The following is a 57,671-nucleotide window of genomic DNA, read 5'->3' as shown; positions in this document are numbered from 1 at the left end:
CTCCCAGATAAATTTTTTCTTCTTTTCTCCCACATTTTTAAAGGCAAAGGCGATAATACTACCTACTACAGCTCCGGAAAGATGGGCCTGCCATGAAATTTTACTTGGTTCCTGCATGTTGTAGAACAGTTCTTCAGGTAGCATTCCCCATACCAGACTGCCATAATAAAGTACAACAAGCATTGAAATTGTAAGAAGTTTTGTATTCCATTTAAAAACTCCGCTGAAGAAAAGGAAAAAGGCAAGAACATAAACCACACCGCTGGCCCCGATGGTGCAGGTGTACATATATTCACCGGTGAGGATATCAATAGGAGGAAGAAGCCATACCAAAAGGCCTGTTGCCAGCCAGCCGATAATAAAGACTTTATTGGCAACTACTGGATAAAACTGATACAGCAAAAACATAAGTGCTGCTATCGGAATAGAGTTTCCTATAATATGATCGATATTTCCATGTAAAAGGGGAGATGTAACAACACCAAGCAATCCTTCAGGCAGAAGAGGAATAATGGCTCCAAAACAGCTTTGAAAGAAGCCCTGCATTTGTAAAAAGTACCCGAACCACATTGCTGAAAGCATCAGCAATGGATAGATAACCGCTCTTTTGGAAATTACATTTTTGAACATGTGGATTTTACGTCAAATCAAAAGCCAATGATAAATTTCGGAAAATTTGTCGATGAATAAGTTTCTACCGGCCTGATTTTAAGACAAAAGGTATTAAATTTAATTTTTGAACTCATTATTTGGCATTGATTTTATAGAAATATCTTGTTATGAGGTAATTGAACTTTATAGAAATTGGTTCTTTTAAAGCTGAATTTAGCTTTAAAAAAAATTATATTAATATTTTTGCATTGAAAATTATTTAGAGTAATGAAGAAGTTTTTATTGATTCTTTCCTGTTTTATGGGAATGTATGCAAGTGCACAAGAAGAATTGAAAAAAGATTCCGCAGTGGTAGACACCATAAAATACTGGTCGGTTTTAGGAAAAAACACATTAATGATTAATCAGGCTGCCTTTTCAAACTGGGTAGGAGGTGGGGCCAATAACGTGGGATGGCTTGCCGGAATGAATTATAATCTGACGTATGAAAAAGATAAAGACCTTTGGGAAAATATCATTATTCTTGGATATGGGCAGAATGATACAAAAGGCCAAGGAATCAGAAAAACACAGGACGTTATCAATGTTTCTACCAATTATGGGCGAAAATTCTCAAAAAGCTGGTATTTCTCTATGGGCGCAGGATTTCAATCACAGTTTGCTGCAGGATATGAAGACGGAAATAATCCTGATGCAAAAAAGATATCCAATTTTATGGCGCCAGGCTACCTGAACGTCGGGATGGGGATCACATACAGACCCAATGATGATCTCACGGTAACATTACGTCCTACCAACGCCAGATGGACATTTGTACTGGATAAAGACCTTCAGACAGCAGGGAGCTATGGTTTAAAAAATGATGGAGATACTTCTTTATTACAATTCGGTTTTCTGGGAACGGCAATATATAAATTGAAAATAATGGAAGATATTTATTTAACCAATACGGCTTCTGTCTTCTCGAATTACCTTGACCACCCGGACAGATTAGTTCTTGCCTATGGAGCTTTGCTGAACTTAAAGGTAAATAAATACATCTCCTCCAATGTGACCGTTGATTTGCTATACGATCATAATCAGATAGAGAAAACACAGCTGAAACAAACTCTTGGAATCGGATTTGCCTATACGCTGGCAAATGGTGTAAAACGTTCTGATCGCAAAGACAGCCAGTGGTGGATCAAAAAATAGTCAGAATATTTATATTTTAATTAAAACACTTCAGAAATGAGGTGTTTTTTGTTTTTTAAATGCCTGAATTTTAAGTTGAGTTAAGTTTGTGAGTCGTAATTTTGTTTTTTAATTTGTTTGTTTTCAGTTGATTACGGCTTGTGTTTTAATTATGTTAAATTCATTTTAAAGTGAGTTTTATGTCGGCATAAATTATTATTTATACATTTGTAATAAATCAACATTATGAAAAAACTTTTATTGATCAGTTCTATCTCTTTTGGGGCTGCAGTACTCGCTCAGGAGGCTAAAACAGAAGCTCCGGTATCAGACACAGCTAAAGCATGGTCTATTCAGGGACAAAATACATTAATGCTTAATCAGGCTGCCTTTTCAAACTGGGTAGGTGGAGGAGCCAACAACGTAGGTTGGCTTGCTGGCGTTAATTACAACCTGACCTATGAAAAAGGGAAAGATCTTTGGGAAAATATTATCATTCTGGGGTACGGACAAAATAACACACAGGGAACGGGAGTAAGAAAGACTCAGGATGTCATTAATCTTTCTACAAACTATGGTAGAGAATTTGCCAAACATTGGTATTTATCTGCAGGGGCAGGGCTTCAGACTCAGTTTGCTCCGGGTTATGAAGATGGAAATAATCCTGACGCAAAAAAGATTTCCAATTTTATGGCTCCCGGATATCTGAGTGTAGGAGCAGGGGTTACATACCGTCCCAATGATAATCTTACAGTTACTTTACGACCTGCGAATGCCAGATGGACTTTTGTTTTAGACGAAGATCTTCAGAAAGCAGGAACTTATGGTCTTAAAAACGATGGAGACTCTTCTCTTTTCCAATTCGGTTTCCTGGGAACGGCAATGTACAAACTGAAGATTATGGAGAATATAACCCTACTGAATACGGCTTCTGTATTCTCAAACTACCTTGATCATCCGGACAGGCTTGTCCTTGGATATAGCGGAGTTTTGAGCATGAAAATCAATAAATATATTTCTACCAACGTTACCCTTGACCTTTTGTATGACCATAATCAGATATGGAAGACCCAGCTGAAGCAGACATTGGGCGTAGGATTGGCGTATAATTTTGATAATGGTAAGAAACGTTCAGAAAATAAAGATAACCAAAGCTGGTTGAAGAAATAAGAGACACACAATCTGTAAATACAAAAAAAGCACTTCAAATGAAGTGCTTTTTTATCAATATATATAAGTTTTAAAATTCTATATCAACTTCTAATTTCTCGGCCAGCAGCTTCGAAATTTTCTCTTTTAGAGGCTCTATATCAATATTCTGCATAGCATCATTCGCAAAAGCATATAAAAGTAATGCCTGTGCTTCTTTTTTCGAAATTCCTCTGGCTCTCAGATAGAATAAAGCATCTTCATTCAATTGTCCTACTGTACATCCGTGAGAACATTTTACATCGTCTGCAAAAATTTCTAACTGAGGTTTTGTATCAATACTTGCCCCTTCGCTTAGCAATACATTGTTGTTTTGCTGATAAGCATTTGTCTTCTGAGCAATTTTGTCCACAAAAACTTTTCCGTTGAAAACTCCGTGAGCATTCCCGTCAAAGATTCCTTTGTAGTTCTGGTAACTTTCACAGTTCGGGAAGTTATGGTGAACCGCTGTATGGTGGTCTACCAACTGATCTTTTCCGATGATGGTGATTCCGTTCATAAATGAATTGATATTGGATCCGTTATGAATAAAATCAAGGTTGTTTCTTACCAGTTTACCTCCGAAAGAGAATGTGTTTACCGTAGTTAAGCTGTCCTTCTCCTGTTTTGCGAAAGTATTATCGATAAGATAGGTTGTGTTGTTATCGTTCTGAAGTTTGTGCCAGTCAGCTTTCGCATTCGGGTATGTAAAGATCTCTGTTACAGAGTTGGTCAATACATAAGTGCTGTCAAAATTATGGTGGCTTTCAATCACTTCTACTTTTGCTCCTTCTTCTACGATCAAAAGGTTTCTGGTATTGTAGAATGTGTTTTCTTCCTGATTCTGAGAAATATAAAAAACGTGGATTGGCTTTTCAATCACTACATTTTTAGGAACTTTAAGGAAGAAGCCATATTTGCAGTAAGCAAGGTTCAGGTTGGTAAAAGCCTGTTCTTTAGAAGCAATGGTATTGAAATATTTTTCAAAAACCTCCTTATGTTTCTCATCATTCAATGCATAATTGAATGAAAGGAACTCCACATTTTCAATAGAAACTTTAGAAAGTTCTTTGTGAAGTTTACCATTTACAAAAACAATCCAATCAAAATTCTCTTCACCAAGATGCAGTTCATCAAACTGCTCTTTAGTGATATTGTGGTGCTCTTTCGGGAAGAAGTTGTAGCTTTTTTCCGTGATCTCCTTTAGATTGGTATATTTATATTCTTCGTCTTTTTTAGTAGGAAAACCAAGGTTTGCAAATTTCTGAAGCGCTGTTTTTCTTTCCTCATCCAGAAATCTGTGACGAAGACTCTCCAAAAATTCACTATGGTTCTCTATAATTTGTTCTTTTAATGCCATTACTGGTATATCTGTGGTTTGCACCATTTTTTCTTTTTTTTGAACTAAAATATTGTTATTCCGAGGAATAGGAATCCAATTTTTACTTTAGAGATTCATATTTGCTGCACTTCATGAATGTTGCAATAAATTCAAATCTCAAATAGTAAATTTCAAATTAATTTAAAAGCCAGTCGTAACCTTTTTCTTCAAGCTCCAATGCTAAAGATTTATCACCGGTTTTGATGATTTTCCCATCTGCTAACACGTGAACGAAGTCAGGCTGAATATAATTAAGCAATCTTTGATAGTGGGTAATCAGAAGAACTGCATTTCCTTCATTTTTAAAGTAGTTTACTCCATCTGCAACGATTCTTAAAGCATCGATGTCAAGTCCTGAATCGGTTTCATCAAGAATAGCCAATTTCGGATTAAGCATCATCATCTGGAAGATCTCGTTTCTTTTCTTTTCACCTCCGGAGAATCCTTCGTTCAATGATCTTGAAAGAAAATCTTTTTTAATTCCCAGTTTTTCAGATTTCTCACGGATTAGAGCAAGCATTTCTTTTGCCGGCATTTCTTCCAGTCCGTTTGCTTTTCTTGTTTCGTTTAAAGCGGCTTTGATAAAGTTCGTTACAGAAACTCCCGGAATTTCTACAGGATACTGGAAAGAAAGGAAAATTCCTTTGTGAGCTCTATCTTCAGGAGCATCTTCGCTGATGTCTTGTCCGTCAAAAAGGATCTCTCCACCAGTCACTTCGTAATCTTCTTTTCCTGCGATTACAGAAGAAAGGGTAGATTTACCGGCTCCGTTCGGCCCCATGATAGCGTGAACTTCGCCCGGCTTTATTTCAAGATTAATCCCTTTTAATATTTCTGCGCCATCTTCAATTTTGGCGTGAAGGTCTTTAATTTGTAACATTCTTGCTAACTTTTGCTTTATAATTGTGTGAGCTTCTCATTGTATATTCACATTTGTCTTTAACTGAAGTATTTCATCAGCGGACATAGAAGCTTTTTATATTTTATTTTACAAGTAATCTTCTGAGAAGATTATAATTTATTTCCCGTTGATAACGGTTGATCATCTGATAAAAACTCTGAAAACCTTGCCTTTAAATCAGTTGGTTTTTATCTGAAATCCTTTTAAAAGTTTATCCTACCGAACCTTCTAGTGAAATTTCAAGTAGTTTCTGTGCTTCAATAGCAAATTCCATTGGAAGCTTATTTAAAACTTCTTTACTGAAACCATTTACAATCAGAGCAATAGCTCTTTCTGTGTCAATACCTCTCTGGTTACAGTAGAAAATCTGGTCTTCCCCGATTTTTGAAGTCGTAGCCTCGTGCTCTAACTGTGCCGTAGGATCTTTAATTTCAATATAAGGGAAAGTGTGGGCTCCACATTCATTACCCATCAATAAAGAGTCACACTGTGAGAAGTTTCTGGCTCCTTTTGCAGAAGGCATTACTTTTACCTGTCCTCTGTACGAGTTTTGAGATTTCCCAGCAGAAATACCTTTAGAAATGATCGTAGATTTGGTGTTTTTACCAATGTGGATCATTTTTGTACCTGTATCTGCATATTGGTGGTTGTTGGTTACCGCAATAGAGTAGAACTCTCCGATAGAATTGTCTCCTTTTAAGATACAAGAAGGATATTTCCATGTTACAGCTGAACCTGTTTCAACCTGTGTCCAAGAGATTTTTGCATTTCTTTCGCAAAGTCCTCTCTTCGTTACAAAGTTGAATACACCTCCTTTACCTTCTTCATTACCAGGATACCAGTTCTGTACCGTTGAATATTTAATTTCAGCATTGTCTAAAGCGATAAGCTCTACAACTGCTGCGTGAAGCTGGTTTTCATCTCTTGACGGTGCTGTACACCCTTCAAGATAAGAAACATAACTTCCTTCATCAGCTACAAGAAGCGTTCTTTCAAACTGTCCTGTTCCTGCCTGATTGATACGGAAATAAGTAGAAAGTTCCATCGGGCATTTTACTCCTTTAGGAATATAACAGAAACTTCCGTCAGAAAATACTGCGGAATTTAATGCTGCATAGAAGTTATCTCCTCTCGGAACTACTTTTCCAAGATATTTTCTTACCAAATCAGGGTGGTTTTTAATAGCCTCAGAGATCGAGCAGAAGATAATTCCTTTTTCTGCCAGCGTATCCTGGAAAGTGGTTTTCACAGAAACTGAGTCCATTACGATATCTACAGCAACTCCTGAAAGTCTTTTTTGCTCTTCGATATTAATCCCTAGCTTTTCGAATGTTTTCAATAGTTCAGGATCTACTTCGTCAAGGCTTGCCAGTTCAGGCTTTACTTTTGGAGCAGCATAGTAACGGATTGCCTGAAAATTCGGTTTTTCATATTTGATATTAGCCCACTCAGGCTCTACCATTTTTTGCCAGATTTTGAAAGATTCCAATCGCCATTCAGTCATCCATTCCGGCTCCTCTTTTTTAGCAGAGATCGCACGGATGATATCCTCGTTTAAACCAGTCGGGAAGTCTTCATAATCAATCTTCGTCTCCCAACCGAATTCATATTTTTTATTTTCTAGATCGACTCTTAGATCGTCTTCTGTATATTTACTCATTATTTTTTTTTAGGTTTCAGATTAGATTTCAGAAGTCAGAATAGCTCTGAGGTCTGAAATCTAGGATCTAATGTCTTTTCTCTAAAGACTAAATGATTCCCCACATCCACATGTTCTGGATGCATTCGGGTTGTTAAAAACAAACCCTTTTCCGTTCAATCCTCCTGAATACTCAAGAGTTGTTCCTGCTAAATAAAGGATGGATTTTTTATCTATAATAATTTTAATGTTATTATCTTCAAAAATCTGATCTGTGTCTGTTTTTTCGTTGTCAAACTTTAAAACATACTCTAAACCAGAGCATCCGCCGCTTTTTACCCCTACTCTTATATAATCTTCAGCAGGGTTAAAACCATCTTCCGTCATTAACTGGATGGCTTTCTCCTTTGCATGGTCTGATACTTTTATCATTGTATTTATTTAGAATGATTTAATGATGCAAAAATACAAACTAATTTCCGCAATCTCAAATCGAAGATGTCTATTTTAATGATTATGATATTAATAGCAATTTATCAGAGGATAAATGATGTTAAAAAAAGATAAACTGAGCCGTTTTCTGTTAAGGTTTTATTCATAATTTTAACCTTGAATCGTATTTTAAATCTATAAGGAAGACATATAATCAAGCAATAAGGGAGAAAACTTGTCAAAAATAAAGTACAATAAATCTTTCTTTTAATAATGCTCAATAAATAAAAATATAAATGAAAAAAATAGGTGTTATCGCATTGGCGCTCTTCATACAGAATGTTTCTGCACAAACCAACAGATTCGTATATCAGGTGACGATGAAGCCTGATGCTGAAAATAAAACAGATATCAAGACTGAAAATGCTTATCTGGATATTTCTCCGGAAAAATCAGTGTTTTATTCTGAAAACAGAATCAAAAGAGATTCTATTATGCAAAAAGCATTTCAGAGCGGAGGCGGAAGAGCAAGCATCAACAGAGATCAGATGGAAGGATTGAAAACGAATATCAGCTATTCCATTGAAAAAGATAAAACCAATCAAAAGACCTATTTTAAAGACAGAATCGGTCGTGATCTCTATTCGTACGAGGAAGACAGACCTCTGAACTGGAAAATAGAGTCAGAAACGAGAAAAATTGGTGAATACAAAGTTCAGAAAGCTGAAACCGATTTTGGAGGAAGAAAATGGACGGCGTGGTTTACAACAGATCTTCCTTATCAGGATGGACCTTATAAGTTCGGAGGACTTCCGGGGTTGATTGTAAAAGTGGAAGATGATAAAGGAGATTATTCTTTTGATCTCATGAAAAATTATAAAATTGCTGAGTTTCCGGCTTTGAATCAGTTTGGAAATACTTTGAAAGTAAAAAGAACAGATTATATCAAGCAGCAGCAAAAATTCAAAGCTGATCCGATGTCGTTTATGAGCCAAAGTGGCGGCGGACAAGGTGGATTTTCTAGTACAATAAGAATAGGCGGAGGTGGAAGAGGCCCCGGCGGCGGAAACCAAAATCCTGCTGATATGAGAAAAAGAATGGAAGAAAGGGTGAAAGAAGAGGCTAAGAAAAATTCTAATCCTATTGAATTGCAATAAATAAAAAAGCGGTCTTGACTTAAGACCGCTTTTTTATGTCATTATAATTTTTGATAAAAACTATTTTAATAGCTGGTTGAAAGTATCACCCTGTCTGATGTCTCCGGTGTTATACCCTTTAATAAACCATTCTTTACGCTGTGCAGAAGAGCCGTGGGTAAAACTTTCCTGATTCACATATCCCTGTGCTCTTTTCTGAATATTATCATCGCCAACCGCTTCGGCAGCATCTATGGCAGACTCAATATCTCCCGGTTCCAGAATATGTTTGCTGTCGTTGGTTCTTTTTGCCCATACTCCGGCATAGAAATCAGCCTGTAATTCTGTAGCAACGGATACTCTGTCCATCTGCTCTTCGGAATATCTTCCGCTTCTTCTTAGCGCATCCACTTTCTGTGTAGTTCCCAAAAGGGTCTGAACATGGTGTCCTACTTCATGCGCAAGAACATAAGCTACCGTAAATTCTGTTACTTTAGCTCCGAATTTTTGCTGAAGTTCACCAAAAAAACTCATATCCATATAGACTTTCTGATCCGCCGGGCAATAGAATGGTCCCATGGCAGATTGAGCCGTACCACATGCTGAAGATGTTGTATTTTCGAAAAGAACTACCTGAGGAGCACTGTAAGTCATTCCATTTTCCTTAAAAATCTGATCCCAGGTAAGAATATTCCATTTGGCCATCATATCAACCATTTCTCCAACTTGTTTTTCATCGGCAGTAAGCTCTCTCTGTTCTCCGGAATTTCCTGAAGGCTGCATGCCTCCGGAATTCAAGATACCGGATGGATCACCACCCAAAAAGAATACGATGGCTGCTATAATTAAAGTTCCGAGTCCGCCTCCTACAATCATACCGCCACTTCCGCCTCCTGAACCACGGCGGTCATCAACGTTTCCGCCTCTGTCGTCTGTCCATTTCATACTAATAAATTTATGGGTTAATTTAAATATTTTACGCCAGATTATAAGCGAAAATATTTAGATATTTATCTGTTGAGTTGTTTTGTTTTTAGCCAGTAAGAGGTAGACTGATAAGCTGATACAGCATCATCCACCAGTTTCTGATCTGGATTTTTTAATAATTTCTCGTTGTAATACAGTTTAAATTCCGGTTTCAAATCGCTTTTTTCCAGTTCCAAAGAATATTGTTTTACCTTTTTTACCGGCGAAATAATGGTCAGACGTTCACCTTTGATAAAGCCAAGATCCTGATAGGTCGCCACATAAGCTTTAGGCTGGAATTCAGGTTTGAACACATCCTGACCCAGGAATTTAGACTGATAGCTGAAGTTTAATAAGCCCAAAACGGTCGGCATTATATCGATCTGAGACATCAGCGCATCAAATTTCTGAGGCTGAATAAATCCTTCAGAAAATACCATAGCAGGAATTCTGTATTTATCCATCGGAAGTTCCGTTTTTCCCGCACTGGATGCACAGTGGTCTGCGATGATCACAAAAACTGTATTTTTATACCAATCCTGTTTCTTAGCCATATCAAAGAACAGCTTAAGAGAGTAATCTGTATATTTTACACCGCCTTCACGGGATTTTGCCGTTCCCGGAATATCAATTCTTCCGTCAGGATAAGTAAAAGGTCTGTGGTTGGAAACCGTCATCCAGTGATTGAAAAACGGTTTTCCTGACTTGGCTTCAGCATTCATTACCTGAATAGCTTTTCTGGCCATATCTTCATCAGCAACGCCCCAAACATTGGCAAAAGTAATTTCTTCAGGTTTAAAGTTATTTCTGTCTACGATACCATAGCCGTTTCCTCCGAAGAAGTCCTGCATATTATCAAAATAGCTGTATCCGCCATATAAAAATTTAACATCATATCCTTTGGATTTAAAAACACTTCCGGTTGTGAATTTATTTTTATTATCATCTCTCTTGATGACACTTTCCCCTGCAGTTGGGGGAATACACAATGTTAAAGCTTCCAGTCCGCGTACCGTTCTGTTTCCGGTTGCATACAGATTGGTAAACATGAGTGATTTATCAGCAAGACTGTCCAGGAAAGGAGTAATTTTTTGGGTATTGCCATAATGTTCCATGAAATCTGCAGAAAGACTTTCAATGGAGATCAATACTACGTTTTTCTTCACTTCAGGCTGTTCTGCAACAACAGCTCTTGATAAAGTAGGTTGTGGATACTGGCTTAAGAAATTCTTTTCAGCCTGCTGTTGGTTAATCTGTGAATAAAACTGGAAATAATCCAGTTCATTATGGGTAAACGCCCAGTAGAACTTAGGAATTCCGTTGGCTTCAATTTCGTCTGCGAAAACATTGTCTGATCTGATTTGCATCAAGGAAGGTATGGCCAGTGCACTCAACGCACAAAGTACCATAAAACTACCCAGCAGCACCATTTTTTGTTTAAAATCTGGTAGTTCCAGAAGCTCATCTTTTGTTTTCTTATAAATAAACCATGTGATGACCAGGGTAACAATCATGATGGCTGAAAACAATGGAATTACAGGGTAACTTTCCATGATATTCCCAATCACCTCATTGGTATAGATAAGATAATCTACAGCAATAAAATTATAACGAACTCCAAATTCATTATAGAAGAAATATTCACTTACCCCGTTGAAAATAATCAGAAGAACATATAATAATAACGTTATGAAATATAATGCATTACGAATCTTAATTCTTTGTCCAGGAAGGAACAGCATCAATCCGAAGAAAAGCGTCTTTATTCCTACGAAAACAAGAGCAATCTCCATGATAGAACCTCCGTACTGCTTGAAAATATTATTCGGAACAAGCCAGATGTAAAGGAAGAAAAGGACTAATGCTCCCAAAATACTATAACCGTAAGGCTTTTTATATTTTGAATCGGAAAGAAAGAGAAAGTAAAGGGCGAGAATGGAGCTGGCCAATATGAACACAAAAATGTCATTCACCAGACCGATCAACAAAACTTTTACGACTTCAAAAAATCCGAAACTAGCGGTAGTGATGGGATGAAAAAAGAATACTATCCTTATTATCAACGAAATAATAAGATAGAAAATTCCTAAGTACAGGAAAGGTTTTATTTTCTTTAAAAACATGTATTGACTGTCTTTATTAATTTTCACAAAGATAGTTTTTGTAGGGAACTTTTGACGGAAAAAAAGAAAAACATCCTTTTTATTAATAAGATTTATGAATTATTTATATACTAATAAAAAAGGGACTATTAAAAAATAGCCCCATTATATTGTCGAAATACATCGTTGATTAAGAGTGTCCGAAACCGATATTTCCTTTTTTGTCGGATAATTTCTTTTTGAAATCAATCATCCTTAGCGCAGTAACGGCTGCTTCCACCCCTTTGTTCCCAAGATCACCACCACTTCTTGCAATAGATTGTTCTTTGGTATCATCTGTTAATACACAGAAAATAGTAGGGGTGTCCGTCATGATGTTACAGTCTTTGATTCCCTGCGCTACTGCAGAGCATACATAGTCAAAATGAGGAGTTTCCCCACGGATCACACATCCGATAGAAATTACTGCGTCATATTTTCTCTCTTTGCAAAGCTGCATGCTTGCATAGCTTAATTCGAAAGCTCCTGGTACAGGGAAAAGTTTGATGTTTTCAGGTTTTACCCCTTCTTTTTCAAGGATTTCCAAGGCTGCATTACGAAGATTGTAGGTTACAAAATCATTCCACTCAGAAAAAACAATGCCGATAGAAAAATCTTCGGCATTCGTTATATGAAGTGGCTTGTAATCGGAAAGATTAACTGTTGCCATTTTTTAATAATATTTAGTCATTTCGATATAAGAATCAGACATTCCGTTGTCGTAGTCCTGATATTTCTCGTCAATTGCAGAGAAGTATTTTTTAGCTTCTGCATTTTTCTTTAATCCTAAAGCAACAATACCTGCTTTTCTTGTAAAATAATACGTTGTATAAGGATCATCAGATGCTGTAGCAGCCTGATCTAATAAGGACAGAGCTTCATCATTTTTGTTAAGACCTGATTTTGCATCAGCCATTGCTCCATACTTCATTGCCATCAAGGTTTTGTTTTTGGAAGAGAATTTATCCAAAAGATCATATGCTTCCTGGAATTTTCCTTCTTTGAATTTTAATAAACCAGCATTGTAAGCAGAAAGTTTACCAATTTCAGTAGAAGAATATTCATTAGCTGTACCTATAAAACCAGGATTAGCTGCAGATTTTCCACCTAAGGCATCTTTATCTTTACCTTCTGTAAGGTTTTTTTGAGCAGCAAGGAAACTTTTTACAGCTTCAGTGTTCTTTGGAGCAATCACAAATTGCTTATAAGCAAAGAATCCTAAAACTCCTAAAATCAAAGCTCCGAATACAAAACCAAGCGGCTTTGAATACTTTTCAACAAATCTTTCAGTGTTTAAAGCCTCTCTGTCAAGGTCTTTAAAGAACTCAACCGTTTCTTTACCTTCTTGCTCGTTCTGAGCACTCTTTCCCAATTTTGCCATAAGTTTTTAAAAATTGAAATGCAAATTTAATTGTTTCTGAGAGATTTACAAAATACTTTGTGAGTATTATTGACGAAATCTTGTGAATTGTTAATGGTTAATGATGAATTTATTAAAAAAAGATGCTTCGACCTTGCCCGGCATGACATTTCTAATACTATCTGTTTTAATCTCACAGTAAATTATTAGCCATTGTCATGCCGAGCGGAGCCGAAGCATTTATCTTGTTAGGATCAATCTTAATAACTTAAAATATGGTAGATCTCTGCCCCGAATTTCTTCAGTTTTTCATCTCCATTTAAGCCTTGTAAACCGATAAGGAAACTGAACTGTGAAACTATTGCGCCTTGCTTTTCTACTAATTTGGCAGCAGCTTCAGTAGTTCCTCCGGTTGCCAGAAGATCATCATGAATCAAAACTCTTTGTCCGGGTTTTATCTGCCCTTCACGGGTTTCTATAATAGCGCTTCCATATTCCAGGTCATATGTTTCTGAAATTACAGGAGGAGGAAGTTTTCCGGCTTTTCTGATCAAGATGAATGGAACTTCCAATGCTACAGCAATTGCGATCCCAAAAAGGTATCCGCGGCTTTCAATTCCGCAGACTGCATCTATTTTCCCTTTACTGAAGGCAACAAGATCTGCAATAACGTCTTCATAAAGTTTTGGGTTTAAAAAGATGGGTGAAATATCCTTAAACTGTATTCCAGGAATCGGAAAATCTGGAATCTTTTCAATTGTTTCTTCTAATTTCTTGATCAGTTCTGCTGAAGCCATTTATTAATTGATTTTATAGCTGGAAATTTTCCAGTCTCCGTTTACATTTTTAAGCCCGAAAGTTACTTTTAAAGAAGTTGTCTTCCCGCTTTTATCCGTCACATCATAAGTGGCGTTTACACTTGCACTGTTGGCAGTGGTACCGTTAGTTGTAATATTTTTTACACTTACATTCTTCACCGATCCAAAACCTGAAGTAGGATTTGAGAAAGACTCATAACTTCCCCAGCTTGGATTGCTTGCCGTTTCGTAAGCTGCTTTTAAATTCTGAGAACTTACATTGTTCAGAAACTTGCTTACCGTATTCTTAGGATCTGCTGTGGGCTGCTTTGGAGCTGCTGGTGTAGCAGGAGTAGCTGTTGGATCAGTCGTTGCTCCAGGTGTAGCTGCAGGATTGTTTGGATCCACCACTGCACTTGGCTGTTCTGTCACCGCGGTTGAATCTGTTTTTGGAATGGCAGGTACTTTTAAGGCTGCAGCATTCACATCAAGTCCGATTTTTGACATTTTGAAAGTTTTTGCCGTAGTTTTTACGGAAACCGTGATGTCAATTTTATTATCTACCACTTTTGAAGCAGGGATAGATGAGAATTTTAAATTGAATCCTTTAAAGTTATTATCCTGCATCAGGTTTTTAGCTGTAGCTAGTCTTACCCCATTGCTGAACACTTCAAGAGTTGCTTCAAGGCCGGCTCCTGTAAAAGATACCGGATTTCCGGCTGCGTCTACAAGTCTTGGAACAATCTGAATGGCCGTAGGCGCTCCGGTTCCGTCATCACCTGTAGGTCTTGTCACAAGGCTTAGTGATCCTGCTTTCACATCATTAGGATCGCTTTCTTTTGCTTTATCATCCCCGAAGATATTCATTTCTCCCAGTGATGGTGGGGCAGTACTTGCCCATTCAATTCCGTTTTTTTGAGCCACTTCATCAGCCAGAGCCATGATTTCAGGAACTTTTTTTCCGTTGATCAGTTTTCCCAGGGCTTTTAGCTCATTGATATCACCGTCTGCCTCTACTCCAAATGTTTTAAGGATATAAAGAGCTTCATTAAACTTAATCTGCTTAATGGTAGGTAAACTGGAAGTCATATCATTGATACTTGACTGCAGTGTTTTAGTATTCGTAGCATCTACATGATCTTTCTTGCATGCTGTAAAAAGCAACAGACTGAAAACAAGTAGAAAAGAAAACTTTTTCATTTTTATTTGGTTTGTTGCAAATTTAATAAAACCTTTATTAATACTGGATTTTATTTTCACTTTATGTTTTATGACTTATTTTATTTCTTTATCACAGGAGCCATAATCTTATTTTTACTTTTTGTTGGGTTGTTCTTTTAAGTCTCCTTTAAAAAAATTGCTGAAGATAGTCTGCATATTCGGGAATGAAGAATCCTGCCAGTAAGAAGTTTTGTAATTACTGTTTTCTTTATCAAATTTTACTTTTTCAATATCATTGTCGTTGTTAAAGCTAAGTTCTGTAGGATAGAAATTTGTGTAAACGGCAATCTGATTGTATTCGGGTTCGCTTTTGTGTTTAAGCTTAACAAAAACAAGTTCATTGTATTCAAGAAAATCTTTCAATGTCTTTTCTGATCCTTTTTCAAAGGACATATTCAAAATGGTTCTGATATCATAAAATCGATATCCGAAGAATGAAAACTCTTTTTCCTGAAGTGCTCCTCCTGTTACTTCAATCTGATCTTTACGATCGCCTTTCAATTCTCTGATGATATTTCTTTTTGTTTTGTATTCGTCCGGATTTCCTACATTTTTAAGTTTTGGGATTTGCAGAGAGTTCCCATAATCCCATGATGAAGTTTCTTTTTTCTCGTTTTTAGAGTCTGCCAGTCTGAAAACTCTGTATTGTTCTACATTGGAGCTTTTCAATTTTTTTGTTTTATTGTCAAAAATGTAAATTACAATTCCATCGGCATAGCTGTTAAGCTTATTGTTTACCGTTACATAGGCGTTAAAATTTCCCTTAATGAAAATATATTTTGCCGGTTTGTTATTTTTGATAACGACAGTTTCAATTTCCTTTACCTGATCATTGATTTTTATAACGGATTGATCAAAGTCTGAGTAAGATAAGGTGGCCACCGGAAAATTATTGTAGATAAGCTGAAATTTTTCCTGCGAGGGAGATAATGATTGTTTGTCAATCTTGCCTTCAATATCTGAGTATGCCAGAATAGTTCCATCTTTCCCAAATACAGAAACTCTTGGAAGAGGGTTGTTATTTTTTTCAGAAACAAAGGTGATGGTCTGAGCCTGAATAAAACTACATAGCAAAAGGAAGAATGTGTAAAGACAAAGTTTTGTTTTCATAGTAAGTTTTGTTGATTGATGTGCATAAAAAAAGACTGATCGTTTTAACAATCAGTCTTTTATCATTTTATTTTGTTACAAGTCCTTAGAAAGGATACTCATAAATTTCAGATTCGTGTAAGAATGGGTTTCCTGTAGGAATCAACTTCAGTTTAGATAAAGCTGAAAGTACAGTAAACATAAATAATCCGGCTACGAATAAGATTGCTCCAAGGATTAACAGGAATACTTCAGGAGTGTTCCAGTATGGTCCTACCGTTCCCGGCATTACCATGTTGAAGTAGTCTAAGATGTGTCCTAAGATTACTACTACTGCCATTGTAGTAACTACTTTGTAGTTTCTCTTGATGCTGCTGCTCACTAATACCAATAATGGTAATAAGAAGTTGATGATCAACATCGGTAAGAAAGTAGGAGAGTAGTGCTGGAATCTACCGAAGAAGTAGTTAACCTCTTCCGGAACGTTGGCATACCAGTACAACATGAACTGAGCAAACCATGTATACGTCCAAAGCATACTTGTAGCGAAAAGGAATACCCCTAAATCGTGTAAGTGGTTGTCATTGAACTGTGGTAAGAAACCATTTTTCTTAAGATAAACACTTAATAGAATGATTACAGCGATACCACTTGAAAGGCAGCTAACCATTGAATACCAGATATACATTGTAGAATACCAGTGAGGGTCAATAGACATCAACCAGTCCCAAGCCCAAGCTGCAGAAGCAAATCCGAAGAATGCGATATAACCTACTGCCCATCTGTAAAGCATTTGATACTCTACTTTAGATTTAGTTTCGTCTACTTTCTTAGACTGAGCTTTTAATTTCCAAGCAAAGAAAGAAGCACCAATCACATAGATTAAAGTTCTTACTGCGTAGAAAGGAATATTTAAGAATTTTTTCTTTTCGAATAAGATCACATCAAAATGCGGAGAATCTGGGTTTGTCAATTCAGGGTCCATCCAGTGGAATAAGTGACCATTATGAGTGATGTTTAAGATCATAAGGATTACCAGGATTGCACCACCATAAGGGATATAAGAAGCAATAGCTTCCATTACTCTTGTAATGATGATCGGCCATCCTGCGTGGGCAGCGTGCTGAATAGAATAGAAGAATAATACGCAGCAGCTTACTCCAAAGAAAAATACAGCTACAAAATGTATTGCTGCTAAAGGCTGGTTGTGCACCTGCAATGTAGCATGCTCAAGGTGAGCCGCGTGATCCTGAGGTCCAACCATTTCACTTGAGTGTGTAGGAGCAGTATGACCTGAAGCATGAACAGCTTCCATCATTTGTTCTATTTTCTCAGTAGAAATTCCTTTGTTCAAAAAGAAACCAATACCGAAAAGAACTAAACCTACAACAAGAAGTATTATAGAAGTTGATTTTAATTTTGGTGAAAAACTATACATTTCTTTTCTTATTTTTTAGTTTCGGTAGTCGTTTCAGTTGTTGCTGGTGCCGCCGCTGTAGCTGCTGCCGGTGCTGCTGCTCCTTTTTTGAAAGCACTCATCACATACATTGCTACTCTCCATCTGTCTCCTGCGTTCAATTGTCCCGCATAAGATCCCATGGCATTTCTACCGTTTGTTAATACATAATGAACAGATCCTACAGTAAGTTCTCTGTCAGCATAGTTTGGCACTCCGGAGAATGCTCCACTTTGTACGATAGGTCCTTGTCCGTCACCTCCTGTTCCGTGGCATGCAGCACAAGTGTGATCAAACAATATTTTACCTCTTTCAAGATCCTTCGCTGCATTAGCTGGGTTCAAAGGAGATACTGTAAGTTTTTTAGAGGCTTCATACCCTGCGTTGTACTCGTCAACATTTTTAGGTAATAAGCTTTCTTCAAAAACTCCATCTTTATTCTGAGCAACTGATCCTTCTACCGGAGAAAGACCTGTTGCACCATTATTTTTAACAAAAGCAGGAATTTCATTTTCATGATCTGAATAAGCATCCTGAGCTTTCATCAACGGATCATAAGCTACCGGAAAATACATGTCCGGGAAATATACCAACGGAGTGTTCTCCTTTGGTCCGCAAGAGTTAAGTAAAACTGTTGTTAAACCTAAAACCGCTGTAATTTTTAATACATTCTTTTTCATTTTAAGCGTCTTTAACAGTTATTTCTTCAACTCCAGTTTCAATAAGCAACTGTTTTACAGATTCTACATCTTCAGTTACGAATTCCATCATGAATTTATCATCAGTAGTTCTTGGATCCGGATTCTGAGCAGGAGCTCCTGGATACATTTTGTTTCTAACCAGAAAAGTTAAAGACATCATGTGAGCTGCACAGAATACCATTAATTCGAACATTGGAACTACGAATGCCGGCATGTTGTGTCCCCAGTCAAAAGCTGGTTTACCACCGATATTCTGAGGCCAGTCGTGATTCATCACATACCAGGTAAGAGTAGCACCGATCGTTACACCATAACAAGCATAGATGAAAGCAGCATCAGAAATTCTGGTTTTCTTTAAACCTAAAGCTTTGTCTAGTCCGTGAACCGGAAACGGAGTATAAACTTCGTTAATTGCGATTCCTTTATCGTTGAATGCTTTAACGCCGTTCATTAAATCGTCGTCGTCAGCATAAAGTCCGTATACAATTTTAGTGGTGCTCATCTCCTTCTTTTGCTTTATAAGTTTCACCTGAGATTTTCAAAATCGATTTTAATTCAGCCTGTGCAATTACAGGGAATGTTCTTGCGTATAATAAGAATAATACAGAGAAGAATCCGATTGTTCCTAAGTATACACCCACATCAATGATCGTTGGCTTAAACATAGTCCATGATCCTGGTAAGTAGTCTCTTGAAAGGTTGATAACGATGATATCAAAACGCTCGAACCACATACCGATGTTAATGATCAATGCAACAATGAATGTCCAGATAATGTTCGTTCTTAGTCTCTTGAACCAGAAAGAAGCAGGAATCACAAGGTTACAGATGATCAATGACCAGAATGCCCACCAGTAAGGTCCTACAGCAGCACCCGGAGAAAGATATGTGAAATCTTCAAATCTGGATCCTGAGTACCATCCGATGAAATATTCAGTGGCATAAGCTACAGTTACCATACCACCCGTTAAGATGATTACGATGTTCATAATTTCGATATGATACATTGTAATATATTCTTCTAAGTGACATACTTTTCTTGCAACCAACAATAAGGTCTGTACCATTGCAAATCCTGAGAAGATCGCACCGGCAACGAAATAAGGAGGATAGATTGTTGAGTGCCATCCTTTAATTACCGAAGTTGCGAAGTCAAAAGATACGGTAGTGTGTACTGAGAATACAAGTGGAGTTGCCAAACCTGCAAGAACCAAAGAAAGTTCTTCGAATCTTTGCCAGTGTTTTGCTTTACCACCCCAACCGAATGCAAGGAATGTATAAATTTTCTTAGTCCAAGGAGTTTTCGCTCTATCTCTGATCATTGCAAAGTCAGGGATTAGTCCCATGAACCAGAATACAGTTGATACTGAGAAATACGTAGAGATCGCAAATACGTCCCAAAGTAGAGGAGAGTTGAAGTTCCCCCAAAGAGAACCGAATTGGTTTGGTAAAGGGAATACCCAGTATCCAACCCAAACTCTACCCATGTGGATTACAGGGAAGATTGCTGCCTGTACAACCGCAAAGATCGTCATCGCCTCTGCAGATCTGTTTACAGACATTCTCCATCTCTGTCTAAATAATAATAATACTGCGGAGATTAGGGTCCCGGCGTGACCGATACCTACCCACCATACGAAGTTGGTAATATCCCAACCCCAGTTAATAGTTCTGTTAAGCCCCCATGCTCCAATACCTGTCCCGATAGTGTACGCGATACAGCCGAATCCATAGAGGAATAGAACTAGTGCAGCATATAATGAGATCCACCATAATTTACCTGCTCTTTCTTCGATAGGTCGTGCGATATCTTCTGTAATATCGTGATAAGTTTTGTGACCAATAATTAGAGGTTCCCTTATCGGAGCTTCGTAATGTCCTGACATTTTTTACCTATTTATTATTTAAACTTTATTTTTCTACTCTGTTTCTTACTTTAGTGTGATAGAACACGTTTGGTTTTGTTCCGATCTCCTCTAGTAAATAATATCTTCTGTTAGATGCATATTGCTCTCTGATCGAAGAATCTTTATCATTCATGTCTCCAAATGTCATTGCTCCAGTAGAACAAGCTTTAGAACAAGCAGTCTGGAATTCTCCATCCTTCACTCTTCTTCCTTCTTTCTTAGCCTCAAGAATTGTATTCTGAGTCATTTGGATACACATTGAACATTTCTCCATTACCCCTCTAGTTCTTACAACTACGTCCGGGTTAAGTACCATTCTTCCTAAATCATTGTTCATGTTGAAATCGAACTTGTCATTTAGGTTATAAGTAAACCAGTTGAAACGTCTTACTTTGTACGGACAGTTGTTTGCACAATATCTTGTACCGATACATCTGTTGTAAGCCATATGGTTTTGACCTTGCTTACCGTGTGAAGTAGCCGCTACCGGACATACAGTTTCACATGGAGCGTGGTTACAGTGCTGACACATTACTGGCTGGAAGATCACATCCGGATTATCAGCAGGGTGGTTCAATGCACCTCCTTCTTTGTTGAATGCAGTACCGTATAATTCTGGTACAGCCATTCCTTCTTTTAATCCTTCGTATACTTCTACCGTTTGTCTTGAAGAATAGTAACGGTCAATTCTTAACCAGTACATATCTCTGGACATTCTTACTTCTTCTTTACCCACTACAGGAACGTTGTTTTCTGCCTGACAAGCAATGATACATGCTCCACAACCAGTACAAGAGTTCAGGTCGATAGATAAGTTGAAGTGAGGACCATCTGTATCATCAAAAGCATCCCAAAGGTCGATTTTTCTCGCTGGAAGTGCTCCGCTGATCGTGTGGTATTCCAAAGGTTTGTTCCATCCTTTGTGCTCATCATCGAAAGCTACGTTGATGAAATCTGCCAAAGGAACTTCCTTCGCGATTTCATAACGACCCATCAATGTATTTTGAAGCTGGATACCTGCGAATTCGTGATCTTCTCCTGTTTTCTCAATTTTAACACCTGAAAGAACAAGGTTTGAACCGTCAAATAAAGGATAAGCATTTACACCGGTATCAGCAGTTGCTCCTGAGTTTTTCTTACCATAACCAAGCGCAAGACCTACAGATCCTTCAGCTTGTCCAGGTTGTACGAATACAGGAACATCTTTTATTGTAACTCCGTTTACAGTAAGGTTTACGATAGAACCATCCAGCTGCATTCTTGCATTAAGATCGTTATCAATTCCGAACTTTTCTGCGTCTTTTGGAGAAATTGTCAGATAGTTATCCCAAGACATTCTTGTGATTGGGTCAGGTAACTCTTGTAACCAAGGGTTGTTTGCCTGAGTACCATCTCCCATTGAAGTCTTAGTGTATAATACTAATTCTAATTCAGAAGCTTTAAAGTTTCCTAGTTCAGCAACAGCCTGAGCAGCGTTTCCACCTGCATAAGCTAAAGTAGTTGCGTTGGTAGAAGCGTTGATACCGTTATACAATGCTTTGTTGAAAGAAGTACCACCTAGAAGAGAAGCAGAGTTTGCTTTTAAATAATCGTAGTAATTGTTTGCTGCATTGTTTTTTCCATTCTTCCATACCAATAGAGATTCTTCAATCTGTCTTGATTTGTAGATTTTCTGGATCGTAGGCTGCATTAATGAATATACTCCTGTCTGTGGTTCGATATCTCCCCAAGACTCCAGCCAGTTGGCTACAGGAATTACAGCTTTCGCTGCTTTGTACATTTCATTTTTCTTATCTGCTACAGCAATTACGTAAGGAACTTTAGATAAAGATTTTTTGAAATCTTCTCCTTTTGGATGAGAATAGATAGGATCTACATTGTTGGTAACCAATACACCAACTTGTCCACCGTTTACCCAGCCCAGGAATTCCTGGTATCTTGCTCCGTCAAATTCTTTAAGGAAGTTTGCTTTACCTGTGAAAGCTACTGAACCTAATTTCTGGTTGATTAAGTGTGCTAAAACCTGTGCTCCTTTAGAACCGTCAGCAAAAACAACAGCTTTGCTGCCTTTTGCTTTCAATTCGTTAGCAATTTCAGTTGCAGTCTTATCAGAAGTACCGCCACCTACGATTGCGTTGTAAACTTCAACTAAAGTTTTGTTTACAGCACTTGGTTTTAATCTGTATCTTGAGTCAGCATTAGCACCGGTTAATGACATGTTAGATTCCACCTGAATGTGTCTCAACATGTTTGGTCCTGGCTTTCTAGCTGCTGCATAAGAAGTTTCTAAGCTTGAAGCGTTATAGTCTCCTAAGAAATCAGCCTGGAAAGAAACTACCAATTCAGAACCTTTAAGGTCATAAACAGGCAATGCTCTTTGTCCGAATACTTCCTGAGCTGCATCTAATCCTGCAGAGTATGGGAAAGCATCATATGTTACTAATTCAGCTGTAGGATATTTAGCTTTGAATTCCGCGAATAACTTTTTGAAAGTTGGTGAAGCAAAAGAGTGTGATAATACCACAATCTTTTTGCCAGACGCTTTAGCTTCTTCCAACCCTTTAATAACAAAACTGTCTACTTTATCGAAAGTTTCATCTTTACCATCCAGTTTAGGCTGCTTTACTTTATCATTATCATAAAGAGAAAGTACACTTGCCTGAGCTCTTGCGTTAGTTTTACCTAAATCGCCGCCAGCTGGGTTGGGTTCAATTTTGATAGGTCTACCTTCACGGGTTTTTACCAAAACACTAGCAAAGTCGAAACCGTCAAAATAGGTTGAAGCGTAATAATTAGGGATTCCCGGAATAATATCATGCGGTTTTACCACGTAAGGAATCGTTTTGATTACCGGAGCTTCGCAGGCAGCTAAGGTAACTGCTGCTGTAGAGAATCCTAGTAATTTAAGGAAATCTCTTCTTGAAGTACTTGATCCGTTTTTCTCAGCATCTCCAAGGAAATCTTCTACCGGAATTTCTTCCTGAAACTCTTTCTGAGCCAGCTTATTATTCAAAGCCGGATCTTTAAGTTCATGAATACTTCTGAATTGTATTTTGTTTGAAGCCATTTATACTTCTAATTTTTTAGTTATTAATAATGACATTTACCACACTCAAGACCTCCAATTGCATCTACAGTGATCTTACCTCCATCTTGTGGATATTGTTTTTTCAACTTGTCATGTAGATTTTTGAAGTACTCTTTATTATAACCGTTGTTCATATCAACTTCAGTCGTTCTGTGGCACTCGATACACCATCCCATAGTAAAGTCGTTAGCCATCTGAACAACATTCATTGTATCAATTTTACCGTGACAAGCTTTACATACAACATCAATTTTGTTGTTAGGATTCTTTTTGTTGAAAGAATTGATGATCGCCTGTTCCCCAGCAATTACGTGCTGAGAGTGGTTGAAGTAAACGAAGTCTGGCATGTTGTGGATTCTTGTCCATTCAACCGGCTGTGTTTTTCCTGTGTACTGTTGTTTTGCAGGATCCCAACCTGTTGCTGCGTAGATCTTCTGGATTTCACCGTCATAGAATGCCTTGTCTTTTCCAGGCTCCATGTAGTGGTCTGCGTTGTATTCAGAAATTGTTCTGTGACAGTTCATACAAACGTTCATAGAAGGAATCTCAGATACTTTTCCGTATTTAGCACTGGAGTGACATAACTGACAGTCAATTTTCTGTTCTCCGGCGTGAATTTTGTGAGAGAAGTAGATAGGCTGCTCAGGTTTGTACCCTTTGTAAACCCCGATCCACATTAGCCAGTTCCATACTCCGTAAGCAGCTAAAATAGCAAGGATTGCCAATAGACCTTTACCAATGAAGTGGAACTTCTCATACATTTCGCTGAAAGAACGAACTCTTGTTTCATTAAGTCCGGCTAAATCTTCAGACTGACCTAGTTTTACCAATTGTCTTAGTTTAACCAAGATCCAAACCAGTAAACCTGCGATCGCTAAAAGTGAAATGATTACAACGTTTGTAGTAGTTTTGTCTGCAGGTGCTGCCGCAGCAGCGTCAGTTGCAGGAGTTGCTTCCGGCTTTTTCTCCTCCGGAGCAGGAGGGTTAGTTGTGAAAGCTAAAATGTCGTCAATATCCTTATCTGTAAGATTTGGAAAGACCTGCATTTCAGTCTTATTAAACTTTTCAAAAATCTCATTAGCGTATTTATCCCCAGAAGCTCTCAGAGCTTTGTTGTCTTTGATCCACTTGTGAAGCCAATCTTTGTCTACACCACCTTCTGTCTTTACTCGTTCTACAACCCCTTTTAATGGTGGTCCTACAACTTGTTTGTCCAGCGCGTGACATGCAGTACAATTCGCTTTGAAAAGTTTCTCTCCGTTTTTAGGATCGCCGTCTTGCCCGTAAAATGAAGCACTGGTTGATAGCAATAAGCCTATCGCGATCAACGTTTTTTTATAATGCTTTCTCCAACTAATCATTTAAATTATCTTATGTTAGTAAATTATTGAACATTCAATCAATTCCGCAAAAATAATATTTTTAACAGGAATTTAACGGTATATCGAAAAGGGAAAATATCATTTACGTTTAATTTGTATTGATTCTAAATAACCAGTTTGGTATAGTTTTTTAATTTGTATAAATTTGCGGAAACAAGTTTAAATGAGAAATCTAATCAAAATATTTTCGATATTATCATTATTTGGATTTTATAATATTGAAGCACAGCAAGTTGTTAAAAAGGATACCCTGTCAGGAACAGAGCTTGTAATGACAATGGATTCCAAAATAAATGCTGCTTTGGAGGCAATTGAAGGGAAATGTGCTAAAACTGCGCCAACAAATTCTTCCAGAGATTTCAGTAATAATGATAGTGGAATTTCTACAGGAATAACTACAAAACCACCTAAGATCTTTGTGCCAAGCAGAGAACTTACCAATGCTGAAATCTGTAAGAAAAATCCTAGAATTTTAGGGTTTAAAATTCAGATTACAACAGTGAAAAGTAATGAAGAAGCCAACGAGGTGAAGTCTTATTTCAGAAAAAGATTTCCCAACCTGAAAGTGGAAACAGATGCGTCTTTAAGACCAAACTATAAGATTTTAGCCGGAAGTTATTTCACAAAACAAAGTGCTGCAAGTGATCTTTCCAGAATCAGAGAATATTTTAAATCTGCAGTAGCTGTACAGTATAGAATTTTCTGTGCCGAAGCAAAATAAAAGAATTTATTTCAACATAAAAAACAAAAAGCTGAGAAACATTCTCAGCTTTTTTTTATTGGTAATATTGTTCCATAAACCAGAAAAATTCTGTCATTCTGAAAATATTACAGGCGAGCAGATAAATGAATAACACTACAACCGTTAATGTTAGCAATGACATGATTTTAGGTGATGATCTGTACGCAAAAAAGAGCCATCCTAAAAGCAAAGGATATACAAAAACAAAATGTCCTCCGTAAATGTAGGAAGTATGAAGACCAAACCTCATCACACAATGGATCGCAATGTCAATGAAAAATGAAATGGCAATCACCTGAACCCATATATTTTTGAAATTTTTACAATAACTCCAAATGATCAGAATCAACAGCAGGATTACAAAAAAGTAAGGAAACACTGACGAATAAAGGTTCATGTAAAGGCCTTTGAAATTAAAGCCTTTCATATTATGCTTGTCTGACATAATAAATCCGGGGAAAAGAATATTACCTCCAAAAAAGAACGAAAGAATCATATCCCATGCCGGCATCGACTTTACATTGGAGAACTTTTCATATTGCTGATTTGTTTTTGAAAAAATATTCTGATATTTAAAATCAATTCTGTTCAAATAAAGAAGTACAAAACAGATCATAGAGACTGTTACTCTAAGCGCTGCATCTCCGAATTTTTTCCAGTTTCTGAAAAGTCCTTTTTCAAATAAAAGTGGGATGAAAACTTTTACAATGTTTGTAATGGTAAGCCCTCCGATAGTAATCCCGGCCAGTGATAAGGCTGTTGCAGGGATTTTCTCTTCTTTCTTTAGTTTTATTGCTGCATAATGGTTGTATAATGAGAGTAAAAATAAAGTATAGGTAAAATTTTCCGGGGTGAATGACAAGATTATATTAGTGGAAAAAGCTCCAAAGAATAATATGATTAAAAGGCATAACCATAAAGGAAGCTGAATGATATTCTTTACATATTTAAATACCTGAATAATGTTTAATGTAATGATAATATTACTTAACCATGCCAGTGTAAGTCTGAAATTGGCGTCCATTTTTCCTCCTGAAATAAATAATGAAAATTCTCTTACCCAGTTAAAAAAATAGTAGGACAGAGGGTGTCTTTCAAAGCTGCCTCCTGTCATAAGGATCGATTTGTTATCAAAACTGAAATAAGCATCCCATGGGATTCTATTGTCAAAAATAATTCTGTAATGCAGGGCTATATAAGATCCTAATATTCCATAACAGATCATGAAAAACAGAAATACCGCCAGTTCGGTATAGGTGGATGGGAAAACCAGTTTTAAAAAATGGATAAATTTTGTTTTGATATAAGACACGTGTCGAATTTTTTGCAAAAGTAAAATAAAAAAACCACCAAAATTGGTGGTTGTAAAAGTTTGTATAGACGTTCTTACTGTTTGATTACTTTCTCGGTTTTGGATGTTCCATCAGAGAAGTCTACTTTTAGTAAGTAAGTTCCTTTTGGAAGTGACGAAATATCTAATTTGTCAGAAGAATTGTTAAGCACGGATTTTCCGCTCGCATCAATCACTGTGGCAGATTTTATTTTTTTATCTGCTCTGATGTTGATTTCTCCTTTTGTCGGATTCGGATAGATATTAGTAATGTCTTTTACTTTGGCATTGGTTTCCTGAGTAGATAATGTGCCATTTGCCAAAACCTGTACATCATCTATTGAAAGACTATCCGCGTCATTAGCTACATAATGAAATCTGAATTTGACATTGGCTTGTCCTGCATAAGGAGTTAAACTCACCGTAATTGCCAATGTTTCATAATCGATAAATAATCCATAATTTTCTTCAACCCATACCTGGTTCCATGTGGTTCCTCCGTCAGTGGACACTTCTACTTTTAGATCTCCGTTAGGAAATGGATCAACCATGTATTCATAGCCTATTTTGGCGTTAAACTTTAGGACCGGGTTTGTTGTTCCCACTAAACTGAAAGAAGGACTTGTTAAGTGAGCATCCTGTGCCTGGGCAATCCATCCGATACCTGCAGATTTTCCTCCATTGATATTAAATGTTGCCTGTCCGGTTGCATTGAAGATTGTGGTAGTAAATCCCCAAGGTCTTGAAGCTACATTTGTTCCGGTTGTCCATCCTGTTGGAGGAAATGTCGTACCCTGAAAAGTCTCCGAGAGAATCTGCGCATTCCCCAATATGGAAGAGACTAAGAAAATGAATAGTAATTTTGTTTTCATTTGGTTTACGTTTAAAGTTGTCAGTAAATGTAATAAAAAAATGAAAATAATTACATGTTTTTTAATTTTTTATGAATAATAATCAATTATGAACTGCATGAAAGTGTGGAACATCCCGCTGTATCATCATATCCCGACGGTCTTCTGACGGAGAATTCAGGGTATATTTCCTGATATGGATTTTCAAGAGCGTTGGTAAGTTTTTCCAGCATTTCCTTTTTACCGTTGCGGATCTCATCGATGCATTCGTAAAGAAGATAATTTCGAAGGATGAATTTTGGGTTTGTTTTTTTCATCATGGCTAAAGATTCTTCTCTGGAAATAGAGTTTAATTCTAATCTTGATCTGTAGCTTTTGATGAAATTATTAAGTTTTGCCACCTTTTCTTCGTCGAAAATAATATAAGAGACCTCTTTAAAATGCTCCGCTATATTGGTATCTTGTGTTATTTTCTCCAGTTGATTGAAAAACAGGGTATAATCAAGCTGAAGCTCTTGCATAAGACCTTGCCAGTTGGTGAAGAAATCCTCATCTTCTTTTCGCAGCTGATCAAATCCGAACTTTCTGCAAAGCATCTGGTCGTGTGCTTCCCAAAAATAGGTGCCAAAATTATTTAAAGTATCTTCCAAAAACTTTTCATCTTTGATTAATGGATGAAGAGCATTGGCCAGCTGCCAAAGATTCCACTGAGCGATCTGTCCCTGTTTTCCGAAAGCATATCTTCTTCCTGGAAGATCTGTAGTGTTGGGAGTAAAATTCAAATCATATTCATCCATCATGGAATAGGGGCCGTAATCAATCGTTAATCCGAGAACAGACATGTTGTCTGTATTCATTACTCCGTGTACAAAGCCTACTCTGAACCATTCAACCATCAAGTCGGCAGTCCGGGTAGATATATTTTCAAAGAAGTCTTTGTATTTTTTGTCGTCAGTTGATGTAATTTCGGGATAATAGTTTTCAATGGTAAAGTCGGCAAGCTCCTGAAGATTGTTATATTCTCTTTGGGCAGACATGAGTTCAAAATGTCCGAAACGTAAAAAACTTTCAGCAGTTCTGATAACCACTGCACCTTTTTCCAGTTTTGGATTTCCGTTATACATGATGTCACGCATTACATCTTCGCCTGTGAAAGCCAGACTAAGCGCTCTGGTTGTAGGAATACCCAGATGATACATGGCCTCACTCATCAGGTATTCACGTACAGAAGATCTTAATACGGCTCTTCCATCGGCATGTCTGGAGTAGGGTGTTGCTCCGGCTCCTTTCCACTGAATCTCGGTCTTTTTTCCTGCCTCATTGATAATTTCACCTGCAAGAATAGCCCTTCCGTCTCCCAGCTGTCCTGCCCAGTTTCCGAACTGATGTCCTGCATACGCTGTGGCATAGGTTTGAATATTGTCCGGAAGATGATTTCCAACCAGAAAATCCAGATCTTTATCTTGATATTTCCCCAGGCCTATTTCCTCCGATAAGGCTTCGTTAAAAGCAATCAGCTCAGGTTTGTCAAAGCCGGCAGGTTTAATGGTGGCAAATAAAACCTTTGGAGTGTTTCTCTGCATAGGGTTGTTGGAGAAATCACCGGGAAAAGTTTCAATAAATGGCTGTCTGATGCGTTCGATATTCATGCTTCAAAGGTATTAATTATAAAAGAAAAGACCTTCCAGATTATTGAAAGGTCTTATGTATTTCTAAAAGAGAATTTATTTATTGAAATCTACTTCATCATTGGAATGAAGGTTTTCATTGATATTGTCCTCTTTCTTTTCTGTTGGTTTTTTAGGCGTTGGATCTGCCGGCCTTGGATTTTTGATCTCATCAATGGTTTGAAGGCTTCCTTCATCTCCATATCCTCCGCTTAATCCTTTAAGGTTTGAACATCCGTCTTTCCAGTCTGAAGGTTTTACAAACTTATCATCAGGGGTAACTCCCAGGCTCTTATCTGCCCATACTTTCTTCATGAAGATAGCCCAGATTGGCAATGCCATTTTCGCACCCTGACCTTCACCTGTTCCATAAAAGTGGGTAGCTCTGTCTTCCCATCCAACCCATGCTCCGGTTGCTAATTTTGGAGTAATTCCCATAAACCATCCATCAGAGTTGTTTTGAGTTGTTCCTGTTTTGGCAGCAATTTCTACTGCTTTTGAAATTCCTCTTCTTCCCAGTTCTCCGGAAGCGGTTCCGTATTGTGCAACACCTTTCATCAGTTCAATCATGGTGTACGCATACATTGGATTCATTACTTCTTTGGGCTCTACGTTCACTTCCTTGATGACTCTACCGTTGGCGTCTTCAATTCTCCAGATCATTTCCGGCTTGTTGTAGTTACCATAATTAGCAAAAGTACTGTAAGCTCCTAACATTTCATAAATTGTAATGTCTGATGAACCTAAGGCGATGGTATTGTTTCTTGGAATATCTTCTGTTACCCCCAGATCTCTTGCGGTCTGGATTACAGCATCTACTCCTGTCATTTCAATAAGTCTTGCGGCAACAGGGTTTTGGGAGTGTGCCAATGCGTCCTTCAATGTAAGCATTCCGCCTCTTCCAGGTACATGCCATCCATTGTGATCGTATGTTCCGTTAGAAACAGCTGAACAAGGTGTCATTCCTAGTTTCATAATCGCAGTGGCATATACGAAAGGCTTGAATGTGGATCCTACCTGTCTCTTACCTTGCTTGATGTGATCATACTGGAAGTGCTGCCAGTCTATACCACCTACCCATGCTTTGATTTCTCCTGTTCCCGGAACCATAGACATTAAACCTGCCTGTGCAATTTGTTTATGATATCTGATAGAATCCCATGGAGACATTTCTATCTCTTCTTCTCCGTTCCATGTGAATCTTGAAGTTTTGATAGGTTTTTTGAATTCCATCATGATAGAATCATCAGGCATACCGTCTGCTTTCAACATCTTGTATCTTCCGGTTCTTTTCATAGCCTGAACCATCACATCATTGATTTGTTTGTCGTTCAGATAGTAGAAAGGTCTGTTCTTTCTTCCCCTTTGTTCCGCATCAAATCTTTTCTGAAGATCTGTTAAGTGCTCCTTAATTGCCTCTTCTGCATATTTCTGCATTTTAGAATCAAGGGTAACGTATATTTTTAAACCGTCTTTGTAAAGGTTTAGTTTTTTGCCGGTTTCTTTTTCGTGAGTTTCAAGATATTTATCAATCTCTTTTCTCAGATAAAACTTGTAATAGGCAGAATAATCATCGTTAATATTTTTGATTGGATGATAATCTAATGCAATAGGTGTGGCAACTGCTTTGTCAAACGTAGCCTGATCTATGTAGCCTGTTTTCAGCATTTGATCCAAAACAACATCTCTTCTCGCTTTTGCTCTTTCCGGATTTCTCATTGGGTTGTTTTTTACCGGATTTTCAAGCATAGCAACAAACATGGTTGCTTCGGGTAAAGTAAGTTCGGAGGTCTTCTTGTTAAAGTATATTTTGGAAGCCATTTCAATTCCGTTGGCATTGTAAAGGAAATCAAACTTATTGAAATACAATGTTACAATTTCTTCTTTGGTATATCTCTTTTCAAGACTTACAGCCACTACCCATTCTTTCAGCTTTTGAAAAACAGCCTTAATTTTATTATCTGCTCTTTTCCCTGTGAAAAGTAATTTTGCCAGCTGCTGGGTGATGGTAGATCCTCCACCTCGGCCGCCACCAAAAACTACTGCTCTGGCAACAGACTGAAGGTCAATTCCTGAATGTTCTTTGAAACGCTCATCTTCTTTAGCCTGAAGCGCATAGATAAGGAAAGGAGGAAGGTCCTTATAAACAATGGGCTGAGTTTTTTCTTTTTCGAATTTACCCAAGGTTACTCCATCTGAAGAAATGATCTCAGAAGCAACAAAGATGTCCGGATTTTCAAGTTCTTTTACATCAGGCATTTCACCAAGGAATCCTTGGGAAACCGAAAAGAAAAGTACTGAAATTCCAAGAACTACCGCGATGAGTCCTATCCAAATAAATGAAACCCATTTTCTCCAGGAGGTATCTTTCTTTTTCTTGGGAGGCAGAGGAAATGTTTTCCCCTTATTTCCTGCATTTTTTTTGTTTTCTTCCATTTATGGTTACGGTTTAGCCGTTTCTATTTTTACCCCAATATCCTCAATTCCCGGAAGGTTGTCGTTTCTCATCGCCTGGGTAAGACCGATTTCATATTTTCCTTTTCCTGGAAACTGGTAATTTACTTTATACTGAAACAAAGTTTCCTTCGTATCACCAAACCCTGTACCAAGCCATTCTCCGTTTGGTTTTGCCAAAATATAATTCAAGGTGTCTGTTTCCTTTTTTTTGTTCTGTAGATTGGTGAAATTCACTATAAACCTTATATTGCTGTAAGGATAATTGTTGTTATTTCTTACAACAAATATAATATTTTTAGGATTCTGCGGATCTGAAATTTCAAGATTAAATTTTTGTTCACTTTTCTTATTCCATTTGTTATCAACGGAATTCATAATGATGTCTCCTCCTGAGGAAGAGTTACAGCTAAAGAAAAGGATAAGTGAAAGTAATCCTAAAATTTTACGCATTATTATCTTTTTTTGGAGGGTATCTCTTTTTGAATTTTTTCTTATTCGGATTGTTCTGTGGTTTCTTATCAGCATCAGAGTTGTTCACCGCTTTTTCCACAGCTACTTTTTGCTGCGGGTGCTGCTTTTGAGGTCTTGGCTGATTGGCAGACTGGGCATTTGGGTTTTCGGTTTTTTCAGATCTTTCCGGCCTTTCGTTTTTCTCCGGTCTGTTTCTTTTCTGTCCTTGTCCCTGGCCTTGGTTTTGTGATCCCTGTTGTCCGTTATTCTGCTTATTCCTGTTTCTGTTTCCTCTGTTTTTCTTCTCAAATCGGTCCACATTATTTTCCTGGATCAGGTCAATAGTATGAGTAGAGGCTTCCGGCTGTTTCAAATCTTCAAGAGGAAGAGTTTTTTCACCTCTTTTGTTTTTTGAAATCAGTTTTTTAACAAGATCAATATCGAAATCATACCATGCGATTGAACTATCCACATAAGCAAACCACATTTTCTTTTTGAAAACATCAATTTTGATACAGAATGCTTTTCCTTTTTCTGTTTCCAAAGTAGTTGAAGAAGAAGGGAAGTTGCTTAACGCATCCAGATAGCTGTCAAGCTCATAGTTAAGACAGCATTTAAGCTTACCGCACTGTCCTGCAAGTTTCTGAGGGTTGATGCTCAGCTGCTGATATCTTGCAACGTTGGTGTTTACAGACCTGAAATCTGTAAGCCATGTAGAACAGCAAAGCTCACGTCCGCAAGATCCGATTCCGCCCACCTTGGCTGCCTCCTGTCTGAAACCAATCTGTTTCATATCAATTTTAGTACGGAAAGCTCCGGCGTAATCTTTGATTAATTGTCTGAAATCCACTCGGTTATCAGCGGTGTAGTAAAAGGTGATTTTTGAAGCATCCCCCTGATATTCCACATCAGTAACTTTCATTTCAAGACCTAATCTTTGTGCAATTTTTCTTGCTTCAAGCTTTACGCCATCTTCTTTTTTTCTTGCTTCCTGCCATACCTCAAGGTCTTTTTGGTTGGCCTGTCTGTATATTTTGAGTGCCGATTCTTCAGAAAACTTTTTCTTTTTCATCTGAATCTTTACTAATTCTCCCGTAAGGCTTACTACGCCTACATCGTGTCCCGGACTTGATTCTACTGTAATTACGCTACCTATATGTAAAGGAATATTATTTACATTTTTATAAAACGATTTTCTGTCATTTTTAAACCTAACTTCTACAAAATCACACCTGTTCGGTGCCGGATTGTTGATGTTAGAAAGCCAGTCAAAAACACTTAATTTATAACTATTCCCGCAGGTATTTACATTTTCACAGCCATTTGCGGTTTTTTTAGGGCCGCAAGAATGTGCAGAATCGCCGGATGTTTTACATCCACAACTCATATTTTCTATTATTTATAATCTGCAAATTTATGTATTTTTATCTTTATGCGATTCTAAAATACTTAAATAAGCTGAATTCGGCATAAAACATTTTCATATTTTGCCTAAGAATGATGGCTATAGGCTTAACCAGATGCTAATATTTATTCTATTTGTTTCCTTTAACATTTATTATCTTTTTACTTTCCTGTATTGTTTTTTCAGAGCATAATTGTTTAGTTTTAAACAGTTGTTTAAAACTAAACAATGAATATGACTTGGTTTATCAACTGTATTAAATAGTTAATAATGATTATTTTGCATTTTATTTTCTTCGAGGTGTTATTTTAAACATAGTTTTCTTTTGCAATATTGTTTAAAATATTAGGAAATATTAACAGATGTATTCAAAATAATTTTATATTTGGCTTATATATAATAATAGTCTATGAAAAAAATATTAGTATCAACTGCTTTATTGGCGGGAGTTCTATCTTATGCAGGAGGCTTCAGAGTTTCCCTGCAGGGGGTAAAACAATTGGCAATGGCGCATACTAGTGCTCATGCCGAAGACGCGAGTGTGACATTCTTTAACCCGGCGGGTATGTCATTTATCCCTTCCAAGCTGAGTGTAGTGGCAGGAGGGTTTGGTGCAAGTAATAAAGTTACTTTTCAAAACTTCAATACTTTACAAAGTGCAGAAACAGATAACCCTATAGGAACACCTATATATGCTGCAATTACTTATAGACCCATAGAGAAACTTACCGTAGGGTTCAGTTTTTCAACGCCTTTTGGAAGTACAATCAAATGGCCTGATAACTGGGAAGGTAAGGAATTGGTACAGAAAATGGAACTGAAAAGTTTCTATTTCCAGCCAATGGTCTCTGTAAAATTGGCTCCATGGGTATCTTTTGGTGCCAGCTATATCTACGCAAGAGGAAAAGTAGATTGGGACAAGGCAGTAACTCAATTTGACGGAAAGGTTAATATTAATGACGATAATGCAACCGGCCACGGATATGGATTCGGTTTCTATTTCAGGCCTGACCCGAAATTAGATGTGAGTATTGCATATCGTTCAGCAATCGATATGAAAGCTAAATCAGGAACTGCTACATTCCAGTTCCCATCTCAATCTGTTTATAATCAGCTAAAACTGAATGCAGCAGGACAAGATGGTTTCTCAGCAACGCTGCCATTGGTTGAAGAATATACCATTGGTTTGACCTATAAGATCACACCGAAGTGGCAGGTTTCTGCAGACTTTAACTATCACGGATGGGAAAGATACAGCAAGCTTACATTGGATTTCGAGAATGCGCCTATCGGAAACAATCCGTCAGACCCAACGATTCTTACCAATCCTAAGAACTTCAAAAACTCCAAAACTTTCAGACTGGGAACCCAGTATGCGTTCACCAATATGATCTACGGACGTTTGGGAGCTTATTATGATGAAGCACCTTATACTACGGATAACTTTATCCCAGAAACTCCTTCATATGATACCTATGTGGTTACAGGTGGGGTAGGCTTCAAGCTGAAGCAGTTCGGAATTGATGTTGCCGGAGGATATGCAATGCCTCAGTACAGAAAGGTAAATAATGTTAATATAGGGCTTAACGGACAGTCAAAAGCAACTGCTTTCTACTTTGGTCTAGGTTTCTCTTATAATCCATTTTAATTTTAGAAGACTATGAAAAAAATTATAATATCGACAATGGCAGTTTCTGCACTTCTTTTTACAGTAAGCTGTAATACGGATTTCGATACGGATGTGAAAGATATCCCGGTAACAAAAGGAGACGCAGACTTTTCAAAATATATTTCGTTAGGAAACTCATTAACTGCTGGTTATAGAGATGGAGCTCTTTACAGCAGTGGACAGAATGAATCTTATCCAAGCATGATTGCAGCGCAAATGCAATTAGCAGGTGGAGGCGCTTTTAAACAGCCAATGATGCCTAATGACACAGGAGGGTTTACCAATTTATTTAACCCAGCAACAGGAGATTTTGCAGGTAAATATGTGTTAAGTGTTGTGAACGGAGCATTAACTCCCGGTCCAACAGCTCCAGGAGCAGCATTAGATAATGTTTCTGCTGGTGGTCCTTACCAGAATATGGGAGTTCCGGGAGCAAGAGTAGCGCATTTACTGGCTCCGGGATATGGGAATCCAGCCGGATTAATCTCTACGCCTGCTACTGCAAATCCATATTTCGTAAGGTTTGCGTCATCAACAACAACTTCAGTAGTAGAAGATGCCCTAAAACAAGACCCAACCTTCATTTCTTTATGGATAGGAAATAATGATGTTTTATTATATGCAACTTCAGGAGGAGCTGATCCGAATGTTCCGATTACGCCAGTAGATGGTGCTGTAGGGGTAGGGTTCAGTAATACCTATGCTTATTTAGTAGATAAACTATTCCCTGTCGGTACAAAAAGAAAAGGTGTTATTGCTAATATTCCTACAGTTACCAATGTCCCTTACTTTACGAGAATTCCTGCTATGCCTCTTACAGGTTTGACAGATGCTCAGGTAACTCAGCTGAATACAGGATATGCTCAGTATAACGGAGGATTGCTGCAGGCTAAAACCTTAGGAGCGATCAGCGATGCTGAATATCAGAGAAGGTTAATTAAATTTACTGCTGGAGCGGCAGTAAACGGAGCTGTAATTGTAGATAAAGATCTGTCAACTGTTCCGGGACTTCCAAAATACAGACAAACAACAGCGAAGGATTTAATTCTTTTACCAGCTAGTAAAGTTCTTACTCCACAGGCTGGAGGAGGTACTTCCGTACCATTAGAAGATAAGCTTGTCCTTACTGAAGCTGAGACTGCAAAAGTCCTTGCTGCTACTGCAGGATATAACACAGCGATAAAAAAAGCAGCAACAGACAAAGGTCTTGCCTTTGTGGATATGGACGCTAAAATGATGGAATTGAATTCTAAATCAGGAATTATTTGGGATGGAGTAAAATATACTGCGACATTTGTAACTGGCGGAGCGTTCTCTTTAGACGGAGTTCATCTGACAGGACGCGGATATGGTATTGTTGCTAATGAATTTATTAAATCTATCAATGCTAAATACAACTCTACACTTCCACAGGTAGATCCGAACAAATATTCAGGAGTTAAATTCCCTTAATAATTGATAAAATAAAAACTTAGAAACCACAGGAGTAAATCTTGTGGTTTTTTTTTAAATTTGCAAAATCTTTTAAAAAGTAAAAATGGCCGATCAGTTAAGTTATCTATTTTGTACAAGAACCAGCAGGGACTTGGCAGAGAAAATTGCCCAGAATTATGGGAAAGAATTAGGAAAAATCAACTTTCAGGAGTTCAGCGATGGGGAATTTGAGCCTGTTTTGGACGAATCTGTAAGAGGAGGAAGAGTTTTCCTGATTGGATCTACATTCCCTCCTGCAGACAATCTTTTGGAACTTCTTCTAATGATTGATGCAGCAAAAAGAGCTTCTGCAAAGAGCATCACCGTAGTAATTCCTTACTTTGGTCTTGCCAGACAGGACAGAAAAGACAAACCAAGAGCGCCGATCGGTGCAAAATTAGTTGCCAACCTTCTTACTGCAGCAGGAGCAACAAGAATCATGACAATGGACCTTCATGCAGATCAAATCCAGGGATTCTTCGAAATTCCGGTAGATCACCTGTATGCCTCTACTATTTTCGTAGACCACATCAGGTCTTTGAATCTTGATAATCTTACCATTGCTTCTCCGGATATGGGAGGTGCGAAAAGAGCGAAAAACTATGCCGGTCACCTGGGTGCTGAAGTAGTAATTGCTTATAAGGAAAGAAAAAAAGCAAACGTTGTAGAAGAAATGTTCCTTATTGGTGATGTTACAGGTAAAAACGTAATCCTTATTGATGATATGATTGATACTGCAGGTACACTTTGCAAAGCTGCAGATATCTTGATTGAAAAAGGAGCAAAAACAGTAAGAGCTATGGCTACCCACGGAGTGCTTTCTGGCAAGGCTTACGAGAATATTGAGAACTCAAAATTGCTGGAAGTTATTGTAACTGACTCAATTCCTGTTAAAAATAATTTGTCATCTAAAATAAAAGTGCTATCTTGCGCCCCGTTATTTGCAGACGTTATGACAATGGTTCATGAACATAAATCAATTAGTAGTAAATTTGTTATTTAATTGATTTTAAATAAATTGCAAATTAAAATTAGAACAATTTTTTAAATTTTTTATAAATGAAATCTATTACAATTCAAGGTACAAAAAGAGAAAGCGTGGGCAAAAAGTCTACAAAAGCTTTACGTGATGCTGAATTAGTTCCTTGTGTTGTTTATGGAGGTGAAGCACCTTTGAACTTCTCTGCTGAAGAGAGAGCTTTCAAAGGATTAGTATACACTCCTGAAGCACACACGGTATCTATTGAGGTTGACGGAAAAACAATTCCAGCTGTTCTTCAGGATATTCAGTTTCACCCGATTACTGACAAAATTCTTCACGTTGACTTCTATCAGTTATCTGATGATAAGCCAGTGATCATGGAAGTTCCGGTAAGAATTACAGGACGTTCAAAAGGTGTTGTAGCTGGTGGTGTTTTACGTCAGTCTTTCAGAAAACTAAAAGTAAAAGCTATCCCTGCTAACCTACCTGACGAAGTAGTAGTTGATGTTACTCCATTAAGAATTGGTAACAAACTTTACATCGGTGGTATCAAAACAGAAGGATATTCTTTCATGCACCCTGACAACGCAGTAGTAGTTGCTGTTAAGATGTCTAGAAATGCAATGAAAGGAGGTGCAGCAATGCAGGATGATGATGAGGATGAAGAAGTTGCAACTGAAGAAGGTGCAGCTCCTGAAGCAGCAGCTGAAACTGCAGCAGAATAAGAATTGCTTATTTAAACAATATAAGAACCCGTCAGTTATGGCGGGTTTTTTATTTGATAACGAGTAAGCAGGATACCTAAACAATCTGGTAGGCTGCTTTCAATTTTGTCTTTTGCCCTTTAGTAATTTCATCTTTTGTTTTATTGGCTTTCTTCACCTTACCCTATTGAATATTTCTATCAACAGATAGCGATCAGTACCCAACCCCATGCTTCCTTTCGGAAAAAAAGCCGTAAATTTGAAGAGTTCTAAATAAGGACGTTTTAATTTAAAAAATAAATAAATGTTTGACATTCAGGAAATAAGAAGCCAGTTTTCTATATTGGACAGAGAAGTGAACGGTAAGCCTTTGGTTTATCTGGATAATGCAGCTACATCCCAAAAACCAAATTCAGTTTTGGAAGTCTGTCACGCATATTATACAGAACTTAATGCTAATGTTCACAGAGGGATTCATACGTTGAGCCAGCTGGCAACAGAAGAAATGGAGCTTTCAAGAAGAAAGATTCAGAAATTCATTAATGCTGAACATGACTTTGAGGTGATTTTTACCAAGGGAACAACAGAAGGGTTGAACCTCATCGCTTATATTTTAACACAGAAACTGCAAAAGGATGATGAGATCATTATTTCATATCTGGAGCACCATTCCAATATTGTTCCATGGCAGATGCTGTGTGAAAGGACTGGAGCGAAACTGCGCGTGATTCCTATTGATGAGAACGGAATCCTTCAGATGGATTATTTTGATCAGTTTTTGAGTGAAAAAACGAAGGTTGTTTCTGTAAATCAGGTTTCCAATGCATTAGGTATTATGAATCCGATTGAAGAGATTATTGCCAAAACAAGAAAGAATACAGATGCTTATGTTGTGATAGACGGAGCTCAGTCTGCTCCGCATTTCAATATTGACGTACAGAAGATGGATTGTGATTTCTTTGTGTTCTCAGGTCATAAAATGTATGCTCCGATGGGAACAGGCATTTTATATGGAAAACAAGAAATATTAGAAGCTTTACCACCTTTTCATGGAGGAGGAGAGATGATTGCAACCTGTTCTTTCGATGGTACCACTTATGCAGGTCTTCCATTCAAATATGAAGCGGGAACACCGAATGTAGGCGGGAATATTGCTTTAGGTGCTGCTGTTGATTTCATGAACAGAGTAGGTCATACCCATATTCAGAATCATGAAAATGCTTTATTGGAATATGCGCAAAGACAGCTTTTGGAAATAGATGGTATTAGAATCTATGGTGAAAAAGCGAAGAGAACCGGGGTTGTTTCTTTTAATCTGGAAGGAGTAGGAATTGCCTCTGATGTAGGAATGATTCTTGATAAAATGGGAATCGCTGTAAGAACAGGACACCATTGTACGCAGCCTATTATGAACTTCTTTAATATTGCCGGAACAGTGAGAGCAAGTTTTGCTGTTTATAATACTTTCGAAGAAATTGACGCTCTGGTGGAGGGCGTTAAAAAAGCACAGAGAATGTTGAGCTAATCAATATCGGATGTCAATTATATAAAATTAAAAGCAGCTGTTGAGCTGCTTTTTTTATTAGTCAATGGGAATACAGTAGCACCGGCCTTCAATAATGACCTGATAGTAGCCGATAGTACATTCCAGACAGATTTCTCCTCCTGCCATAATGCTTTTCATCTTTTCTTTGTTGAGTTTTTTCATATGATGCGATTTAAAGGTTAAGCATAAAATTCTGATGTTTTCTAATAATTTCATGTAATGTATTGATTTTATATATAATTATTAATGTTTTGTGAAAAATATTTCGCTAATTTTATATAAACATCAAATATTTTATTATGAAAAAATTCTTTATTCTATTATTGTCGATTTGTGGTCTGTATGATGCACAAGTTTTTTCTGAAAATTTCAACGGAAATTCTTTGCCGGCCGGGTGGACGGTAGAGAATCCGGATAACTCTTTTAACTGGAATGTGGGTGCCCAGAATGGTTTCGCTGGCTTTCCCGATGGAGCAGCTTTTTTTGATGATGATGATGCAGGACCATCCGTAGTTAATACCAATGCGAGACTGATTTCTCCTGTAATTAATCTGACCGGAGTAGTAAATCCAAAGCTCTCGTTTAATTATGCCAATATGATTGATAATCTTGATTCTACTTTAAAAGTTGAAGTTTTCAATGGAACTTCCTGGATTCAGGTTTTTACTTTTTCAGGTGACGCAGGAATATGGGATCTTGATTTTAATACTTTTACATTTGTAGTAACCAGTTATGATACTGCCGCCAATATAGATCTGACACCTTATGCTAACGCAGCTTTTAAATTAAGATTTGTTTATGATGATGCCGGAGATTATTCTTACGGTGTTGTAATAGATAATGTAAAGATTACAAGTGGTCTCCTGGCAACGTCAGAAGTTTCGTATGCAGATCATATAGATGTATATCCGAATCCGGTTAAGGGGGATTTTTATATTAAACAAAGCTCTCAGAGTAAGTTTGAAAAGATTTCTGTAATTGACCAGTCAGGAAAACTTGTGAAAACATTTAATAAAGCATATGATTCCTATGACTTATCAGATCTGCCAAAAGGAGTCTATATTATAATGATCAGTAATCCTGATGGAAAAGTTGTTAAAAAGAAAGTGATGAAGGAATAATCATTAAAAAAGTAATTCTAACAAAAAACCCTTATAGAATGCCTATAAGGGTTTTGTATATTTTCAAAGGAAATAATCTTATACATTCGGTTTCCAGTCTACTACCGCTCTGATGAATGCTTCAGCATTTTCTACAGGCACATTAGGGAGAATTCCGTGCCCTAAATTGGCGATATATCTGTCTTTTCCGAAACGGTTGATCATTTCATTCACCATCTTCTTAATCGTTTCAGGTGTTGAGTGAAGTCTTGCAGGATCAAAATTCCCCTGTAGTGTCATCGTATGGTTGGTCAGTGTTCTTGCGAATTCCGGCTTAATAGTCCAGTCTACGCCAAGAGCAGACGCTTTAGACATTGTCATATCTTCCAGTGCGAACCAGCATCCTTTCCCAAATACGACAACGTGAGTAAGCGGGCTTAATGCTTCAACAATCTGATTGATGTACTGCCATGAGAACTCCTGGTAATCCGTAGGAGAAAGCATTCCTCCCCATGAATCAAAAATCTGTACAGCAGAAACTCCTTTTTCTACTTTTCTCTTTAAATAAGCGATTGTAGTATCTGTAATCTTTTGTAATAATAAATGAGCAGCTTCAGGCTGTTGGAAGCAGAAGGATTTTGCAATATCAAAAGCTTTGCTTCCTTTTCCTTCTACACAGTAACAAAGAATAGTCCATGGAGAACCGGCAAAACCGATCAATGGAATATTATTGTCCAGCTTCTGAAGGGTAAGTTCAATAGCATCAAAAACGTAACCTAAAGTGTCATTCACGTCGGGAGTTTCAATATTCTGAACCTGCTCCATTGTTCTGATAGGAGTATCTAACCATGGGCCAACAGATTCTTTCATTTTGAAATCAATTCCCATTGCCTGCGGCACTACCAGGATATCAGAAAACAGAATCGCGGCATCCAGAGGAAATCTGCGGATAGGCTGCAGAGTGATCTCAGCGGCAAGTTCAGGAGTCTGACATCTTGTAAAGAAATCATACTGATCTCTTAAAGCAATGAATTCCGGCAGATATCTTCCAGCCTGCCTCATCATCCAGACAGGAGGTCTTTCAACGGTTTCTCCGCGAAGTGCTTTTAAATATAGGTCGTTTTTTATCATAATCTATTGTAACTAATATTACCGGCATCCGGTAACAGATTCTAAATCCTACTTCCGATTTCTTTTCTGATCAATGCAAATATCGATGTCAGGGTATTTTCTTCCGAAGTAAAAATTTCTTCCTGCGTATAATTTCTCAGCTCACCGGAAGTGGTTCCGCCAATGGAAAAAAGCTTCATGCCTTCCAGAGAATTTCGCCTTGCAAAACTACGAACTCCGCTCGGACTAAAAAATACTGCAGCATGATATTTTTCAGTTATTACAGGATGAGTTTCCTCAGTATTATAAATGGTAACTTTTTTGTACTTAATGTTTTGTAACGGAAGGTCTTTGTCCAGAACATTGATGGCAAGATTGCCACAGAAGTGCAGGAATTGCTCGTGCTGGCATTTTCCGATAATGAATCGCGAAAGAGTTTCAGCATTTTTCAGTACCTTAAATGTTCCAAAACCATGTTTCCTCAGCTCTCTTTTGGTCTTTTCACCTACACAATAGATTTTGTTATAGTTTTTTGCAGTAAAATCTTCATTGGGTTTGAATCTGTTTTTAAAAAAAGAAGCAACTCCATTGACGCTGGTAAAAATCAGAGAGTAGTTTTTCAGATCAAAAGGATTGATCATAATAGGGCTGGTCTTAATTACCTCAACACAGTCAACCAAAATATCCTCTCCTAATTCTTTGGATATAATAGATGGGTCTATATTTTTGGTAAATAAGATTTTCATGTCTGTAAAATTAAGAAAATGAAAAAGTGTTGCTAAAGGAATATAAAAATATAAATCTGAACTATCAGATCTGGCTTTTGATTTCTGCCATTAATTCTTTTCCTCCGTTCTCAAGAACAACTTTTGCAAACTTTTCTCCAAAATTCTCATTTGGAGTATAGACAAAGTTTTCATCTACAGCAATACAGTTTTTACCGTCCAGAGAGCAAAGTGCTGCTTTGAAGCGGATCTGGTCGCCGATAATTTCTGCAAAAGCCCCGATAGGTGCAGTACAGCCTCCTTCTAAAGTGCTCAGGAAGTTTCTTTCAATCTCTACACAGATTTGTGTCTGTTGATGATTGATCTGGCGCACAATTTCATTGATCTCCGGTTTATCGGTATGTCCGGCTACAGAGATTACGCCTTGTGATGGCGCAGAAATCATTAATGGAAGCATTTCATAATCAATTTCCATTTTCATTCTTTTGATGCCTGCCAAAGATAAGATCGTAGCATCGAAATCTCCTTCTTCCAGTTTTTGAAGTCTGGTTTGAATATTTCCCCTGATATCCGAAAACTCAGCGGTAGGATAATTTCTCAGCCAGAAAGCTCTTCTTCTCAAACTGCTGGTGGCAAGTTTAAGCTCATGGAATTCTTTATTCCTTGCAGATTCTTTTCTGATCAGAATATCCTGTGGATAATCTCTTTCCAGATAAGCGATCATCTCAATATTTTGAGGCAATTGAGTGGGAACATCTTTTAAAGAATGTACGGCAATATCAATTTCATCATTCAATAGGGCAATATCAAGATCTCTTGTGAAAACCCCGGTAATTCCTAAAGAATAAAGCGGCTGATTAAGGTTCTTATCGCCAGAAGAAACGATAGGAACAATTTCCGTTAAATAATTGTTGTTCTGAAGGTGCCTCGCAACCTCTCTAGCCTGCCAAAGTGCAAGTGCGGAATTTCTCGTTCCGATTCTAATGCTTTTCATTGAATTCGTTGTTTGGTTGTTCAACTAATATTTCGTGCATTAATTTACTAATTTCTTCGGCTTTTAAAGGATTATCGATGATATATTTTGCAAAACGGTTGGTGATTTTCTGGATCATTTTATCAGAAAGTTCCATGTCCGTGATGTTTATGTATTTATTTTTTTTGTAGAAATTATGCATTTCATTACGCTCCATGTTCTTTAGAACGGCTTTGAAATGATGAATATTAGGGGCAAGCTTTCTCTTTTTCTCCCATTCAATAAAGTCTTTCATCAGTTCCTTAATGATTTTTTCAGCTTTCGGGATTTCTCTTTCGCGCTGTTGAATCGTTTCCTGAATCTGTTTTGAAAGCTCATCCACATCAATCAGAGTTACGTTTTTATTTTCAGTAACATTCTTTTCAACGTTATGGGGAATGGAAAGGTCAATGATCAGTGTTTCTTTTCCATTAGGGAAATGAGACCGGTTGACAATAGGATGCTTGGCTCCTGTTGCTACAATAAGAATATCTGTATTTTTTAATTCCTGGTCAAAATCAGAATAATCAACATGAGGAATATTGTATTTCTGGGAAATCTTTTCGGCTTTCTCCTGAGTTCTGTTGGCAATTTTAATTTTCGGCTGGTAGACATGCTTTACCAGGTTTTCAACGGTATTCTGTCCTATTTCGCCTACCCCCAAAAGAAGGATGTTTTTTTCAGTAATCCTTTTCTGGTTGTTTAAAATATAATGAACGGCAGCATAAGAAACAGAAGCTGCGCCATTCGAAATGCCGGTTTCATTTTTTATTCTTTTCGAAATCTGAATCGCAGCATTAATGGCTCTTTCCAGATAAGGATTCGAATTTTGTCTTTCTTTTTTGAAACGGCTGTATGCTTTTTTAATCTGCCCGATAATTTCAAAGTCTCCGATAATCTGGCTTTCAAGGCCTGCCGCTACTCTGAAAAGATGAATCAAAGCTTCCTCTTTGGTCAGAATATTGGCGAACTGAAGAAAATCGGTAAGTTGTACTCCAATGGTTTTGCAATACTCTTCAGCTACTAAAAGATAATTGGGAGAAGTGGTATAGATTTCGGTCCTGTTACAGGTGGAAACCACAAATGCATCGCCCAGATCTTCCTGATGGACTCTGGAAACAAAGTTTTTGATGTTCTCATCAAAGAATGCAAACTTTCCTCTCGTTTCTACGTCGGCTTTCTCGTAGCTTATTGAAAGCACGGCAAAATTTGACGTTCGATGAATGTTGGAATACTGTAACATAAGCAGTGGCAAATTTACGATTTTTTTCATTAACCTTTCTCAGATAGTGTATATGATAATTATCGTAAAAAACTATAAAAGGGAATGCCGCAAAAGGCGAAACTCTAAAAAGTCAAAAATGGCATGTTGTAAAAAAGCTGTTACACTTTTTAAGTTTTATTGATGCCTTTTTTGTTGAGCTTTCTTAGTCTTTTTACCCTTTTGCTAATTCGCTTTTCAGCCCTTTTAACATCCCATTAATTTTAGTTGAAATCAAACTCTGTAAATGTCTAAATTGAAAGTTAATAAAGAATTATAAATTTTAATAAAATTTTAACCAAATTAAGTTGGTGGGAAATTTCTTTAGTAGTCTTAAATTTATATCTTTGTAATCTTAAAATCAGAAGAAAAATATGAGTTTATTTGATATGTTTACGCAAGAAATTGCGATAGACCTGGGAACGGCTAATACCCTTATTATCCATAATAATAAAATTGTTATAGATCAACCGTCAATTGTTGCAATTGAACGTTCTACGGGTAAACCCATTGCTGTAGGGGAACAGGCTAAGCATATGCAAGGTAAAACTCACGAGGATATCAAAACCATCCGTCCTTTGAAAGATGGAGTTATTGCTGATTTCCACGCTTCTGAACACATGATCAAGGAATTCATCAAGAAAATTCCTGGAATTAAAGGTAAATTCATTCAACCGGCATTACGAATTGTAATCTGTATCCCTTCTGGTATCACTGAAGTTGAAAAAAGAGCGGTAAGAGACTCTGCCCAGAAAGTAAACGCAAAAGAAGTAAGATTAATCTACGAACCAATGGCTGCTGCAATTGGGGTAGGGATTGATGTACAAAAGCCTGAAGGAAATATGATCATCGATATAGGTGGTGGTACTACGGAAATTGCAGTGGTAGCTTTGGGAGGTATTGTATGTGATAAATCTGTGAAGATTGCCGGAGACGTATTTACCAATGATATTGCCTATTACTTAAGAACTCACCATAACCTTTATATCGGGGAAAGAACAGCTGAAAGAATCAAAATTGAAGTAGGTTCTGCAGTAGAAGATCTTGATGTAGACATCGAAGATATCCCGGTACAGGGTAGAGACCTTATTACGGGTAAACCTAAAGAAATTATGGTTGGATACAAAGAGATTGCACGTGCATTAGATAAATCAATCATCAGAATTGAAGATGCCGTAATGGAAACATTATCTCTTACACCACCGGAATTGGCTGCAGATATTTACAAAACAGGTATTTATCTTGCAGGAGGAGGAGCGTTATTAAGAGGTCTTGCGGACAGAATTCACAAAAAAACAGGTCTTCCTGTGTTTGTAGCTGAAGATCCGTTGAGAGCTGTGGTTCGTGGAACAGGTATTGCCCTTAAGAATATGGATAAATTCAATTTCTTAATTAAATAATTTTAACTTTTTACGACTTTATATCTGAATGGGATTTTTGCTGAGATTATTTTCGAAGAATACTCTTTTCGTCTTCTTTATATTCCTGCAAATTATTGCTCTGGTTTTGATATTCTCAAGAAATGCCATGCAGAGATCCTGGATTGCGGGCCAAACGGCTGCGTTTAATTCCTGGGTTTCCGGATATATTGATGAAGGAGTTTCTTATCTGAAGCTAAAACAGATCAATGAAGATCTTGTGGTTCAGAATAAAGCCCTTATGACTGAGCTCTATGGAAAAGACGGAGAAAAAAATCCTGTTTTCAAAAGAGTTCATGATACCATTGGTGGCGGGCAGATCTATACCTTTGTTGATGGAGAGATTGTTTTCAACAGTATCAACAGAAGAAATAACTATTTTACAATCAACCGTGGCCGTAGAGACGGAGTCTTTCCTCAAATGGGAGTAATGGCGCCGAGAGGTATTGCGGGAATTGTAATCAATTCTACAGATAGTTATGCATTGGTTCAATCCGTGTTAAGTGTCAACAAGATAAGAATTAATGCAGCACTTAAAAACTCAGGGTATTTTGGTACTTTAACATGGAACGGAGATAACTCAAGGGTAATGCACCTGGCGGATATTCCAAAATATGTTGCACTAAAAGTAGGTGATACTGTTGTTACAGATGGTAAATCTGCTATTTTTCCTAAGGGAGTTACCATTGGTACCATTGCAGGATACTCTGTAGATAATAAAACCGGCTTCTGGGATATTTCCGTAGAGCTGAGTGAAAAAATGGGAGCGTTGAATAAAGTGTATGTAGTGAAGAATCTTAAGAAAGCAGAAGTGCAGAAGATTCAGGACACTATGCAGGCTGTAATAAAAAAGGAAAATGATTAGCAGGACTTTATTTACCGATATATTGATCATGATCTTTCTTGTTGCATTACAGATATTTGTATTGAACAGGATTACGCTTTTCGGGAAATATACTCCGGTATTATATCCTGTATTTGTCATGTTCTATCCGTTTTTCAGAAACAAATTTCAATTCCTGGCATTGAGCTTTTTAATAGGATTGTCTATTGACGGTTTTCTTTATTCGTGGGGAATCAATGCATTTGCAACAACGTTAATTGCCTATTTCAGAACGTTGATCTTCAGGACTTCCACAGATACGTCTACGGACTTTTTCTCATTTCAGTCCCTTCAATGGGCGCAGTTTTTGCTGTTTTTATTTTCAAGCATTTTCCTGCATCAGCTTTTAGTACAGTATATCGAGTTCTTTAAGTTTAGCAGGTTTTTTGAAATATTATTTAATGTGTTGGTAACAAGTGTAATTTCATTTATCTTTATAGTCATCTACGCATTAATATTTAAAATCAAACAAAAAGTTTGAACACACGTTATTTAAAAATTTTTTCCATTCTTGTTGTCATCGCCCTTATTTTTGTGGCGAGACTTGCCTATTTGCAGCTGTTTACAGACCGTTATGCGCTGAATGCGGCCAACACCTCCATTAAAACAGAATATGTTATTCCACAGCGTGGGGTAATTTTTGACAGAAATGGTAAAATCATGGTGGGTAATCAGCCTGCTTATGAAATTTCGTTTACCCAGGCTTTGATGAAACCTGACTTTGATACACTGGCGTTTTGTAGTTTAATGAAAATTACAAAACAGGATTTTATCAATAAAATCAATGTGATCAAAAAAGAAAAATATTATTCAAAGCTGACCCCGATGACCTTCATTAAGGACCTCAGCAGAGAAGATATTGCCAGAGTTCAGGAAATTATTTTTAAGTATCCAGCATTCAACATTGTATCCAGACCTCAGCGTCAGTACGAAGTTTCCACATCCGGGAACCTTCTGGGGTATACAAGTGAGGTGAATGAAAGAGATATTAAAAAAGATTCACTATACTATTTACCGGGAGATTTCATTGGAAAAACAGGGGTTGAAAAATCCTACGAAAAAGAACTTCGTGGCGTAAAAGGTGTGAAATATATCCAGAAAGATATCAGGCTCAGGAACATAGGCTCTTATAAAAACGGAGCCCTGGATAAAGACGTCATTACGGGTAAAGATATCACATTAACGATTGATTACGACCTTCAGAGGACCGCTGAAGAAATGCTGGTCAATAAGCATGGTGCAATTGTAGCTTTAGATCCTAATAACGGAGAAGTTTTGGTTTCTGCAACCGGACCGGACATTGACCCGAACCTTTTTACAGGCCCTAATAAATCAAAAAACCTATATGCCCTTTCAAAAGATACGCTTTATGAAAATAAACCTACTTTTGACCGTGCGTTACAGGCTGGATATCCTCCGGGATCCACTTTCAAACTATTGACTGCCTTAGCGGCCATGCAGATGGGGGTAATGGATGAAAAAACTATTTTTCCTTGTGGCGGCGGATTCTTCTATAAAGGAAAAAGAATTAAAGGCCATGGTGGAGCAGATCCGCTTATCCCATCCATCCAGGTTTCGAGTAACTGTTTTTTCACCTATGCATTTATTGCCATTATCAAAAAATATCCGGGAAACCCTTCAAAAGGTGTTGATGAGTGGAAAAAAATCATGAGCAGTTTCGGAGTTGGAGAATTCTTGAATAATGACTTTGCTGTTGGGGCAAAGGGGAGAATACCTTCAGGAGATTTTTACGAGAGAAGATTTAAAGCGATCATGAAGGCAAGCGGTTCCCAGAGAACTGATTTTAAAAACTGGGATGAAATGTCTACGGGTGCCATTTATAACGGAATGGGACAGGGAGATGTTTTGGTAACTCCTATTCAGCTGGCCAATTATGTAGCGGCTATTGCTAACAGAGGATGGTATTATACTCCTCATATCGTAAAAGCAATTGATGGAAAGCCAAATCCAGACCCAAGATTTAAAGTGAAACACAAAACTCTGGTTGATCCAAAACATTTTGAGCCTGTTTTAAAAGGAATGGAAGCTGTAGTTTTAAGAGGAACTGCAAGAGGGCTGAAATCCAATGATTTTACCCAACTAGCAAAAACAGGTACTGCACAGGTACCGCAAGGAAAGGATAATTCCATCTTTGTATTGATTGCTCCTGCTGATAAGCCTAAAATTGTTGTAGTAGCGGTGATGGAACATGCGGGATTTGGAGCGACCTGGGCAGGACCAGCCTGTACCGTGATTGCTGAAAAATATATTACAGGTGATCTGAAAAGAGAGCATCTTTACAAAAAAATGATTACCTCGAGCTTCATGCCTGAATACAAAAGGCAGTGGATTGCTGATTTGAAACGTAAAGGTTTATATATTGATCCTAAACCTGACTCAATCAGACAGAAAAGAATAAAAGATAGCCTGGAGCAGGTAAAACAGCAAAAGGCTAAGCTGCAAAAGAAAATAAACGAAGAGACTAAAAAAAATAACACTGCTAAAAAAACTGCGAAGCAATGAAATGGACAGAAGGAATAGATAAACTTGGCCTTGGGCTGTATTTCCTGCTTTGCATTTTCGCGATTGCAAATATTTACAGTGTGGACCAGAAACTGGGTGAGAAACAGTTGATCTTTTTCTGTATCTCATTATTTGTTGGGCTTATCATCTTTGTCAGCAGAAGTAAATTCTTCGAGAATATGGCAGGGATTATTTATATTGGCGGTGTGCTGCTGCTGATAGGGCTTTTCCCGTTTGGTAAAGAAATCCTTGGCCAGAAGAACTGGTATAAGTTCGGAAGTTTTACCATGCAGCCCGTGGAGTTCGCCAAAATAGGAACCGCTTTAATGCTCGCTAATTATGTTTCAGGACCTGATTTTAATCTTAAAAACAGAAAGTCTTTATGGACTACTTTAGCCATTGTTGGTATTCCGGCAGCAGTAGTTCTTGCTATTCCGGATGTGGGCTCCATGCTTGTATTTATTGCATTTTTCATTGCTTTATATAGAGAAGGGCTGAGTGGGCTTTTATTTGGTATAGGATTTATTTTTGCCGGAGTTTTCCTGATCTCGCTGGCTATTCCTCCTGTTTATGTTGCGGTTGCAGTTTTGCTGATTGCCGGTGTGCTGATTGCAATGAATTATCATAGAATGTCATGGGATGTAATTTCTATCTCAGGAATTGCAGGCTCTGTTCTTTTACTGTGCGGACTCGCTTTCGGATCTCCTTATATTTTAGAGAAACTGCCCAAGCACCAGAGAGAAAGAATTGAAGTTCTTTACAAAGGGGAAAAGGCATTCAGAGATACTTCAGGATACAATCTTTTATATTCTAAAACAGCGATCGGATCCGGCGGGCTTTGGGGAAAAGGATATCGTGAGGGCTCTGTAACCCAGGGGAAATTTGTACCGGAACAGGAAACCGATTATATTTTTTGTACAGTTGGGGAAGAATGGGGCTTTTTAGGAAGTGCAATTCTTATCTTTTGCTATATGGTCTATATCGGAAGGATATATTATCTCGCAGAGCAGCAGAAATCTACTTTTAACCGTGTATTCGGATATTGCTTTGCCTCGATTCTGTTGATGCACTTTTCCATCAACCTGGGAATGGTTATGGGGCTTTTCCCGACAGTTGGGATTCCGCTTCCTTATTTCAGTTATGGAGGTAGTTCTTTACTGGCATTCTCTATGATGACTTTTATTTTCTTTAAACTTAATTACTCTGATAAGAACAGTTTGGTGTAAATGTTTTGGAGTTAAAAAGACTCGAAAAAACTATTATTTACCCATTTGATAAATCTGCAGACTGCAGGGTATATTCTCGTATCATAAATCATAAAAGATGAAAGAAGCTTACATCCTGGATCAGGATTTTGAAAATACCGACCTTTCTCAAATAGAAAAGGGCGTGTACGAAAACTGTACGTTCAGAAACTGTAATTTTGAATACGGAAATCTATCCGGTTTCAGCTTTACAGACTGTGAATTTCTCGGGTGCAATCTCAGTATGGTAAAACTGATCAAAACAGCTTTTCATGAGGTTGTTTTTAAAGAATGTAAAATGTTCGGGCTTCAGTTTAATGATTGCAATGCATTCGGATTATCCTTTACATTTGATGGAAGTTCATTAAACAATTCCGTTTTTTATCAGACATCCGTTAAAAAAACTGTTTTCAAAAATTCAAAATTAATTGAGGTGGATTTCAGTGAATGTGATCTGTCCAATGCAGTCTTCAGTAACTGCGATTTGTCGGGCGCCGTTTTTGACGGTACAAATCTGGAAAAAACAGATTTCAGGACTTCGGTTAATTATTCGATAGATCCGGCTTTAAACAGGCTTAAAAAGGCCAGATTTTCGCTTTCTGAGATCCATGGTCTATTGTATAAGCTGAATATTGAAATTGATAAGAACAGCTGATGTCTTTGGTTAAGTTCTGTTTGTTTATAAATTTATCAATATTAAAATAATAGGAGTGGGTTTTAGCCCGTTTTTCTCCTTCTTGAATATTCAGCCTTTCTTAGCTGGAATTTAGCCGAAATAGTGTATATAAAAAAGCCATCAGGATTCTGATGGCTTCATTATTTAAATCAATTATTTATAAAATTAAAAATTTGCGGGTGTAGGAAGAGTAGCTGCTGCTAAGTTATTGTAAGCTTCTCCTTCTTCGTTGATCACTCTTTTTGCGAATCTGAATTTAGGTCCCCAATAAGAATCATTCAGTGAAGAAATCATTACTCCTTTTGATGTTGCTGCGTGGATGAATTTAATCTCACCATCTTCAGAAACACTTTCTACAATACCAACGTGAGAAATTCTTCTTCCATGAGAAAAGAAAATCAAATCTCCCTTCTGTAACTCTCCTTTTTCAATTCTTTCACCTTCCTGAGCCTGAGATGCAGCTACTCTAGGTAAACTAAGACCTGCTGCTGCTCCGAATACAGAAAGAACAAAAGCTGAACAATCTATACCGTTTCTGGTTGTTCCTCCATATCTGTAAGGAGTTCCAAGGTATGTTTCAGCTTCTTCAAGGATACCGTCAATGGTTTTATTATGTTTGATTGCTTTTGCAATCTCAGAATTCTTAACTGCTTTTTTAGCACTAGCAATAGATGCCGCCTTTTCTGCAAGGAATGAGTCGATAAGTTTTTGCTTATCCTGCTCCATTTTTTTGTTATCTATAGAAGCTAGTTTGGCATCTGTTTTGTATTCTTTTGTGTAAGTTGCTGGTTTTGAAACCACATAATTTGTAGCACACGATTGCAATGAAACTGTAGAGACTAAAGCAACTAAATAAAACAAAACTCTTTTCTTCATATATATTTGATTATCCGTGTTAAAAAGGAATATTTATTTTCAAAAGCAATACAAAAGTAGAGATTCCGAGCAAAAGACCCCTGATATGATAATTGTCAGGATCTTATTTTAACACATTTTAACATATAATTTACATATGTTAAAGAAAAATAAACCGCAACAGCCTTTTTTTGGTAAGTGTGCGGTTTTTTTTATTAAGATTCTTTAACAAACTTCTTCGATTTTCTTCTATATATCACGTTTTGTGATTCAAAGTCTTAATTTTCAGTGCTGTTAAAAAAACAAAAAAATTCCCCGGAAAACCGGGGAATTTAAACTAATATGGAACTTTACAGGTGTTATTTGGTAAACAACATTTCTCTGTATTTTGTCATTGGCCAAAGCTCATCATCCACCATCATTTCCAAAGCATCAGAAGCTTCTCTGATAGGATCAAATAATGGTTTTACTTTGTTACAATAGTTTTCTGCCTGTTTTTGGCTGTCTGATATGGTTTTTGCAGCCTCTCTGGCTTTGATAAGATCTTCAACACCAAGCTTGATTTTAGAAACATTTTCAGAAATGCTTGTAATTAAACTCATTTGCTCTTTTGCCAGCGTTTTAAATTCTTTATCACCAAAGATATCTTTAAGACCTTTTACATTTTCAATTAATCTGTTCTGATAATTTAATGCAGATGGAATGATGTGGTTTCTGGCGATATCACTTAATACTCTTGCTTCAATATCAATTACAGTAGAGTATTTCTCTAATTTAATCTCGTTTCTCGCTTCAACTTCTCTGTGGTTGAAAATTCCCATCTCTTCATAAAGGTCTAGGAACTTCTTGTCCATTTCCTGTTTTAAAGCTTCAGGAGTGGTCTTAAGGTTGTTCAATCCTCTTTTCTTAGCTTCTTTCGCCCAGTCATCAGAATATCCGTCACCTTCAAACATAATGTTTTTACACTGCTTGATGTATTCTCTCAATACATTAAAGATCGCTTCGTCTTTCTTAAGACCGGTTTCAATTAAAGCATCCACTTCTTTCTTGAAATCATTAAGCTGTTTAGCTGCAATCGTGTTCATTACGGTCATAGACTCTGCACAGTTTGCAGAAGAACCTACCGCTCTGATCTCAAATTTATTTCCTGTAAATGCAAATGGTGAAGTTCTGTTTCTGTCTGTGTTATCCAGCAGAATTTCAGGAATCTTACCAACTACATTTAATTTTAATTCTGTTTTCTCTTCCGGAGATAATTTTCCGTTGGTTACTTTTTCAAGTTCTTCCAATACACTGAACAGCTGGCTTCCGATGAATACGGAAATAATTGCCGGCGGCGCTTCGTTGGCACCAAGCCTGTGGTCATTACTTGCAGAAGCGATACTTGCTCTTAGAAGATCTGCATATTCGTGAACCGCTTTAATGGTGTTAACAAAGAATGTTAAGAACTGTAAGTTTTTCTTAGGGTTTTTTCCAGGGCTTAACAGGTTTTCACCAGTATCTGTTGCTAAAGACCAGTTGTTGTGTTTTCCGCTTCCGTTTACTCCAGCGAATGGTTTCTCGTGGAAAAGAATATGGAAGTGGTGTTTGTGTGCTACTCTTGCCATGATGTCCATCAACAGAGAGTTGTGGTCTACAGCAACGTTCACTTCTTCAAACATTGGTGCAAGCTCAAACTGGTTAGGGGCAACCTCGTTGTGTCTTGTTGTGGCAGGAATTCCCAATTTCATACATTCGATTTCCAGCTCTTTCATGAAGTTCATTACTCTTGTAGGAATAGAACCGAAATAGTGGTCGTCCAATTGCTGTCCTTTTGCAGGAGAATGTCCTAATAAGGTCTTACCTGTTAATACAAGGTCCGGACGAGATTGGTATAATGCTGAATCAACAAGGAAATATTCCTGCTCCCAACCCAAAGTAGGAGTTACCTTCGTTACGTTTTTGTCAAAATACTGCATTACGTTAGTCGCAGCTTCATCTACAGCATTCAAAGCTCTCAAAAGAGGTGCTTTGTAATCTAATGTTTCTCCTGTATAAGAGATGAAGATGGAAGGAATACATAATGTAGTTCCCATAATGAATGCCGGAGACGTAGGGTCCCAAGCTGTATAACCTCTTGCTTCAAAAGTATTTCTGATACCTCCGTTAGGGAAAGACGATGCATCCGGCTCCTGCTGGATAAGCATGTTTCCACTGAATCTTTCAATGGCTCTGCCTCCTTCGATTGGAGTGAAGAAAGAATCGTGCTTTTCTGCAGTAGTACCCGTCAAAGGCTGAAACCAGTGCGTATAGTGTGTTACACCTTTGCTCATTGCCCAGTCTTTCATCGCTACAGCTACCTGATCTGCAATATGTCTCTGAATTTTAGTTCCTTTTTTAATAGCATCCATGATAGAACCGAATGCTTCTTTTGTTAAATATTCTCTCATGGTTTCTTCTGAGAAAACATTTTTACAGAATAGCTCTGATAATTTCGCAGGGATCTCAACAGAGTTGTCTTTTCTGAAATCCTTAAATGGAAGGGTTTCTAATGCTTTGAATCTTAAGGTTGACATAATTGGGTTGATTTTTTACAGCGCAAATTTACAAAAAAAATGAATTGAAAATATTTTAACCCTAAAAATTTTAGGGGTTGTTTGAGATTTTATATAATATAAACAATTGTTTGGTGTTTTTTTACAGGGGTGTTTTGTAGTTTTGTATTCAGAAGCACTTGGAGTATGGAAGCTAATTGTCCGGACGGTGCAAAGAGCAATTGTATTTGCTGTCTTCCAGGATATATCAAATTAAAATTACAATTATTTAACTTAATTTTTGAGATTTTTTCTGAAAATAAATAAAAATATAGGCAGAAAAATAAAAAATGAATAGAGAAAAGGCCTAAAATAATCCATATCATAAACATCAAATACATAGAATAAAACATGAGTTCCAAAAGTTATGAAGAGATATGGTAATATTTTTTTAGAAGAAATCACCTGGTTTACAAAGAACATGGTCAGCATTTGAAGGAGAATTACCAAAGGGAACTTATCAAATAATCCATAGATTCCTGCAAAAGGGGATATTAAAATTGATTTAATAATTTGGGTAAGGTTTGGTGCTTCATCAAGCTGAAACAAAAAAAGTAAAGCTCTGATAGGAAAGTATATAAAGATATGACAAATCCATATTTTCCAAAAAAGAGAAATTCTGTTTAATTTATTTTTCATAAGGTTTAATAATTTTTACAATTTCATTATTGACTGTTCCATCTGGATTTAGTTTGCCCTTGAACCCATACCATTTTGGTTTATGCTTGTATAAATATAGCATTAATAACGGTAAGTCTATTCTAAACTGTGAATCTGTTACTTTAGCATTAGGTGTAAAATCATCGAATGCCGGAACAATGTCGTTGAACCAACTAATTGCCTGAGCTCCGGCTCCATGCCATCCACCCTGAGGGTCTTTGTCTGCCATATTCTGAAACCTGGATATAGTTGATGAACTTGTTTTTCCATAAATGGGAGGAGCTACAACCCCTTGCTCATGTTGTATAAATTCTTTATCCCAGAGGTAAGCGGCGTCTCCTTTTAAAGGAGTTTTAGCATATTGACCATACATAAGCTCATGAAATTTGGTTATTGCAAAATCACAGATCCCTAAATTTAACTCATTTAAAATAGTTTCAACATCATTTGCTAGAAAACTATTCCCTCCTTCCAGTGAGTTTGATAATGCTTTTACCAATCCTTTAGCGCCTTTGCACCATTTTACATCATGTCCGAATCGATTTTTAATATTCCAGTCCACGCCCTCGTAAAAATCATAAATTTGTTTGAAAGGGGCAAGTCTTCCTGGTATTTTGTGTTCAATAATATAAGAATAGGCTCTTCTCCAGGTATCATTATTTTCTGCCCTGTCTTTTGTCAGCCATGAACCATCCTGTCCTTTCCAGTCTTCTATTTTTATAGCTTTGTTTCGTAAAGCAAGTTTGTATGTTTCATAATCGGGAAATTCTCCTCCAATATATTTTTCTACAGAATTTTTGTTGGTGAGGAAATCATACATCAACTGAGGAAAATTATTACCAACATAATTTTTGGGAAGGAGTATTTTAATTTTACCCCCATCAATATTAATGTATTTTGAATGATGTATGGCAGAATCAAAGTATTTTACTCTAGAAGATCCTTCTACAATTTCTATAACAAGTGGATTGATGTTTTGCTCCACATCTTTTACCCCTACGTAGTTGAAAAGAATATTAATTACCGGAAAAATTTTTCCCACAATAAAGACTCTTTCTTTTGGGAAAATATCTGTAGAATAATCAGATAACTGAATGGGCTTAATATATTTTCTGTAATAATTTGCATTACGAATCTGAAAAAGAGTTTTTACCGTATTAAGTTCTGTTTTATTGAGAAAGAGAACATCTGCGTCTTCCCTATCTTTTACTGTTAATATTTCCTGTTCTGCAAGACTTGAAATTCTCATCGATGGATATTGGGTCTGTAATCCTAATCTTTTTGGATAGCTCATTTGTATATGTTTAATATGATTATGACAAACTTAGTCTTAGCAGACGCCAAATCTCGACGTATTAAAACAAATATTCATCAGTTTGAAGAATATGTTTTTAAACGACTTATTAAAAGACAGTTAAAATAAAGTGGGCAAAGATTTTGTATATTTGTGTGAAATTTATTTTATGACAAATTCTAGAGCAAGAGAAACAACAGAGGCTATTGAAAGACTATACATCTCTATGAGACACTTATTTTATAGAGGATTTTTCAAGCCGGGCGGAGTTTCAGGAGAAAGTATCAGAAGTTTGTTAAAGACCATCAATCCGGAAATTTATGGAACCATGAATATTCCGAGCAAATTGGAATTGGACGGTTTGATGTATGTACTGGACAGACTTCCGGAAGGAATTGAAGAATGTGCTTTTATTCATCTTACATCTGATGAAGGGTTTGATAAAGGAAGTTTCGAACCTATTGTTCCCAAGAAAAGAAGAAGAAACTGTT

50 protein-coding genes (2 of these 50 cut by a window edge) are annotated in these 57,671 nt (G+C 37.3%); 17 read left to right on the top strand and 33 right to left on the bottom strand.

Going from position 1 to position 57,671, the window contains the following annotated elements:
- On the bottom strand, positions 1-630 hold the 5' portion of the coding sequence (locus FFS26_RS05310) for a rhomboid family intramembrane serine protease (protein ID WP_110009097.1). 138 nt of this gene lie to the left of the window's left edge; 630 of the gene's 768 nt are visible here — the first part of the coding sequence; it begins with the start codon at positions 628-630; its stop codon lies off the left edge, out of view.
- 249 nt (positions 631-879) lie between these two features.
- On the opposite strand from FFS26_RS05310, the gene FFS26_RS05305 reads away from it, so the two are divergent.
- Together FFS26_RS05305 and FFS26_RS05300 are read left to right on the top strand one after the other, a co-directional pair.
- Entirely contained in the window at positions 880-1,806 is a 927-nt protein-coding gene (locus FFS26_RS05305) for a DUF3078 domain-containing protein (protein WP_137904472.1), read from the top strand.
- 225 nt (positions 1,807-2,031) lie between these two features.
- Positions 2,032-2,955 (top strand): DUF3078 domain-containing protein, encoded by a 924-nt coding sequence (locus tag FFS26_RS05300; RefSeq protein ID WP_137904471.1) that lies wholly within the window; start codon positions 2,032-2,034, stop codon positions 2,953-2,955.
- A gap of 70 nt (positions 2,956-3,025) precedes the next feature.
- Here the strand turns inward: FFS26_RS05300 and sufD are convergent, their stop codons facing one another.
- The 4 genes from sufD to FFS26_RS05280 all read right to left on the bottom strand — a co-directional run bounded on the left by sufD (position 3,026) and on the right by FFS26_RS05280 (position 7,326).
- Complete coding sequence (sufD, locus tag FFS26_RS05295) at positions 3,026-4,333, bottom strand: Fe-S cluster assembly protein SufD (RefSeq protein ID WP_137904484.1); 1,308 nt, start codon at positions 4,331-4,333, stop codon at positions 3,026-3,028.
- Between the two features lie 157 nt (positions 4,334-4,490).
- Complete coding sequence (gene sufC, locus FFS26_RS05290; protein ID WP_110009100.1) at positions 4,491-5,234, bottom strand: Fe-S cluster assembly ATPase SufC; 744 nt, start codon at positions 5,232-5,234, stop codon at positions 4,491-4,493.
- Positions 5,235-5,466: 232 nt separating this feature from the next.
- Positions 5,467-6,915, bottom strand: a complete 1,449-nt coding sequence (sufB, locus tag FFS26_RS05285; RefSeq protein WP_137904470.1) for a Fe-S cluster assembly protein SufB — start codon at positions 6,913-6,915, stop codon at positions 5,467-5,469.
- 81 nt (positions 6,916-6,996) lie between these two features.
- Positions 6,997-7,326, bottom strand: coding sequence for a HesB/IscA family protein (locus FFS26_RS05280; RefSeq protein WP_062673099.1), 330 nt, complete (start codon positions 7,324-7,326; stop codon positions 6,997-6,999).
- Positions 7,327-7,622: 296 nt separating this feature from the next.
- Between FFS26_RS05280 and FFS26_RS05275 the strand changes: the two genes are divergently transcribed.
- Positions 7,623-8,483 carry a GLPGLI family protein gene (locus tag FFS26_RS05275; RefSeq protein WP_137904469.1) on the top strand — a complete coding sequence of 287 codons (861 nt, stop codon included), beginning with the start codon at positions 7,623-7,625 and terminating at the stop codon, positions 8,481-8,483.
- A gap of 60 nt (positions 8,484-8,543) precedes the next feature.
- Here the strand turns inward: FFS26_RS05275 and FFS26_RS05270 are convergent, their stop codons facing one another.
- The 13 genes from FFS26_RS05270 to FFS26_RS05210 form a co-directional block, all read right to left on the bottom strand.
- Entirely contained in the window at positions 8,544-9,407 is an 864-nt protein-coding gene (locus tag FFS26_RS05270) for a neutral zinc metallopeptidase (protein ID WP_137904468.1), read from the bottom strand.
- A 65-nt stretch (positions 9,408-9,472) separates the two neighbouring features.
- Positions 9,473-11,551 carry an LTA synthase family protein gene (locus tag FFS26_RS05265; RefSeq protein ID WP_137904483.1) on the bottom strand — a complete coding sequence of 693 codons (2,079 nt, stop codon included), beginning with the start codon at positions 11,549-11,551 and terminating at the stop codon, positions 9,473-9,475.
- Between the two features lie 169 nt (positions 11,552-11,720).
- On the bottom strand, positions 11,721-12,239 hold the full coding sequence (gene ribH, locus FFS26_RS05260) for a 6,7-dimethyl-8-ribityllumazine synthase (protein WP_110009104.1): 519 nt from the start codon (positions 12,237-12,239) through the stop codon (positions 11,721-11,723).
- Between the two features lie 3 nt (positions 12,240-12,242).
- Positions 12,243-12,950 (bottom strand): hypothetical protein, encoded by a 708-nt coding sequence (locus tag FFS26_RS05255; protein ID WP_062673110.1) that lies wholly within the window; start codon positions 12,948-12,950, stop codon positions 12,243-12,245.
- Positions 12,951-13,189: 239 nt separating this feature from the next.
- A complete protein-coding gene (locus tag FFS26_RS05250; RefSeq protein WP_137904467.1) occupies positions 13,190-13,726 on the bottom strand; it encodes an adenine phosphoribosyltransferase in 537 nt (178 codons plus the stop codon).
- Between the two features lie 3 nt (positions 13,727-13,729).
- Positions 13,730-14,926, bottom strand: a complete 1,197-nt coding sequence (locus FFS26_RS05245) for a hypothetical protein (protein ID WP_110009106.1) — start codon at positions 14,924-14,926, stop codon at positions 13,730-13,732.
- Between the two features lie 114 nt (positions 14,927-15,040).
- Positions 15,041-16,057: a hypothetical protein gene (locus FFS26_RS05240; RefSeq protein WP_137904466.1), complete on the bottom strand. Its 1,017-nt coding sequence runs from the start codon at positions 16,055-16,057 to the stop codon at positions 15,041-15,043.
- Between the two features lie 85 nt (positions 16,058-16,142).
- Positions 16,143-17,474 carry a hypothetical protein gene (locus tag FFS26_RS05235; RefSeq protein ID WP_034691800.1) on the bottom strand — a complete coding sequence of 444 codons (1,332 nt, stop codon included), beginning with the start codon at positions 17,472-17,474 and terminating at the stop codon, positions 16,143-16,145.
- A gap of 8 nt (positions 17,475-17,482) precedes the next feature.
- The gene (locus tag FFS26_RS05230) at positions 17,483-18,172 is read right to left on the bottom strand and encodes a c-type cytochrome (RefSeq protein WP_110009109.1); all 690 of its coding nucleotides are present in this window, start codon (positions 18,170-18,172) and stop codon (positions 17,483-17,485) included.
- 1 nt (position 18,173) lies between these two features.
- Positions 18,174-18,695, bottom strand: coding sequence for a DUF3341 domain-containing protein (locus FFS26_RS05225; protein WP_027371993.1), 522 nt, complete (start codon positions 18,693-18,695; stop codon positions 18,174-18,176).
- The gene (gene nrfD, locus FFS26_RS05220) at positions 18,682-20,079 is read right to left on the bottom strand and encodes an NrfD/PsrC family molybdoenzyme membrane anchor subunit (RefSeq protein WP_034691792.1); all 1,398 of its coding nucleotides are present in this window, start codon (positions 20,077-20,079) and stop codon (positions 18,682-18,684) included. The genes FFS26_RS05225 and nrfD overlap by 14 nt, the downstream gene beginning before the upstream one ends.
- Positions 20,080-20,104: 25 nt before the next feature.
- A complete protein-coding gene (locus FFS26_RS05215) occupies positions 20,105-23,167 on the bottom strand; it encodes a TAT-variant-translocated molybdopterin oxidoreductase (protein ID WP_137904465.1) in 3,063 nt (1,020 codons plus the stop codon).
- A 23-nt stretch (positions 23,168-23,190) separates the two neighbouring features.
- A complete protein-coding gene (locus tag FFS26_RS05210) occupies positions 23,191-24,549 on the bottom strand; it encodes a c-type cytochrome (RefSeq protein ID WP_110009111.1) in 1,359 nt (452 codons plus the stop codon).
- A 184-nt stretch (positions 24,550-24,733) separates the two neighbouring features.
- On the opposite strand from FFS26_RS05210, the gene FFS26_RS05205 reads away from it, so the two are divergent.
- Positions 24,734-25,291 carry a sporulation protein gene (locus tag FFS26_RS05205; protein WP_110009112.1) on the top strand — a complete coding sequence of 186 codons (558 nt, stop codon included), beginning with the start codon at positions 24,734-24,736 and terminating at the stop codon, positions 25,289-25,291.
- Between the two features lie 55 nt (positions 25,292-25,346).
- Here the strand turns inward: FFS26_RS05205 and FFS26_RS05200 are convergent, their stop codons facing one another.
- The 6 genes from FFS26_RS05200 to FFS26_RS05175 all read right to left on the bottom strand — a co-directional run bounded on the left by FFS26_RS05200 (position 25,347) and on the right by FFS26_RS05175 (position 33,454).
- Positions 25,347-26,624, bottom strand: a complete 1,278-nt coding sequence (locus FFS26_RS05200; RefSeq protein ID WP_228449392.1) for a DUF6080 domain-containing protein — start codon at positions 26,622-26,624, stop codon at positions 25,347-25,349.
- Between the two features lie 74 nt (positions 26,625-26,698).
- Positions 26,699-27,514: a T9SS type A sorting domain-containing protein gene (locus FFS26_RS05195; protein ID WP_137904464.1), complete on the bottom strand. Its 816-nt coding sequence runs from the start codon at positions 27,512-27,514 to the stop codon at positions 26,699-26,701.
- Positions 27,515-27,600: 86 nt separating this feature from the next.
- Entirely contained in the window at positions 27,601-29,142 is a 1,542-nt protein-coding gene (locus tag FFS26_RS05190) for a protein adenylyltransferase SelO (RefSeq protein ID WP_137904463.1), read from the bottom strand.
- Positions 29,143-29,217: 75 nt separating this feature from the next.
- On the bottom strand, positions 29,218-31,596 hold the full coding sequence (locus tag FFS26_RS05185) for a transglycosylase domain-containing protein (RefSeq protein WP_110009115.1): 2,379 nt from the start codon (positions 31,594-31,596) through the stop codon (positions 29,218-29,220).
- Between the two features lie 6 nt (positions 31,597-31,602).
- Positions 31,603-32,067 (bottom strand): gliding motility lipoprotein GldH, encoded by a 465-nt coding sequence (locus tag FFS26_RS05180; RefSeq protein WP_137904462.1) that lies wholly within the window; start codon positions 32,065-32,067, stop codon positions 31,603-31,605.
- Entirely contained in the window at positions 32,060-33,454 is a 1,395-nt protein-coding gene (locus FFS26_RS05175; protein ID WP_110009117.1) for a stage 0 sporulation family protein, read from the bottom strand. Before FFS26_RS05175 ends, FFS26_RS05180 begins: the two co-directional genes overlap by 8 nt.
- 427 nt (positions 33,455-33,881) lie before the next feature.
- Between FFS26_RS05175 and FFS26_RS05170 the strand changes: the two genes are divergently transcribed.
- The 5 genes from FFS26_RS05170 to FFS26_RS05150 all read left to right on the top strand — a co-directional run bounded on the left by FFS26_RS05170 (position 33,882) and on the right by FFS26_RS05150 (position 39,825).
- Entirely contained in the window at positions 33,882-35,120 is a 1,239-nt protein-coding gene (locus FFS26_RS05170; RefSeq protein ID WP_110009118.1) for an OmpP1/FadL family transporter, read from the top strand.
- Positions 35,121-35,132: 12 nt separating this feature from the next.
- Positions 35,133-36,593, top strand: a complete 1,461-nt coding sequence (locus FFS26_RS05165; RefSeq protein WP_137904461.1) for a G-D-S-L family lipolytic protein — start codon at positions 35,133-35,135, stop codon at positions 36,591-36,593.
- Between the two features lie 85 nt (positions 36,594-36,678).
- A complete protein-coding gene (locus FFS26_RS05160; protein ID WP_110009120.1) occupies positions 36,679-37,617 on the top strand; it encodes a ribose-phosphate pyrophosphokinase in 939 nt (312 codons plus the stop codon).
- A gap of 56 nt (positions 37,618-37,673) precedes the next feature.
- Positions 37,674-38,321 carry a 50S ribosomal protein L25/general stress protein Ctc gene (locus FFS26_RS05155; RefSeq protein ID WP_110009121.1) on the top strand — a complete coding sequence of 216 codons (648 nt, stop codon included), beginning with the start codon at positions 37,674-37,676 and terminating at the stop codon, positions 38,319-38,321.
- Between the two features lie 283 nt (positions 38,322-38,604).
- Complete coding sequence (locus FFS26_RS05150; protein WP_110009122.1) at positions 38,605-39,825, top strand: aminotransferase class V-fold PLP-dependent enzyme; 1,221 nt, start codon at positions 38,605-38,607, stop codon at positions 39,823-39,825.
- Positions 39,826-39,882: 57 nt separating this feature from the next.
- On the opposite strand, the gene FFS26_RS05145 is transcribed toward FFS26_RS05150, so the two are convergent.
- A complete protein-coding gene (locus FFS26_RS05145; RefSeq protein WP_137904460.1) occupies positions 39,883-40,008 on the bottom strand; it encodes a GNAT family acetyltransferase in 126 nt (41 codons plus the stop codon).
- Between the two features lie 137 nt (positions 40,009-40,145).
- Between FFS26_RS05145 and FFS26_RS05140 the strand changes: the two genes are divergently transcribed.
- Complete coding sequence (locus tag FFS26_RS05140) at positions 40,146-40,967, top strand: T9SS-dependent choice-of-anchor J family protein (RefSeq protein ID WP_137904459.1); 822 nt, start codon at positions 40,146-40,148, stop codon at positions 40,965-40,967.
- A 78-nt stretch (positions 40,968-41,045) separates the two neighbouring features.
- Here the strand turns inward: FFS26_RS05140 and hemE are convergent, their stop codons facing one another.
- The 4 genes from hemE to hemA form a co-directional block, all read right to left on the bottom strand.
- Entirely contained in the window at positions 41,046-42,077 is a 1,032-nt protein-coding gene (gene hemE / locus FFS26_RS05135; RefSeq protein ID WP_137904458.1) for a uroporphyrinogen decarboxylase, read from the bottom strand.
- A 41-nt stretch (positions 42,078-42,118) separates the two neighbouring features.
- On the bottom strand, positions 42,119-42,802 hold the full coding sequence (locus FFS26_RS05130; RefSeq protein ID WP_110009126.1) for a uroporphyrinogen-III synthase: 684 nt from the start codon (positions 42,800-42,802) through the stop codon (positions 42,119-42,121).
- 64 nt (positions 42,803-42,866) lie between these two features.
- Positions 42,867-43,775: a hydroxymethylbilane synthase gene (hemC, locus tag FFS26_RS05125; protein ID WP_110009127.1), complete on the bottom strand. Its 909-nt coding sequence runs from the start codon at positions 43,773-43,775 to the stop codon at positions 42,867-42,869.
- Positions 43,762-45,036 (bottom strand): glutamyl-tRNA reductase, encoded by a 1,275-nt coding sequence (gene hemA, locus FFS26_RS05120; protein ID WP_110009152.1) that lies wholly within the window; start codon positions 45,034-45,036, stop codon positions 43,762-43,764. The genes hemC and hemA overlap by 14 nt, the downstream gene beginning before the upstream one ends.
- A 392-nt stretch (positions 45,037-45,428) precedes the next feature.
- Here hemA and FFS26_RS05115 point away from each other — a divergent pair, with 392 nt between their 5' ends.
- The 6 genes from FFS26_RS05115 to FFS26_RS05090 all read left to right on the top strand — a co-directional run bounded on the left by FFS26_RS05115 (position 45,429) and on the right by FFS26_RS05090 (position 51,777).
- Positions 45,429-46,454: a rod shape-determining protein gene (locus tag FFS26_RS05115; RefSeq protein WP_045491741.1), complete on the top strand. Its 1,026-nt coding sequence runs from the start codon at positions 45,429-45,431 to the stop codon at positions 46,452-46,454.
- A 28-nt stretch (positions 46,455-46,482) separates the two neighbouring features.
- Entirely contained in the window at positions 46,483-47,337 is an 855-nt protein-coding gene (mreC, locus tag FFS26_RS05110; protein ID WP_062673151.1) for a rod shape-determining protein MreC, read from the top strand.
- The gene (locus FFS26_RS05105) at positions 47,330-47,836 is read left to right on the top strand and encodes a hypothetical protein (protein ID WP_002982456.1); all 507 of its coding nucleotides are present in this window, start codon (positions 47,330-47,332) and stop codon (positions 47,834-47,836) included. The genes mreC and FFS26_RS05105 overlap by 8 nt, the downstream gene beginning before the upstream one ends.
- Positions 47,833-49,878: a peptidoglycan D,D-transpeptidase FtsI family protein gene (locus FFS26_RS05100; RefSeq protein ID WP_110009129.1), complete on the top strand. Its 2,046-nt coding sequence runs from the start codon at positions 47,833-47,835 to the stop codon at positions 49,876-49,878. Before FFS26_RS05105 ends, FFS26_RS05100 begins: the two co-directional genes overlap by 4 nt.
- Positions 49,875-51,104: a rod shape-determining protein RodA gene (rodA, locus tag FFS26_RS05095; protein ID WP_137904457.1), complete on the top strand. Its 1,230-nt coding sequence runs from the start codon at positions 49,875-49,877 to the stop codon at positions 51,102-51,104. The genes FFS26_RS05100 and rodA overlap by 4 nt, the downstream gene beginning before the upstream one ends.
- Positions 51,105-51,201: 97 nt before the next feature.
- Positions 51,202-51,777, top strand: coding sequence for a pentapeptide repeat-containing protein (locus FFS26_RS05090; protein WP_137904456.1), 576 nt, complete (start codon positions 51,202-51,204; stop codon positions 51,775-51,777).
- A gap of 186 nt (positions 51,778-51,963) precedes the next feature.
- Here the strand turns inward: FFS26_RS05090 and FFS26_RS05085 are convergent, their stop codons facing one another.
- The 4 genes from FFS26_RS05085 to FFS26_RS05070 all read right to left on the bottom strand — a co-directional run bounded on the left by FFS26_RS05085 (position 51,964) and on the right by FFS26_RS05070 (position 57,180).
- Positions 51,964-52,674 (bottom strand): C40 family peptidase, encoded by a 711-nt coding sequence (locus FFS26_RS05085; RefSeq protein ID WP_137904455.1) that lies wholly within the window; start codon positions 52,672-52,674, stop codon positions 51,964-51,966.
- Between the two features lie 338 nt (positions 52,675-53,012).
- Positions 53,013-55,208: a glutamine synthetase III gene (locus FFS26_RS05080; protein WP_137904454.1), complete on the bottom strand. Its 2,196-nt coding sequence runs from the start codon at positions 55,206-55,208 to the stop codon at positions 53,013-53,015.
- A gap of 252 nt (positions 55,209-55,460) precedes the next feature.
- Positions 55,461-55,865 carry a hypothetical protein gene (locus tag FFS26_RS05075; protein ID WP_137904453.1) on the bottom strand — a complete coding sequence of 135 codons (405 nt, stop codon included), beginning with the start codon at positions 55,863-55,865 and terminating at the stop codon, positions 55,461-55,463.
- Entirely contained in the window at positions 55,855-57,180 is a 1,326-nt protein-coding gene (locus FFS26_RS05070; RefSeq protein WP_137904452.1) for a hypothetical protein, read from the bottom strand. Before FFS26_RS05070 ends, FFS26_RS05075 begins: the two co-directional genes overlap by 11 nt.
- Before the next feature lie 169 nt (positions 57,181-57,349).
- On the opposite strand from FFS26_RS05070, the gene FFS26_RS05065 reads away from it, so the two are divergent.
- Positions 57,350-57,671: the 5' end (the start) of a DUF6909 family protein gene (locus FFS26_RS05065; protein WP_110009136.1), read on the top strand. Its footprint extends 1,370 nt past the window's final position; the window shows 322 of its 1,692 coding nt (coding positions 1-322); the start codon lies at positions 57,350-57,352; its stop codon lies off the right edge, out of view.

It is taken from the genome of Chryseobacterium sp. 2VB (assembly GCF_005503635.1).
Lineage (GTDB): Bacteria > Bacteroidota > Bacteroidia > Flavobacteriales > Weeksellaceae > Chryseobacterium > Chryseobacterium cupriresistens.
Note: the sequence above shows the minus strand (reverse complement) of the source record. Positions and strands in the feature narration are given on the sequence as shown.

Excerpts from the sequence above, each read along its gene's own strand:
- FFS26_RS05170 (WP_110009118.1), top strand. The coding sequence starts at position 33,882 with ATGAAAAAAATATTAGTATCAACTGCTTTATTGGCGGGAGTTCTATCT.
- FFS26_RS05160 (WP_110009120.1), top strand. The coding sequence starts at position 36,679 with ATGGCCGATCAGTTAAGTTATCTATTTTGTACAAGAACCAGCAGGGAC.
- FFS26_RS05300 (WP_137904471.1), top strand. The coding sequence starts at position 2,032 with ATGAAAAAACTTTTATTGATCAGTTCTATCTCTTTTGGGGCTGCAGTA.
- FFS26_RS05145 (WP_137904460.1), bottom strand. The coding sequence starts at position 40,008 with ATGAAAAAACTCAACAAAGAAAAGATGAAAAGCATTATGGCAGGAGGA.
- FFS26_RS05275 (WP_137904469.1), top strand. The coding sequence starts at position 7,623 with ATGAAAAAAATAGGTGTTATCGCATTGGCGCTCTTCATACAGAATGTT.
- FFS26_RS05150 (WP_110009122.1), top strand. The coding sequence starts at position 38,605 with ATGTTTGACATTCAGGAAATAAGAAGCCAGTTTTCTATATTGGACAGA.
- FFS26_RS05250 (WP_137904467.1), bottom strand. The coding sequence starts at position 13,726 with ATGGCTTCAGCAGAACTGATCAAGAAATTAGAAGAAACAATTGAAAAG.
- FFS26_RS05270 (WP_137904468.1), bottom strand. The coding sequence starts at position 9,407 with ATGAAATGGACAGACGACAGAGGCGGAAACGTTGATGACCGCCGTGGT.
- ribH (WP_110009104.1), bottom strand. The coding sequence starts at position 12,239 with ATGGCAACAGTTAATCTTTCCGATTACAAGCCACTTCATATAACGAAT.
- FFS26_RS05185 (WP_110009115.1), bottom strand. The coding sequence starts at position 31,596 with ATGGAAGAAAACAAAAAAAATGCAGGAAATAAGGGGAAAACATTTCCT.
- FFS26_RS05140 (WP_137904459.1), top strand. The coding sequence starts at position 40,146 with ATGAAAAAATTCTTTATTCTATTATTGTCGATTTGTGGTCTGTATGAT.
- hemE (WP_137904458.1), bottom strand. The coding sequence starts at position 42,077 with ATGATAAAAAACGACCTATATTTAAAAGCACTTCGCGGAGAAACCGTT.
- FFS26_RS05305 (WP_137904472.1), top strand. The coding sequence starts at position 880 with ATGAAGAAGTTTTTATTGATTCTTTCCTGTTTTATGGGAATGTATGCA.
- nrfD (WP_034691792.1), bottom strand. The coding sequence starts at position 20,079 with ATGTCAGGACATTACGAAGCTCCGATAAGGGAACCTCTAATTATTGGT.
- FFS26_RS05180 (WP_137904462.1), bottom strand. The coding sequence starts at position 32,067 with ATGCGTAAAATTTTAGGATTACTTTCACTTATCCTTTTCTTTAGCTGT.
- FFS26_RS05130 (WP_110009126.1), bottom strand. The coding sequence starts at position 42,802 with ATGAAAATCTTATTTACCAAAAATATAGACCCATCTATTATATCCAAA.
- FFS26_RS05175 (WP_110009117.1), bottom strand. The coding sequence starts at position 33,454 with ATGAGTTGTGGATGTAAAACATCCGGCGATTCTGCACATTCTTGCGGC.
- FFS26_RS05265 (WP_137904483.1), bottom strand. The coding sequence starts at position 11,551 with ATGTTTTTAAAGAAAATAAAACCTTTCCTGTACTTAGGAATTTTCTAT.
- FFS26_RS05155 (WP_110009121.1), top strand. The coding sequence starts at position 37,674 with ATGAAATCTATTACAATTCAAGGTACAAAAAGAGAAAGCGTGGGCAAA.
- rodA (WP_137904457.1), top strand. The coding sequence starts at position 49,875 with ATGAAATGGACAGAAGGAATAGATAAACTTGGCCTTGGGCTGTATTTC.
- FFS26_RS05225 (WP_027371993.1), bottom strand. The coding sequence starts at position 18,695 with ATGAGCACCACTAAAATTGTATACGGACTTTATGCTGACGACGACGAT.
- FFS26_RS05280 (WP_062673099.1), bottom strand. The coding sequence starts at position 7,326 with ATGATAAAAGTATCAGACCATGCAAAGGAGAAAGCCATCCAGTTAATG.
- FFS26_RS05215 (WP_137904465.1), bottom strand. The coding sequence starts at position 23,167 with ATGGCTTCAAACAAAATACAATTCAGAAGTATTCATGAACTTAAAGAT.
- FFS26_RS05105 (WP_002982456.1), top strand. The coding sequence starts at position 47,330 with ATGATTAGCAGGACTTTATTTACCGATATATTGATCATGATCTTTCTT.
- sufC (WP_110009100.1), bottom strand. The coding sequence starts at position 5,234 with ATGTTACAAATTAAAGACCTTCACGCCAAAATTGAAGATGGCGCAGAA.
- FFS26_RS05235 (WP_034691800.1), bottom strand. The coding sequence starts at position 17,474 with ATGTATAGTTTTTCACCAAAATTAAAATCAACTTCTATAATACTTCTT.
- hemC (WP_110009127.1), bottom strand. The coding sequence starts at position 43,775 with ATGAAAAGCATTAGAATCGGAACGAGAAATTCCGCACTTGCACTTTGG.
- FFS26_RS05090 (WP_137904456.1), top strand. The coding sequence starts at position 51,202 with ATGAAAGAAGCTTACATCCTGGATCAGGATTTTGAAAATACCGACCTT.
- FFS26_RS05240 (WP_137904466.1), bottom strand. The coding sequence starts at position 16,057 with ATGAAAACAAAACTTTGTCTTTACACATTCTTCCTTTTGCTATGTAGT.
- FFS26_RS05230 (WP_110009109.1), bottom strand. The coding sequence starts at position 18,172 with ATGAAAAAGAATGTATTAAAAATTACAGCGGTTTTAGGTTTAACAACA.
- FFS26_RS05080 (WP_137904454.1), bottom strand. The coding sequence starts at position 55,208 with ATGTCAACCTTAAGATTCAAAGCATTAGAAACCCTTCCATTTAAGGAT.
- FFS26_RS05190 (WP_137904463.1), bottom strand. The coding sequence starts at position 29,142 with ATGAATATCGAACGCATCAGACAGCCATTTATTGAAACTTTTCCCGGT.
- sufB (WP_137904470.1), bottom strand. The coding sequence starts at position 6,915 with ATGAGTAAATATACAGAAGACGATCTAAGAGTCGATCTAGAAAATAAA.
- FFS26_RS05255 (WP_062673110.1), bottom strand. The coding sequence starts at position 12,950 with ATGGCAAAATTGGGAAAGAGTGCTCAGAACGAGCAAGAAGGTAAAGAA.
- FFS26_RS05210 (WP_110009111.1), bottom strand. The coding sequence starts at position 24,549 with ATGATTAGTTGGAGAAAGCATTATAAAAAAACGTTGATCGCGATAGGC.
- mreC (WP_062673151.1), top strand. The coding sequence starts at position 46,483 with ATGGGATTTTTGCTGAGATTATTTTCGAAGAATACTCTTTTCGTCTTC.
- FFS26_RS05195 (WP_137904464.1), bottom strand. The coding sequence starts at position 27,514 with ATGAAAACAAAATTACTATTCATTTTCTTAGTCTCTTCCATATTGGGG.
- sufD (WP_137904484.1), bottom strand. The coding sequence starts at position 4,333 with ATGGCATTAAAAGAACAAATTATAGAGAACCATAGTGAATTTTTGGAG.
- FFS26_RS05115 (WP_045491741.1), top strand. The coding sequence starts at position 45,429 with ATGAGTTTATTTGATATGTTTACGCAAGAAATTGCGATAGACCTGGGA.
- FFS26_RS05245 (WP_110009106.1), bottom strand. The coding sequence starts at position 14,926 with ATGAAAAAGTTTTCTTTTCTACTTGTTTTCAGTCTGTTGCTTTTTACA.
- FFS26_RS05085 (WP_137904455.1), bottom strand. The coding sequence starts at position 52,674 with ATGAAGAAAAGAGTTTTGTTTTATTTAGTTGCTTTAGTCTCTACAGTT.
- FFS26_RS05070 (WP_137904452.1), bottom strand. The coding sequence starts at position 57,180 with ATGAGCTATCCAAAAAGATTAGGATTACAGACCCAATATCCATCGATG.
- FFS26_RS05205 (WP_110009112.1), top strand. The coding sequence starts at position 24,734 with ATGAGAAATCTAATCAAAATATTTTCGATATTATCATTATTTGGATTT.
- FFS26_RS05075 (WP_137904453.1), bottom strand. The coding sequence starts at position 55,865 with ATGAAAAATAAATTAAACAGAATTTCTCTTTTTTGGAAAATATGGATT.
- hemA (WP_110009152.1), bottom strand. The coding sequence starts at position 45,036 with ATGTTACAGTATTCCAACATTCATCGAACGTCAAATTTTGCCGTGCTT.
- FFS26_RS05165 (WP_137904461.1), top strand. The coding sequence starts at position 35,133 with ATGAAAAAAATTATAATATCGACAATGGCAGTTTCTGCACTTCTTTTT.